This is a genomic window from Streptomyces shenzhenensis, from assembly GCF_003688995.1.
Lineage (GTDB): Bacteria > Actinomycetota > Actinomycetes > Streptomycetales > Streptomycetaceae > Streptomyces > Streptomyces shenzhenensis_A.
The window spans coordinates 57,024-111,034 of record NZ_PENI01000013.1 but is presented as its reverse complement, the minus strand read 5'-3'; the positions used below and the strand labels follow the sequence as shown (position 1 = coordinate 111,034).

Here is a 54,011-nt window from a genome sequence, read left to right as displayed (position 1 = left end):
CAGGCCGGCCAGGGTCTCGTACGGCCCCTCGGGCGCCCGCAGGCCCACGCGGGCGAGCTGGTCGGTGCGGGCGGAACCGTCGGCCGAGTAGACGGCCCGGCCCTCCTCGTCGGCCCCGGCGGGGGCGAGATCGGGTGTCTCGTGCGGGTCGTGCTCGTCCCGTACCTCGCCGACGACCTCCTCGACGATGTCCTCCAGGGTCGCCACGCCCGCCGTACCGCCGTACTCGTCGATGACGACCGCCATCGTGCGCTTGCCGGAGAGCCGGTCGAGGAGCCGGTCGACGGTCAGCGACTCGGGGACCAGCAGTGGCTCGCGCATCACCTGCGCGACACCGCGGCGGGCCCGCTCCTCGCCGGGCACCGCCAGCACGTCCTTGATGTGCGCGACCCCGACCACCGTGTCCAGGTTGCCGCGGTAGACGGGGAACCGGGACAGCCCGGTCGCCCGGGTCGCGTTGGCCACGTCCTCGCAGGTCGCCTGGGTGTCGAGGGCGACGACCTGGACCCGCGGGGTCATCACGTTCTCCGCGGTGAGGTCGGCGAGGTTCAGGGTCCGTACGAACAGTTCGGCGGTGTCCGCCTCCAGGGCGCCCTCCTTGGCGGAGTGCCGGGCCAGCGCCGCCAGCTCCTGCGGGCCGCGCGCGGAGGCCAGCTCCTCGGCCGGCTCCACGCCGAAGCGGCGCACGACGTGGTTGGCGGTGTTGTTGAGGTGCCTGATGAAGGGGCGGAAGGCGGCGCTGAACCAGCGCTGCGGGCTGCCCACGCGCTTGGCCACGGCGAGCGGCGAGGAGATCGCCCAGTTCTTGGGCACCAGTTCGCCGACGACCATCAGGAACACGGTGGACAGCGCGGTGCCGATGACCAGCGCGATCGAGCCGGACGCGGAGGAGGGGACGCCGAGCGACCTGAGCGGGCCCGCGATCAGCCGGGCGATGGACGGCTCGGAGAGCATGCCGACCACCAGATTGGTGACCGTGATGCCGAGCTGCGCGCCGGAGAGCTGGAACGTCAGGTTCCGTACGGCCTTGAGGGCGCCCGCCGCGCCGCGCTCGCCGCGCGCGGCGGCGCGTTCCAGTTCGCCGCGCTCGACCGTGGTCAGCGAGAACTCGGCGGCGACGAAGGCACCGCAGGCGAGCGAGAGCAGGATCGCCACCAGCAGGAGGAGCACTTCGGTCATCGGGTCACCTCCGTCCCATGATCGGCCAGGGCAGGGAGGATCGCGCGATGTCGCCAACTGGGAGGCTCGTCCATGGGCGGACGTTCACACCTTTCGTCACCGGAGCACGGGGAGGGGGACCGGACGGCCCCCACGATCCTCCAATGGTAAAGGACGAGCAAAAGCGGGGTGCGGGTGGAGGGGAAGGGTGCCCATCGCGCGGACAAGGCGCCCATCGCACGCAGAAGGCGCCCAGCGCGCGGAGAACGGGCGGCCGTGGCGGCGCGCCCCGTGCCTACAGCGGCTTGACCCAGCGCCGCCAGTGGTCCTCGCGGTGGTAGCCGGCCGCGGCCCAGGTGTGGTGGGCCCGCTCGTTGGCCTCCAGGACCATGGCGTCCACGCGTCGCCCGCCGAGGGCGGCGAAGCGCTGTTCGGCCGCTTCGAGCAGGGCGGTGGCGATGCCCTGCCGGCGGTGCTCCGGGTGCACGGCCAGCCGGTAGGCGGAGCACCGCCATCCGTCGAAGCCGGCTATCACCGTCCCGACGAGGAGTCCGTCGCGCTCCGCGAGGAGCAGGGCCTCGGGATCCCGTGCGACGAGGCGCGCGACTCCGTCGTGGTCGTCGCTGATGCTGGTGCCTTCCGCGGCCTCCCGCCAGAACCGCAGCACGGTGTCGATGTCGGTGTGGACGGCACAGCGGATGTGGAGATCGCTCATGCGGCGAGCCAAGCAGAACGCCCGTCCGCCTGGCGAGTGCTTTCCGTGGGCGCGCTGCCTGCGCAGTGAGATGAAATGACGCGCCGGAGAACGGTGCGTGTCCGACCGGCGAGCGATGTGGTAACTCTCTGTCATGGTGTGCGCGATTTGTTCTCCCCTGCCCCCTATGGCGCGGAAGGCGTGGACGTAGCGTGAGCCGTCCGTGGGCCACAAGGCCCGGCGTTGTCTCATGAGGGATGGCTCAGCCTGATGCACGATGTGCACGGCAGCTCGTCGACATCCACCGGTGGCGTCGCACTCGCCGAGCGTCCGCCCCGACCGGCCCCGGCCGCGAAGCGCGGGGCCGCCGGGCGGGGCGGCTCCCGGCTGTACGTCGTCGACGGTATCCGCCTGGTCGCCGCCCTGATGGTGGTGCTGCACCACTACGCCGGCACCAAGCGGGTGGACCAGCCGGGCAACGCGATCTGGGACCGGCCGGTGTCCGACCTCATGCCCACGGTGTTCCGGGTCGCCTCCTTCGGCTGGATCGGCGTCGAGATCTTCTTCGTGATCAGCGGCTTCGTCATCTGTATGTCGTGCTGGGGCCGCACCCCGCGGCAGTTCTTCGTCTCCCGGGTGATCCGTCTCTACCCGGCGTACTGGTTCGCCGTCGTCTTCACCACGGGCGTGCTGGTGGTGCTGCCCGGCGTGTGGGACCGGCTGGCGCTGCGCGACGTCCTGGTCAACCTCACGATGCTGCAGGCCGGTTCGAACGTGCCGAACGTCGACCCCGTCTACTGGACCCTCTGGTCGGAACTGCGCTTCTACCTGCTCTTCCTGGTCGTCGTCGCCATGGGCCTCACTTACCGCAGGGTCGTGGTGTTCTGCTGCGTGTGGGGCGCGGCGGCGATGCTCGCGCCGGTCGCCGAGCTGCCGCTGCTGGACCTGGTGGCCGACCCGACCGGCGCCTGGTACTTCATCGCCGGCCTCGCCCTCTACCTCATGCACCGTTTCGGCCAGGACCTGATGCTGTGGGGCATCCTGGCCATGGCGTGGCTGATGGGCCAGCGGGAGCTGGGAATGCGGGTGGCGTACGAGGGTGTCTCCAGCTGGCGCGGGGCCGTGCTGATCTTCACCGTGTTCATGCTGGTCATGGTGGCCGTCGCGCTCGGTCTGACCGACCGCGTCCGCTGGAGGTGGCTGGTCACCGCCGGCTGTCTGACCTACCCGCTCTATCTGATGCACTACGTGGCCGGTACGACGCTGATCCACCGCCTGCGCGACGCGATGGACGCCCGGCTGGTGGTCGCCACCGTGATCGCGGCCTTCCTGGCGCTGAGCTGGCTGGTGCACCGATGGGTGGAGCGACCGGTGGCACGGGCACTGAAGACAGGCCTGGACACGTCATTCACACGGGCGGCCCGCTAGCGGGCGACACCGCCGAGGACGGCTTTGCGGACTCAGTTGGTGGGCGGGCGGAACTCGGGCTGGTCGATGACGCGTAGCCAGCTGTTGTCGGCCTGGCGTCTGACCACCTGCGCACGGGCGCCCGTGCCGTCCTTGGGCGGCGTGGAGGTCAGCGCGATGTCACCGCGGACCAGCGTCGGGAGCGGCTGCTCCGGTTCGAAGTGCGGCGCGTCGGCCAGCACCTTCTCCCACAGTGCGCGGATGGCCCCCCGGCCCACCGTGACGCTGCCCGGCGGGTAGGCCAGCACCGCCTCCTCCTCGTACAGCGCGGCGACGCCCGCCGCGTCGCCCGCGTTGGCGCGCTCCACGAAGAGGCGGGTGAGGTCCTCCGGCTTCATGGCCTTCTCGTTCTCGGACACGATCATCCTTCCTGCCGTCCCGGTACCGACCTGGGAATTCTCCGCCGCCGGCCGAGCAGAAGTCCAATTAATGATCAGGATCGGCGTGATAATTTTCAGTTATGGAGATCAGGCAGCTCAGGTATTTCGTCGCCGTGGCGGAGGAAGCGCATTTCACCCGGGCCGCGGAGCGGATGCACATCAGCCAGCCCGGCATCAGCGCGCAGATCCGCCAGCTCGAGAACGACCTCGGGGCCACGCTGATCGACCGCTCCGGCCGCGGCGTCGCGCTGACCGCGGTCGGCGAGGTGGTGCTGGCACACGCGAGGTCCGTGCTGGCCTCGACGGAGTCGCTGCGGCACGCCGTGGACGAGATGAACGGGCTCGTGCGGGGCAGGCTCGTCGTCGGCATGGTCACCGCCTGCACCGTCCAGCCCCTGTTCGACGCCTTGTCGAGCTTCCACCGCGCGCACCCCGGCGTCGAGATCAGCCTGGTCGAGGAGGACTCCGGCAAGCTGGTCGAGCGCGTCCGCGAGGGCGGCGTCGACCTGGCCCTGATCGGCGCGGCCCATCGGGCGCCGGCGGACCTGGACGGCTGGCAGGTGATCAGCGAGCCGCTCGTCGCCGCGGTGCCGGTCGGTCATCCGCTGGCCGCGAAGGACGGGGTCACCCTCGCCGAACTCCTCACCTGCCCGATCATCTGCCTGCCCGAGGGGACCGGTATCCGGGCGGCGCTCGACCAGGCTGCCGCGGCCCTCGGCCTGACACCGACCGTCGCCCTCGAGGCGAGCGCCCCGGCAGCGGTGATGAATCTCGCCGAGCGCGGCCTCGGCGTGGCGGTGCTCTCCGCGTCCATGACCGCCCGGCAGGAGGGGCTGCGGAGCGTGCCCCTCACCGATGCCGACGTGCCAGCGGTGCTCGCCCTGGTCGCAGCGCCGACCAAGAGCCCGGCGCTGCGCGAACTGCTGCTGCGCTGCCGGCGGTCCTTCGCCGACGCCACGCCGGCCCGGACGGCGCACTGACCAAGGCGTACGGCACGGGCGAGACCGCGGTGCTCGCCCCGGACCTCGGCGGACGTGGAGACAGCGCACGGCCCCTTCACCGCGGTCATGCGCCGGGGCGACCTTGCCGCCGCTAGCGTTCCGGCGCTAGCTTCGGGGCATGGCCAAGACCCAGCTGAATGTGCGGGTGGACGAGGACACCGCCCGAGCCGCCCGCGAGCGCGCCCAGGCCCGCGGCATGAGCGTCAACCGCTATATCGAAGAGCTGGTCCGAAAGGACACCGGGGAGGCCGGCCGCACCTTCGTGGAGGCCGCCGCCGACTTCATGAAGCAGTACGAGGGCGTGTTCGCGGAGGAGTTCGGCGAGGGCCGCGGCACCGGCCGGAGCGAAGGCCGGCGCTGATCCGTTGAACGACCTGAGCATCGATCTCGCCTGGCTCCTCATGCTCGCCGAACAGAAGACACCGGGGGACCCGCAGGTCACCGACTGGGGCGCGCTGGTCGCCGCGGTCGCCCGGCACCGGGCCGAGATATTCGACATCCCCGTCTACGAGGGCCCGCACGCCCGTGCCGCCGCCCTGCTCCAACTGCTGATCCACGTCCCCGCGCTGGAGCGCTCCAACGCCCTGTTCGCCTCCGCCGTCGCCTACGCCTATCTCGTCGCCAGCGGCCTCAAGGTCGCCACCTCGCCGGAACGGGTGCGCGATCTGGCCCGGCTGGTCAAGGACGGGGAGGTGTCGGTGTCCGACATCGCGCGGGAGCTGCGGCAGTGGACCCTGTGATCAGCCCGCGGGCCCCGGCCGCCAGGCGGTGCCCAGCACGCAGTACGAACTGGGCAGCCGCGGCCCCGTCTCCGGCATCAGCGTCCGCTGGTACGGGCCGAGCGCGTACCCCGCGTCCCTGAGCGCGGTCACCGGCTCGCGGGACAGATGGCAGCCGCCGCTCATCCGGGGCCACAGCGTCCGGTCAAGGACGCGCTGGGTGAGGACCATGGCCCGGCCACCGCCCCGGCCGTGCTCGAAGAACCGCAGCTCGCCGCCGGGGCGCAGCACGCGGCGCACCTCCCCGAGGGCGCGCGCCACATCACGGACACTGCACAGCACCAGACACAGCACGGCCGCGTCGAACGCCTCGCTCTTCACCGGCAGTGCCTCCGCCACACCCGGCACCACATCGACCGGCACCTCGCTGCGATGCGCCGCGTCCATGGCCAACTGCCGCAGCAGGCGCTCCGGTTCGATCGCGACGACCTCCGAGACGGTGCTCGGGTAGTGGGGGAAGTTCAGCCCGTTGCCCGCGCCGATCTCGATGACCCGGCCGGACACCCCCGCGAGCATCCGGGCACGGATCCCGGCCATGCCGAACCGGGTCTCCGCGTGCACGCTCGTACGGGCGTAGCAGCGGGCGAACACCGGGTGGTGGACGGCGTCCCGCGCCACCTTGCCCGAACCACCGGACCGGTGTGACATGACGGCCTCCCCGACAGGACGGCTTCGGGCTTCCGGACGGACGACTCCAGAGAGATTGTCCCCCCACGTTCCCCATCGCACTCCCCGTGCGGGTGGTGCTCGGACGGGGAGTGCGGTGCCGCCGGGCCCGGTTGGGCATGCTGCCCGCTGATCACCGCGGGCACGGGCGGGAGACCGGGGCCGGCCGGTCCAGGTGTCCTCAGGCGTGGCCCGCCGGTGGAGCCTCGTGGGTGTGGAAGGAGGCCGCGTCCCAGCTGCCCGCGAGGCGGGGGGACAGCCAAGTCGGGGCCGCCCTGCGGAAGTCGGGCGGTGGCAGGGCCCCGGCCCCGGCCGGCAGGGCGCCGAGCAGCGGGGCGCCGGCCACCTCCGGCAGGTCCGCGAGATTGCACCGCGCGGCGAGATCGGCGGACCCGGGCCAGCTGCCGATCACCACCCCGAGCAACTCGATGGCGCGGAAACGCAGTTCGCGCGCCGTCAGCTCGGTCGTGTTCAGCGTGCCCAGACCGGCCGAGGCGACCACCAGGACCGGCGCCTCCAGCAGCCGGGCCGCGTCCGCCAGGGTGCCGCCCGCCGCGTCGAACCGTACGAGCAGCCCGCCCGCCCCCTCGACCAGCACCAGATCGTGCTCGGCGGCCAGCTTGGCGGCGGCCTCGGCCACCTCGTACGGATGGACGGGGGCGAGGCCCGCCCGCCGGGCCGCCGTCCACGGCGCCAACGGCTCCGGATAGCGGGCCAGTTCGGTCGCCGTCACCGCGCCCGCGAGCCGCGCCACCTCCTCCGCGTCCCCGCGCTCGCCCGGTCCCACCCCGGTCTGCGCGGCCTTCAGCACGGCCACCGACCGGCCGGCGGCGAGCGCGGCGGCGGCCACCGCCGCGGTCGTGACCGTCTTGCCGACCTCCGTGCCCGTGCCCGTGATCACCAGTACCGGCATCTCATCCCTCCCGCGCCGCGGCGCACACGGCGCGGGCGATCCGTGCCACGTCCTCGTCCCCGGTGACGTACGGCGGCATCGTGTACACCAGGTCGCGGAACGGCCGCAGCCACACGCCCGCCCGCACGGCCGCCGCCGTGGCCGCCGCCATGTCCACCTCGTGGTCGAGCTGGACCACGCCGATGGCGCCCAGGACCCGCACGTCACGCACCCCGGGCAGGTCCGCGGCCGGGGCGAGGCCGGCCCGCAGGCCCGTCTCGATCCGCTCGACCTCGGCCCGCCAGTCCTGCCCCAGCAGCAGCTCGATCGACGCGCAGGCCACGGCCGCGGCCAGCGGGTTGCCCATGAACGTCGGCCCGTGCGCGAGGACCGGGACCTCGCCCCGGGAGATCCCGTCCGCCACCCGGGACGTGCACAGCGTCGCCGCCATCGTCAGATACCCGCCGGTCAGCGCCTTGCCCACGCACATCACGTCCGGCGTCACCGCCGCGTGCTCCGCGGCGAACAGCGCGCCCGTCCGGCCGAATCCGGTCGCGATCTCGTCGAACACCAGCAGCACGTCGTGCGCGTCGCACGCCTCGCGCAGCACCCGCAGATACCCGGGGGAGTGGAACCGCATCCCGCCCGCGCCCTGCACCACCGGCTCCACGATCACGGCGGCCAGTTCGTCCGCGTGCCGCCCGATCAGCTCGCGCAGCCGCTCGGCGTACACCTCCTCGTACCCGGTCGGCGGCGGGTCAGCGAAGACCTGGCGCGGCAGCACCCCGGCCCACAGCTCGTGCATCCCGCCCTCGGGGTCGCACACGGACATCGGGTGCCAGGTGTCACCGTGGTAGCCGCCCCGCCAGGTCAGCAGCCGGCGCTTGAGCGGGCGGCCGAGGGAGCGCCAGTACTGCAGGCACATCTTGACCGCGACCTCGACCGAGACCGAGCCGGAGTCGGCGAGGAAGACATGCTCCAGTCCGTCCGGCGACATGTCGACGAGGAGCTTCGCGAGCCGGACGGCGGGCTCGTGCGTGAGCCCGCCGAACATCACATGGCTCATCCGCTCCAGCTGGCCCCGTGCGGCCTCGTTGAGCACCGGGTGGTTGTAGCCGTGGATCGCCGACCACCAGGACGCCATCCCGTCGACCAACTCGCCCGAGCCGTCGGCCAGTCGCAGCCGTACCCCGCTCGCCGACGCCACGACGAGCGGTTCGGCGCGCCCGGGCATCGGGCCGTACGGATGCCACACATGCCGCCGGTCCAGCTCCAGCAGCGCGGGGACGCCGAGGTCAGGCATTGGGCGCGAGGTCCGTTCCGGGACCCCGGCGGCGGACGGCGACCAGGTCGGTGCGGGCCTCGTTCACCTGCGGCGCGGCGGCGGAACCGCACCCGCCCGCGTCCTCGTGCCCGCCGCAGCCCGCCTCCGCGTGCGCACCGCAGCCCGCCTCCGCGTGCGCACCGCAGCCCGGCTCCTCGTGCGCCCCGCACCCGGCCGCGCCCGCCGCCCGGTGCTCCGGCAGCGTCACCTCGTCCGCGCCCTCCACCACGAACCCGGCGTCCGCGATCATCTCCAGGTCCGCCTTGCCCGCCTGGCCCTCACTGGTGAGGTAGTCGCCCAGGAAGAGGGAGTTGGCCAGGTGCAGTGCCAGCGGCTGGAGGCTGCGCAGGTGCACCTCGCGCCCGCCGGAGACCCGGACCTCGACGTCGGGGCACACGAACCGGACCATCGCGAGGATGCGCAGGCAGTGCTGCGGCGTGAGGTTCCACTCCTTGGCGAGCGGGGTGCCCTCGAACGGGATCAGGAAGTTCACCGGCACCGAGTCCGGGTCCAGCTCGCGCAGCGCGAGGACCACGTCGACCAGGTCCGCGTCGCTCTCGCCCATGCCCGCGATCAGCCCGGAGCACGGGGACAGCCCCGCCGCGTGCGCCTTCCGCACCGTGTCCACCCGATCGGCGTACGTGTGCGTCGTCGTGATGTCCCCGTACGTGCTCTCGGAGGTGTTGAGGTTGTGGTTGTAGGCGTCGGCGCCGGCCGCCCGCAGCCGCTCGGCCTGGCCGTCGGAGAGCAGGCCGAGGCACGCGCAGACCTCGACGCCCTCGTTCCGCTCCTTGATCGTCCTGATCGTCTCGGAGACCCGGTCCACGTCCCGGTCCGTCGGGCCCCGGCCGCTGGCCACCAGACACACCCGCTTGGCACCCCCGGCCAGACCCGCGGCGGCGGCCTCGGAGGCCTCGCCGGGCTTGAGCCAGGTGTACTTCAGGATGCCGGCCGTCGAGCCCAGCCGCTGCGAGCAGTAGGAGCAGTCCTCGGGACACAGGCCGGACTTGAGATTGACGAGGTAGTTGAGTTTCACGCGTCGGCCGAACCAGTGCCGGCGCACCCGGCCGGCCGCGGCCACCACGTCGAGCAGGTCGTCGTCGGAGGTGGCGAGCACGGCGAGTGCCTCGTCGCGGGTCGGCGGCTCGCGGCGCAGGCCCTTGTCCACCAGCGTGTTCAGGAGGTCCATGAGGTCCGATCCTGCCCTGCGGGAGCGGTCCGGGCCAAGGAGGGTCCGTACAACGGAGACGGTTCGTTGTGTGGGTATGGCCACACAATGGACGGCCGGCCCGCGGGCTAGGGTCTGTTCACTGCCTACAAAAACCCCGGAGGAGCCATGGCGTTCGGCTGGATCGACGAGCAGGCGGAGCTGCGCCGCCGGGCCGGACTCGTGCGCACGCTGCGGCCCCGCCCCGCCGACTCGCCGCTCCTCGACCTCGCGAGCAACGACTACCTGGGCCTGGCCCGGCATCCGGAGGTAACTGCCGGTGCCGCCGAGGCCGCGCGCTCCTGGGGCGGCGGCGCGACCGGTTCCCGGCTGGTCACCGGGACCACGGAGCTGCACGGCGAACTGGAGCGCGAGCTGGCCGCCTTCTGCGGCTTCGAGGCGGCCCTGGTCTTCTCGTCCGGGTACGCCGCCAACCTCGCCGCGGTCACCACGCTGGGACCGCACGGCTCCCTGATCGTCTCCGACGCGGGCAATCACGCGTCCCTCATCGACGGCTGCCGGCTGGCACGCGGCGTCACCCAGGTGGTCGGGCACGCCCACCCGGACGGGGTGCGCAAGGCACTCGGCCCGCACGAGGGGCCCGCGGTCGTCGTCTCCGACACGGTGTTCTCCGTCGACGGGGACGCCGCGCCGCTCACGGCCCTCGCCGAGGCGTGCCGGGAGCACGGCGCGGGGCTGCTGGTGGACGACGCCCATGGGCTGGGCGTGCTCGGGGACGGCGGCCGGGGAGCCCCGTACGGGGCCGGTCTCGCGGGCGCCGACGACGTCGTCGTCACGGTCACGCTGTCCAAGTCGCTGGGCAGCCAGGGCGGCGCCGTGCTCGGCCCCCGGCGGGTGATCGATCACCTGGTGAACGCGGCCCGCACGTTCATCTTCGACACGGGCCTCGCGCCCGCGGCGGCCGGCGCGGCGCTCGCCGCCCTGCGCCTGCTGCGCCGCGAACCCGGGCGGGCGGCACGCGCGCGTGCCGTCGCCGCCGAGCTGCACGCGCGGCTGACCGCGGCGGGTCTTGAAGCGGTGCGCCCGGACGCCGCGGTCGTCTCCGTGCGTGCGCCGTCCCCGGAGGAGGCAGTCCGCTGGGCGGCGGACTGCCGTACGGCCGGCCTGGCCGTGGGCTGTTTCCGTCCTCCTTCCGTGCCGGACGGTGTCTCACGGCTCAGGCTCACCGCGCGTGCGGACCTCTCCGGGGCGGAGATCGAACGCGCTGTACAGGTGATCGGCGCGGCGCGACCATGAGTCGGCGTGACACGGCCGCGCGCCGCCGGAGCGGAAACGGTCAGTAGGGTCGGTCGGACGGGGCGGTACGGGGTCAACGCAGCGCGGCGAGGAAACCCGCCCAGCTCTCGGGGGAGAAGAGCAGCGCGGGTCCGGCCGGGTCCTTGGAGTCGCGCACGGCGAGCAGCCCGGTCCGCGGACCGGAGCGCGGCCGTGCCGTCTCCACGCAGTTGTTGGCCCCCGTGCTGTAGCTGCTGCGCAGCCAGCGCACTTCGGGCAGTTCGGCAGTGGAAGGTACGTTCCGAGGCAGTGCGGTCATGGTGCCTCCTTACGCGCCGTGACCTATCCCGGCGATGTAATCCAACGAGTCCTCGGGTGAAAGGGCGTGGACCTGAAGGGTGGTGAAGGCCTCGGTGTAGGCCTGGAGGTCTTCTTTCCGCTCGAGGTAGACGCTACTCGTCAAGTGGTCGAGAACCACAACATCCAGATCAGATGTGCTCGGAAAAGAGAAGATAACGAAAGGTCCGGTGATGCCGATGTGCGCTCCGGCGGCAAAGGGCAGCACCTGGAGCCTCACCTGCGGCAGCCGCGCCGCCTCCGCCAGCCGCTCCAACTGCCGTGCCATGACGTCCGGTCCGCCGACCTCGCGGCGCAGCACCGCCTCGTCCAGCACGGCGCTCAGCTCCAGCGGCGGCTGCGAGCGCAGCACGTCCTGCCGGGCGAGCCGCACCTCCACCAGCGTGTCGAGCCGGTCCTCGGCGAGGCCGTCCACCGCCGCCCGGGTCACCGCGCGGGCGTACTCGGGCGTCTGCAGCAGCCCCGGGACGACCGACGTCTCCAGCGTGCGCATCCCGCAGGCCTGCGACTCCAGGCTGATGAAGTCCCGGTAGGTGGGCGGCAGTACCCCGCGGTAGGCATGCCACCAGTGGTGCCGCCCGCCGACGTCCTCCGATCCCGCCAACATCAGGAGCAGCTCCCGCAGTTGGGCGTCCCGCACGTCGTACGCGTCGAGGAGCAACCGCACATCGGTCGGTTTCACGCCACTCGCGCCGGTCTCGACGCGGCTCACTTTCGACTGGTGCCAGCCCACCAACCGGGCCGCCTCACCGCTCGTGAGACCCGCGCCGGTGCGCAGGGCACGCAGTTCGGCGCCCAGTTTCCGGCGGCGCACCGCGGGACCGTGCTGCATGGGCTACTCCTTACTCCTTCCGTGCCGCCCAAATACGGTCTGCCGTCGCAGAGTTCACCGCTTCGAGCGACAGATATATGCATATCTTGGTGGATCGCCCGTCGTGCCCGGCGCGGCAATGGCAGTCTGGCGATGAAGCACCAGTCCGGGACCGTACTCGAACCATCCGCTCCGTGTCGGACCGCGGTCCCGTGGGAAAGGGACGGCATCGCCATGGCAGACCATCTGGAAGCATCCGTCACTTTGCCGAGCGATCCCGCCTCGGTCTCCGCGGCCCGTTCGCATGTGCTGAGCACGCTCGTGGAGTGGGGCCTGCCGGCGGACACGGACGCCGCCGAGACGATCCGCCTCATCGTCTCCGAACTGGCCACCAACGCCGTGCAGCACACCTTCGGCCAGTCGCCCACCTTCACCGTGGACCTCGTGCTCGACCGCGACACACACCTGCGCATCGGTGTCACCGACAGCCATCCGCGCTTCCCGAAGAGACTTCCCGCGGCCGTCCAGCAGGACAACGGCCGCGGCATGGTGATCATCCGCTGGCTCACCGCCGAACGCGGCGGCAGGCTGCGCGTCAGGCCCACCCGCGAGGGCGGCAAGACCATCACCGTGGAACTGCCCTGGACCGTACCGGCCCACCCGGTCACCGCGGTGGGCCAGCCGGAGGCGTAGCTCCTCGGTCCTGGAGCGGCCGGACCCGCGGGGCGCGGCCCGCCCCGTCCGGGTGCGGCTCCCCGACCGGTGCGATCGCCGCGACTTCCGGTGCGCCGCCCGTCCCGAGCCCGGACGGCGCCGGGACGCCGCCGGACAGCGGCAGCCGACGCGCCGCCGCGCAGGGCGCCCGGCGCGGGGCCCGTCCGGCTCCGGCCGTCTTCGGCACGGGGCCGCTCCGCGGGCCTGAGCGCGTCTGACGCCCTGTCACATCCGGCCCGGGGTCCAGGTCCTGCCGGCAGACTCCCGTCGTCCCCCGCCCGCAGGGCTGGGGGTGCCTCCCGGCCGGAAGTCGGGGGAGGGAGTTCGACGACAAGGCCCAGGAGGCGGCGGCGCGGCAGGGGCCGGTACCCCCTCGGGGGCTCACCTGACCCGGCCGTACCAGACGCTCCTCGTCCAGATCTTCTGCAGCCGCACCACGTCCCCGGTCTTCGGGGCGTGCCAGATCTTCCCGTGGCCCGCGTAGATGCCGACGTGGTAGACGCTGGAGCCCGAGTGGAAGAACACCAGGTCTCCGGCCCTGCGGCTCTTGGCCGAGATATGGCGCGTCTTGTTGTACTGCTGGGCGGCCGTGCGCGGCAGGGCCTTGCCCGCCTTCTTGAACGAGTACAGCGTCAGTCCGGAGCAGTCGAACCTGCGCGGCCCGGTGGCCCCCCATCGGTACGGGGACCCCTTCTTCGAGGCCGCGATCTGCAGCGCCTTCGACGCCGGGGTGGCGGCCTCCGCTTCAGCCGCGAGGCCGGGGGCCACGATCGAGCCGCCCATGGCGGCGATGGTCAGAGCCGAGGCCGTGCCGGCCCGGGCCATGAGCGACGGGACACGATTGAGCGCAGTCATGCGCAACCCTTCGTCAGCCGCCTGTGAAGGATGACCTGTCGGATTCGGGCTGGCGAAGTCGCCCGGCCGCGTTGCCGCGGCTTCACCCCAAGGGCTGCTCGGAACGGACCCACGTCCGCTCCGGCGACCCGTCGTGCTTGGGTCCTCCACTCCTGCCGATCCACTTCTGTCGACCGGTCATCCGGGCGGCGGCAGGACTCGGCGTCTGCCCGGATCGCCCCGCCGCCGTGGCGGGGGCTTGTCGTCAGTCACGGATCTTCACTCACAACTGTCCGAAAATCCCAATGGAACCGGGGATTTGTGGCGTTGCTCACCCGCCACCCGTTCGGGCGGACTGTGCTCTGTTCGACGCCTGGCCGAGGGGTCGCCGTACCCTCGGACCAGCGCGGGAGCCCCTCGACGGGCCCCTGGCCCGGGGGTTGTCGGGCACCATCGAGGTCCCGAAAAAGGACACCTGGCTACGCCGAACAGGGGTAAGCCGTTTGGTCCGTTTCATCCGGGTATCTGACGCATCGTCGGTATAGCGGTGCGCAGGGGCCGGGTGTGCCCGCGTGTCAGCCCGCGTCGTCGGGCGGCACGGCGACCCGGGCGGTACGCCGCTCGCCGTCCAGCACCCGCAGTGCCCGCGCCAGGGTGGCGGCGTGCAGCTCGCTCTCGCCTCTCCGGTGCATCAGGGCCAGCGCGTCCCGCAACTCCGCCGCGGTGCGCACCAGCGCCTGGGCGGCCCGCAGCGCGTGGTAGGTGTGCCTGGTGCGGGCAGGATTGATCCGGCCCAGCAGGTCGACCGCTTCGAGGTAATGGTCGATCAGCTCGCTCTCGGCCCGGGTCAGGGCGGGCAGCGGTGGCAGTTCCGGCGGCAGCATCCGCGGCTCACCCCGCGTCCGGTGTGCGCGCGGCCCTGCGGCTCGGGATGACCTGGTCCACCAGCCCGTACTCCAGCGCGCCCCGGGCGTCCAGGATCAGGTCCCGCTCCAGGTCGTCGTGGACCTGCTCCGGGGTGCGTCCGGTGTGGCGCACCAGCATCTCCTCCTGGAGCGCGCGCACGCGCGCCAGCTCCTCGGCCTCGATGACGAGATCGCTCGGCTGGCCCTGTACCGGCCTCGGCAGCGACGGCTGCCGGAGCAGCAGCCGCGCGCCCGGCAGTGTGAACCGCTTGCCCGGGGTGCCGGCCGCGAGCAGCACCGCCGCCGAGGAGCCGGCCTGCCCCAGGCAGATCGTCTCCACGTCGCAGGTGATGTACCGCATCGTGTCGTAGATCGCCGTCATCGCGCTGAACGAGCCGCCGGGGGAGTTGACGTACAGCGAGATGTCCTGGTCGGGGGCGCGGTGTTCCAGGTGCATGAACTGCGCCGTCACGTCGTTCGCCGCGGTGTCGTCGAGGGGCGTGCCGAGGAAGACGATCCGCTCCTCCAGCAGCTTCGCGTACGGATCGAGGGTGCGCAGGCCCGCGCTCGTGCGTTCGGTGAACTCGGGCAGGACGTATCGGGCGGACGGTCCGGTCATGGGACATACCCCTCTCGCGGCGAAGCCGCATCCGGCGAAGCTGTCTGTAGAAAATGTACAGGACGTACAGAGCGTGGGGGGTCCGGGGGAGCCCCGTAAGCTGGGGTCATGGCCTACGAGATTCCGGTGACCCAAGCCAGGGCTGAACTCGCCGACCTGATCAACCGGGTGGTGTACGGCGGCGAACGCGTCGTCGTGACCCGCCACGGCAAGCCTCTCGTCGCCCTCGTCTCCGCCGCCGACCTGGAGCGGCTCGAAGAACTCACGGAGCCCGCGGACGACCAGGTCGTCAGCTCGGTCTCCAGCGTCCGCGAGGCCGCGGGCACGCCCCACGGGCAGCGCCGCTTCGGCATCGCAGCCGAACACCGCGGGGCCTCCGGCGGCTCGTAGCGGCACAACCGGCGGGCACGAGTCCGGGTTGCTCCGCGCGCTGCCTGCCAGGTCAAGGCGCGGGTGGGACCGGCGGGCCGGGATCCGCGCGACGGCAGGGTCGTGCACGGTTGTCCGGGTCTGCTGCTGGGGCCGGGCGGCGGGTGCGAGTCCGGTTTGCGGCGTGGACCGGCCGCTTCGCGCGCGAGCGCTGCCCGCCGGGGCGGGGTGTGGGTGGGACCGGCGGGCCGGGATCCGCGCGACGGCAGGGTCGTGCACTCCCATCCGCAGCGGGGATAGGTCTGGGAGCGCCGTTCAGGTCGGCTGACGGGGCGCGAGTCCGGGTTGCGGTGCGGACCGGCCGCTTCGCGCGCGCGAGTGCAACGCGTCGGCGCCCGGACTGAGCGTTGCCCGCCGGGTCGGGGTGTGGGTGGGATCGGCGGGCCGGATCCGCACGACGGCAGGGTCGTGCACTCCCGTCCGCAGCGGGGATGCGCGGCCGTCTGGGAGCGCCGTTCAGGTCAGCTGGCAGGGCGCGAGTCCGGGTTGCGGTGCGGACCGGCCGCTTCGCGCGCGCGTGCGCAGTGCGTCGGCGCCCGGATCGAGGATCGCCTGCCAGGTCGGGGTGCGGGCGGGACCGGTTGCTGCCGTGTCGTCTCCCCTGACCGGGCGTGCCGACCAGTTTCGACAGCGGCTGCCCGCTCCGACCCCGATGCCCGTGGGCCCGGGCAGCGCCGCAAGTCCGGCCACGGCGGCGTTCACGGCCAGTGTCGCCGCACCGCGCGGGTCCCTGACCGGCCGCCGCCTGCTGGAGCAACTGGGTGACGACCGGACTCGCCGTATACGGTCCGTGCCTCGCCGGCGTGCCGATGGACCTCGAACGCGCCCTCGCGTCACGTCAGTTGACGCTCGCCCTCGGCCGGGCCGGCCAGGCGGAGGCCCACAGGGCCAGGGGGACGAGCGCGACGGCCGCGAGCGGAGGGCGGGTGCGCTTCACGGCAGACGGGTGAGTTCGGCGGAGCCACCGGTACGGTCAGGAAGCGGCCAAGGTTCGGTTAACGTCGCCGAAACTCCGGCGAACTAGCCTGCCGATCCACGCCACCAGGGGTTTCGTATCCCGATGGAGAGTGGCTGCGGCAACCGGACCCCGCACGGTCCGGAGCGAGGACTGTGAGGTGGGACGTGCAACTGACCCCGCATGAGCAAGAGAGGCTGCTGATCCACGTGGCGGCCGACGTGGCCGAGAGGCGCCGGGCCCGAGGGCTGAAGCTCAACCACCCCGAGGCGGTCGCGCTCATCACGTCGCACATCCTCGAAGGCGCGCGCGACGGGCGTACCGTCGCCGAACTGATGGCCTCCGGCCGTAAGTTGCTCACCAGGGACGACGTCATGGAGGGCGTCCCCGAGATGATCCACGACGTCCAGGCGGAGGCCACCTTCCCGGACGGCACCAAGCTGGTCACCGTCCACGAGCCGATCGTCTGAGCGGGGGACGGCCATGATTCCCGGAGAGATCCTGTTCGCCGCGGACCCCGTCGTCTGCAACGAGGGCCGCGAGGTCACCCGGCTCACCGTGCTCAACGCCGCCGACCGGCCCGTCCAGGTCGGCTCCCACTACCACTTCGCCGAGGCCAACCCCGGCCTGGAGTTCGACCGCGCCGCCGCGCGCGGAAAGCGGCTGAACGTCGCCGCCGGCACCGCCATGCGCTTCGAGCCCGGAATCCCCGTCGACGTCGAACTCGTCCCGCTGGCCGGCGCCCGCGTCGTACCGGGCCTGCGCGGGGAGACCGGAGGTGCCCTCGATGCCTGAGATCTCACGTGCCGCGTACGCGGACCTGTTCGGCCCGACCACCGGCGACCGGATCCGGCTGGCCGACACCGACCTGCTGATCGAGATCGAGGAGGACCGTTCGGGCGGGCCGGGACGCGCCGGTGACGAGGCGGTCTTCGGCGGCGGCAAGGTCATCCGCGAATCGATGGGCCAGTCGCGGGCCACGCGCGCGGACGGCACCCCCGACACCGTGATCACCGGTGCCGTCGTCGTCGACCACTGGGGGATCGTCAAGGCCGACATCGGCATCCGCGACGGCCGGATCACCGGGATCGGCAAGGCGGGCAACCCGGACACGATGGACGGCGTGCACCCCGAGCTGGTCATCGGCCCGGAGACCGAGGTGATCGCGGGCAACGGGCGGATCCTCACCGCCGGCGCGATCGACGCGCACGTCCACTTCATCTGCCCGCAGATCGCCGACGAGGCGCTGGCCGCCGGCATCACCACCCTGGTCGGCGGCGGCACCGGACCGGCCGAGGGCTCCAAGGCGACCACCGTGACGCCCGGCCCCTGGCATCTCGCCCGGATGTTCCAGGCGATGGAGCACTACCCGGTCAACGTCGGCTTCCTCGGCAAGGGCAACACCGTCTCGCACGAGGCGATGCTGTCGCAGATCCGCGGCGGCGCGCTGGGCCTCAAGCTGCACGAGGACTGGGGCTCCACCCCGGCCGTCATCGACGCCTCGCTCACCGTCGCGGACCGCACCGGGATCCAGGTCGCCATCCACACGGACACCCTCAACGAGGCCGGTTTCGTCGGCGACACGCTCGCCGCGATCGCCGGGCGCGGCATCCACGCCTACCACACCGAGGGGGCCGGCGGCGGGCACGCGCCGGACATCATGACCGTGGTCTCCGAGCCGCACGTGCTGCCCAGTTCGACCAATCCGACCCGGCCGTTCACCGTCAACACCGCCGAGGAACACCTCGACATGCTGATGGTGTGCCACCACCTCAACCCCGCGGTCCCGGAGGACCTGGCGTTCGCCGAGTCCCGGATCAGGCCGTCGACGATCGGCGCCGAGGACATCCTGCACGACCTGGGCGCGATCTCGATCATCTCCTCCGACTCCCAGGCGATGGGCCGCGTCGGCGAGGTCGTGCTGCGGACCTGGCAGACGGCACATGTGATGAAGCGCCGCCGGGGCGCGCTGCCCGGCGACGGCCGCGCGGACAACCGGCGGGTACGGCGCTATGTCGCCAAGTACACGATCAACCCGGCGCTCGCCCAGGGCCTCGCCCGGGACATCGGGTCCGTGGAGACCGGAAAACTCGCCGACCTGGTGCTCTGGGAGCCCGCGTTCTTCGGCGTGAAACCGCAGCTGGTCATCAAGGGCGGGCAGATCGCGTACGCGCAGATGGGCGACGCCAACGCCTCCATCCCCACCCCGCAGCCGATCCTCCCGCGCCCGATGTACGGAGCGATCGGACGGGCGCCCGCCGCCAACTCGGTCAACTTCGTCGCCCCGGCGGCCGTCGAGGACGGACTGCCGGAGCGGCTGGAGCTGGGCAAGCGCTTCGTCGCCATCGAGTCGACGCGCGACGTCACGAAGGCGGACATGAGGGAGAACGACGCACGGCCCCTGGTCCGGGTCGACCCCGACAGCTTCGCCGTGCACATCGACGGCGAACTGGTCGAGGCCGCCCCGGCCGCCGAACTCCCCATGGCCCAGCGCTACTTCCTGTTCTGATGTCCAGGGCAGCGCTTCTCGTCCTGGCCGACGGCCGCTTTCCCGCCGGGGGGCATGCGCACTCCGGCGGGGCGGAGGCCGCCGTCACGGCCGGACGCATCACCGATGCCGCGGGTTTGGCGGACTTCTGCCGGGGCCGGCTGCACACGGCGGGTCTCGTGGCCGCCTCGCTCGCCGCGGCGGCGGTGCTCGGCGCGGACCCCGCCGCCCTGGACGCGGCGGCGGACGCGCGCACGCCGTCGCCCGCCCTGCGCGGCGCCGCCCGCAGGCTCGGCCGGCAGCTGCTGCGGGCGGCGCGGGCGACCTGGCCGTCCGCCGAACTCGACGCCCTGGCCCGGCGGTTCCCCAAGGGCGCACACCAGCCGGTGGTGCTCGGCCTCACGGCACGGGCGGCCGGTCTGGCGGCGGCGGACGCGGCGTACTGCGCGGCGTACGAGAGCGTGAGTGGGCCGGCGTCGGCCACCGTGCGGCTGCTGAGCCTGGATCCGTTCGACGCGACCAGGGTGCTGGCCCGGCTGGCGCCCGAGCTGGACCAGGTCGTCGGGCGTGCGGTGGAGGCGGCCCGGCACGCTCTCGACGACGGCGTCGACGCCCTGCCGGCGGCGTCCGCGCCGCTGCTGGAGATCGGCGCGGAGGCACATGCCGCCCGGGCCGTACGGCTGTTCGCATCCTGAGCCCGCGCCCCGCACTCGCACCCTGCCCCTGCACCCCCGTCGTAACCGGTGTCGCGAAGACAGCCCCGAAGGAGAGCCGCCCATGCATCTCGACCACATCCACCTCGGCCCCGCCGCCGTCAGCGCCGACGCCCGGCGGCCGGACGGATCGCGGCGTGCGCTGCGGATCGGCCTCGGCGGGCCCGTCGGTTCGGGGAAGACCGCCACCGTCGCCGCCCTGTGCCGGGCCCTGCGGGACGAGCTGTCGCTCGCCGTCGTCACGAACGACATCTACACCCGGGAGGACGCCGAGTTCCTGCTGCGCGAGGCCGTGCTGCCGCCCGAGCGGATCACCGCCGTGGAGACGGGAGCCTGCCCGCACACGGCGATCAGGGACGACATCTCCGCCAACCTCGAAGCGGTCGAGGAACTGGAGGACGAGGTGGGGCCGCTGGACCTCGTCCTCGTCGAGTCGGGCGGGGACAACCTCACCGCGACCTTCTCCAAGGGGCTCGTCGACGCGCAGGTCTTCGTCATCGACGTGGCCGGCGGGGACGACATCCCGCGCAAGGGCGGCCCCGGCGTCACCACCGCCGATCTGCTCGTGGTCAACAAGACCGACCTCGCGCCGTACGTCGGCTCCGACCTCGTGCGGATGGCCGCCGACGCGCAGGCGCAACGGGCCGGACTGCCCGTCGTCTTCCAGTCGTTGCGTGCCGAGGAGGGCGTCGCCGAGGTCGCCGTCTGGGTGCGTGAACGGCTCGCCGTGTGGACGGCGTGACGGTGCGGGGGGTGCGGGCCGCCGCGCGGATCGTCGCCCGGCCGGACGGCCGGGGCGGCACGGCGCTGCCCGTGCTGGAGGGCGAGGGCCCGCTGGCGCCGCGGCGCACCCGGGGGAGCGGCGCGGAGGCACGGGTCATGCTCGTCGGGGCGATGAGCGGGCCGCTCGGCGGCGACCGGTTCGCCGTCGAGGCACGGGTGGCGCAGGGCGCCCGGCTGCACGTCGGGTCGGCCGCCGCGACCATCGCGCTGCCGGGCCAGACGAAGGGCGAGGCACACTACGAGGTGCGGATCACCGTCGCCGCCGGAGGCGAACTGCGCTGGCTGCCCGAGCCGTTGATCTCCGCGGCCGGCAGTGAGCTGTATGTCACCAGCCGGGTCGACCTCGCCGCCGGCGCCCGTCTCGTGCTGCGCGAGGAGCAGGTGCTCGGCCGGGTGGGCGAGGAACCGGGGCGGCTCGGCAGCCGTCTGACGGTGCGGGTCGCCGGGCACTGCGTGCTCGACCAGGAGCTGGCCTGCGGCCCCGGTGCGCCGGGTGGCTGGGACGGCCCCGCCGTCCTGGCGGGACACCGCGCCGTCGGGCAACTCGTCGTCGTACGGCCCGAGTTCACCGATCGCAGGCCGGCGGCCCGGATGCTGGGGGAGGGGGCGGCGATCACTCCGCTCGCCGGGCCCGCCGTGCTGGTGAGTGCCGTGGCCGCGGACGGGCTGCGGCTGCGGCGGGTGCTGGACGAGGCGTTGGCGCTGCTCGACCAGGACGCTCCGCTCAGCGGGACGTGATCATCCGGTTATCGGATTGGCAAAGAAGGTCAACGACCCCTGTTCTCAGGCTCCTCACAAGGACGAGGATCCCCCTGACATTCGCAGCGATGCAGGGGGAGGGCCCACTTGAGGGAGAACAGACCGAAGAACCGCGTGCTCGCGCTCGGTTCGGCCGGAGCGCTCGTCACCGCGACCCTGATAGCCGGCGCCGTCTCGGCGCCCACGGCCGCCGCCACCTCGGGCCGCGGCCAGGACCGCGAGGCCCGGGGCGCCGCGATCGCCGCCGAGCGGGCCGCGACGGCGGGCGTCGACTGGCAGGACTGCCCCGCCGACTGGGGGCTTGCCAAGCCCATCCAGTGCGGCTGGGTCACCGTGCCGCTCGACTACGCCAAGCCGCACGGCAAGCAGATCAAGCTCGCCGTCGACCGCATCGGCAACACGGGCACCAAGCAGGAGCGCCAGGGCGCGCTCGTCTACAACCCCGGCGGTCCGGGCGGCTCCGGGCTGCGCTTCCCGACCCGGGTCACCAACAACAACGCGGTGTGGGCGAAGACGGCCAAGGCGTACGACTTCGTGGGCTTCGACCCGCGCGGCGTCGGCCACTCCGCGCCCATCTCCTGCATCGACCCGCAGGAGTTCGTCAAGGCGCCCAAGGCCGACCCGGTGCCCGACTCCGAGGCCGACAAGCTCGCCCAGCGCAAGCTGGCCCGCGAGTACGCGGACGGCTGCTACGAACGCAGCGGCACCATGCTGCCGCACATGACCACCCCGAACACCGCGCGCGACCTGGACGTCATCCGTGCCGCGCTCGGCGAGCGGAAGATCAACTACCTCGGTGTCTCCTACGGCACCTACCTGGGCGCCGTCTACGGCACGCTGTTCCCCGGGCACATCCGCCGCATGGTCGTCGACAGCGTGGTCGACCCGGCCCGGGACAACATCTGGTATCAGGCCAACCTCAACCAGGACATCGCCTTCGAGGGCCGCTGGAAGGACTGGCAGGACTGGGTCGCCGCCAACGACGCCGACTTCCACCTCGGTACCACCCGCGCCGCCGTCCAGGCCAAGTGGCTCCAGCTGCGCGCCACCGCCAAGCAGAACCCCGTCGGCGGGGTCGTCGGCCCGGCCGAGCTGCTCTCCTTCTTCCAGAGCGCTCCGTACTACGACTCCGCGTGGGTGCCGGTCGCCACGGTGTTCAGCAAGTACGTCGCCGGAGACACCCAGGCGCTGGTGGACGCCGCCGCCCCGGATCTGTCCGACACCGCGGGGAACATCTCCTCGGAGAACGGCAACGCGGTCTACACGGCCGTCGAGTGCACCGACGCCAAATGGCCCACCAGCTGGCGGCAGTGGGACCGGGACAACACCCGGCTGCACCGGGACTACCCGTTCCTGACCTGGGCCAACGCCTGGATGAACCTGCCCTGCGCCACCTGGCCGGTCAAGCAGCAGACGCCCGTCGACGTGAAGAGCGGCAAGGGGCTGCCCCCGGTGCTCATCGTGCAGTCCACGCGGGACGCCGCCACCCCGTACGCGGGCGCCGTCGAACTGCACAAGCGCTTCAAGGGCTCCCGCCTCATCACCGAGCGGGACGCCGGTTCGCACGGTGTGACCGGGCTGGTCAACCCGTGCATCAACGACCGGGTGGACACCTATCTGCTCACCGGTGAGGTCGACGCCGCCGACGTGACCTGCGCACCGCACGCCACGCCCAGGCCGTGACCGGCTGAGGGGCGGCCGGGACGTCCTCCCGGCCGCCCCCGGTCACCGTGCCCGCAGCCAGGCGTCCTCGGCCGGGTAGTCGAACAGGTCGGGATACGTGCTCGCCAGCCTCGGAAAGGCCTCGGTCCAGTCCCGGTGGGCCAGTTCGGCGCGCAGCCGGTCGACCGTCCCGGGCAGGCTCTCGGCGTACGAGACGACCGGACGGTAGTCCAGCTCCCGGGCCGCGGCGGTCATGTCGCAGACCACCGGCCGCGGCACCGACCAGGGCGAGCTGCCCACGGAGTCCGCGGGCGGCGCACCGTCCAGCAGGACCGTCCGCGGCTCGACGCCCATCACCTCGTCGACCGCCGCGCCGATCTCCGCCACCGTCGGGGCCTGCGGATCGCAGGCGTTGAGCACGCGCGAGCCCGGTCGCGCCGCCGCCAGCCGGACCAGTTCGGCGATGTTGCGGACGCTCGCCGGGTGGAATCGGCTCCGGCCGCCGTGGGCGAGCACCCGGGTGCCGCGTCCGTCGAGGTTGCGTTTCACGAAGTACAGCTCGCGGGGCAGCGCGCTGTGCGGGCCGTGGACCGCCCCCGCTCGCAGCAGCGTCGTCGGCAACGCGTCCCCGGCGGCGAGGAGTTCACGCTCCAGCGCCGCCTTGCGGGTGCTGTACGAGGACTCGCCGGGGGCCACCGTGCGCTGGGTCTCCGGGATGGGCACCGGGTACTCGGGGAAGCCGTCCGGCTCGCCCTGGGTGTCAAAGCCACGGCCCTCGGCGTCCTCGTACACCGACACCGTGGAGATCACCACCGCGGAACCGACGCGGCCGGCCAGCGCGGTCAGCTGCCTGGCGTGCTCGGGCCCGTGCGCGACCATGTCGACCACGAGGTCGCAGTCCTCGCCCACGACCGCGGCCAGCGCCGCGTCGTCGGCGCGGTCCAGCCGCACCGCCCGCACCCCCTGCGGCCACTGTTCGTCCCGGCCGCCGCCCCGGGAGGCGGCGGTCACCTCCCAGCCGTCCCGTACCAGCGCGTCGACCGTGGGGCGGCCGATCTGTCCCGTCGCCCCGATCACCACAGCACGTCTCATGGGCCGACCGTACGGGCCCGGACCCCGCCGGGCCGTTCCGTTCTGCCGATGGCAGAGGCCGGGTCGGCTCAGCTCAGCGGCGCTCGCGGGAACCGCCGCTCCCGCGCGCCCTCCGGCGTGGCCTGTTCCGCCTTGACGTCGGCCGCGTATCGGTCGACGTACTCCTGGCCGGACAGGGTCAGGACGGCGTACATGATCTCGTCGGTGATCGCGCGCAGGACGGCTTTCTCGTTCTCCATGCCGGCGTAGCGGGAGAAGTCGAGGGGGGTGCCGAAGCGGATGACGACGGGGTGCAGATGCGGAATGACCTTGCCCGGCGGCTGCGCCTCGAACGTGCCGATCATCGCGCACGGGACGACCGGGACGCCGGCCCTCAGCGCCATCACGGCGACGCCGACCTTGCCCTTGTACAGACGGCCGTCGTGCGAGCGGGTGCCCTCCGGGTAGATGCCGAGCAGCTCGCCCCTGCGCAGTACGCCGAGGCCCTCGCGGATCGCGGCCTGACCGGCGTCCTTGCCGGAGCGGTCCACCGGGATCTGGCCCGCGCTGCGGAAGAAGAACGCGGTCAGCCGGCCCTTGACGCCAGGACCGGTGAAGTACTCGGCCTTGGCGAGGAACGTGATGCGCCGTCTGAGTATCGCGGGCATCAGGAAGTGGTCGGAGAACGAGAGATGGTTGCCGGCGACGATGGCAGGACCGGACGCGGGCACGTGGTCCAGCCCCTCCGTGCGGGGCCGGAAGACCAGCCTGAGCAGCGGCCCCAGCAGCACATACTTGAGCAGGTAGTAGAACAAGGGGCGCTCCTGACTCGGGCGGATCGCTCGACCACCACGCTCCGTGGATCAACCGGCGTGCCGTGGGTGTCAGTCTAGGTGCACCCGGTCCGGCCGGACCCGGTGCGACGCCGCACCCTGCCGGTGGGAACCGGCTGCCTCCGGGGGACGAGACACGGCATCGAAGGGGCCGGAAGATTGCCGGGGCCGGGCAATGACCGGACCGGTGAAGCCATGTGAACATGCGTTCACCGGCACGGTGGCCGCGCGGAAAGGGGGGCGGAAGCGGATGGCCTGGTTTCTCGGACTCGGCATCGCGGGAGTCGTACTCCTCGCGCTCTCCCTCCTCTTCGACGGCTTCCTCGAAGGACTCTTCGGCGGCGCCGACGCGGTCGACGGCCTCTTCGACGGCTGGCTGTCGCTCCCGGTCATCGCCGGCTTCGTGTCGATGTTCGGCTTCTCGGGGGCGATCGTCATGGGCGCCACCGGGCTGGGCGCGGTCGTCGCCACCGCCGTCGGCGTGCCCGCCGGAGCCGGCACGGGCTGGCTCGCCTACCGCCTCAGCCGCGTCCTGCTCGACGACCGGTCCGGCGCCGCGCCGCGCGACGACGACCTGATCGGCGCCGCCGGCTCCGTGGTGACGGCCATCCCGGCGGACGGCTACGGCGAAGTGCTGATCCACCGGGCCGGGCAGCCGGTGAAGCTCGCGGCGAAGAGTCCGGCGCCGGTGCCGCGGGGCACCGAGGTCTGGGTCGCGGAGGCGCTGTCGCAGACGGCGGTGTCCGTGCTCCCGGTGGAACGCTGACCGCTCCCACCGCAGTCCGCACCCGGCGCCCACCCGCTCGACCGAACCACCCGCAACGATCTGCCGTCCCCTGGGAGGGCTGAGGGGAATCCATCATGAGTCCAGTCGTCATCGCCGTCGTCGGAGTCGTCGTACTCCTCGTCCTGCTCGGCCTGGTGGTCGTCACCCGCTACAAGGTGGCCGGCCCGAGCGAGGCGTTCATCGTCACCGGACGGCGCGGCAAGAAGGCCACCGACCCGGAGACCGGCCGGGTCTTCACCGACAACAGCGGCCAGAAGGTCGTGGTCGGCGGCGGTGTGTTCGTCGTGCCGTTCGTGCAGCAGAAGTTCACCCTCGACCTGTCCTCGCGGCACATCCCGGTCGCGGTGCGCGGCGCGGTCACGCTGCGCGGCGTGAAGGCCAACCTGGACGGTGTCGCCATCGTGAAGGTGGGCGGCACCGAGGACTCGATCCGCGCCGCCGCCCAGCGCTTCCTCATGCAGCAGGACGGCATCGTCGGCTTCACCCAGGAGGTGCTCTCCGGCGCGCTGCGCGCCATCGTCGGCCGGATGTCCGTCGAGGACGTCATCCGGGACCGGGCCGCCTTCGCCGGGCAGGTCGCCGAGGAGGCGGAGGCCAGCCTGTCCGGCCAGGGACTGGTGCTGGACGCCTTCCAGATCCAGGACATCACCACCGAGGGCTCCTACCTGGAGGACCTCGGCCGGCCCGAGGCCGCCCGCGCCAGGCAGGAGGCCGACATCGCCGAGGCGGAGGCCCGGCGGGCCGCCGAGCAGGCCCGGCTGAAGGCGGAGGAGGAGATCGCCGTCGCCCAGCGGACGTTCGCGCTGCGGCAGGCGGAGATCAAGGCCGAGACGGACGAGGCCGGCGCCCGTGCGGCCGCCGCGGGACCGCTCGCCGAGGCCGCACGCCAGCAGGAGATCCTCGCCCAGCAGGAGAAGGTCGCCGAGCGGCAGGCCGCGCTCACCGACCGCCAGCTCGACACCCAGGTCCGCAAGCCGGCCGACGCCCAGCGGTACGCCGCCGAGCAGGAGGCCGAGGCCAAGCGCGTGGCCCGGGTCAAGCAGGCCGAGGCGGAGCGGCTGGCCGGGATCGCCGCCGCCCAGGCGGAGGCCGAGCGGGCCCGGCTGACCGGTGAGGGCGAGAAGCAGCGCCGCAGCGCGCTGGCCGAGGCCGTCCGGCTGGAGGGCGAGGCGCAGGCGGCGGCCATCGGCGCGACCGGTGAGGCCGAGGCCGAGGCGATGCGGAAGAAGGCCGACGCGTTCGCCCAGTACGGCGACGCGGCCGTGCTGCAGATGCTCGTCGAGGTGCTCCCGCACGTCGTCGCCAAGGCCGCCGAGCCGCTCAGCGCGGTCGACAAGATGACGGTCATCTCCACCGACGGGGCGAGCCAGTTGACCCGGACCGTCGCCGACAACGTGGCCCAGGGCGTCGAACTGCTCGGCTCCACCACGGGTGTGGACCTCGCCGAACTGCTGAAGGGGCTCACCGGACGGGTCGCGGGTCAGGCCCCCGCCACGGCCGCCGCCCCCGCCGAGGCCAACGGCAGGATCGAGATCGCCGACTGACCCGGCTCCACCGAGCCGAGCGCGCAGCCCGGACGGCCCGCCCGCCGGGGCTGCGCGGCGACAGGAGCGCTCGGGACCGCCCTGGCCGTCGCCGTCACGGCACGCGGCACAGGAGATCAGGGACGTCCGCAGGAGCCGAGACGAGAACCAGCCGACCCGCCCGACCGACGACCGACCGGCGGCCGGTGGCCGTCCCGGCGGGAGGCGTCCCGCCGGGAGGCGCGTCGTCCGTGGGGCGGCTGTTCGGCGCCCCTAGGATGGGCGCGATGACCGGAACCGAGCGGCACCCGTCCCCGCCCCCGCGGCGGTGGCGGGTACTGCTCGTGCTCGGGCTGCTGGCCGGGCTGCTCGGCATGCACGCGCTGGCCCCGGGCGGCGCCGTCGCCCACCAGGGCCACGGTCCCGGCCCGCGCGGGACGGCCGTGGTCGCCGCCGAACCGGACTGCCCGGACGACGGGAACTGCGGCGGACACCACGCGCGCCACGCCGACCCGACCTGCGCGTCGGGCGCCGTCAGCTGGGGGCCGGGCCTGCCCGCGCTCGTCCCACACCCGGTGACCGCCGTCGTGCGCGCCGACCGGGTCGGCGCGCGCCCGGCCGCGGCGCCCGAGGGCGCCCGCGCCCCACCGTCCCTGGCGGAACTCCAGCTCCTGCGGATCTAGAAGCCACGACCACCGCTCCCGGACCTACCGGTCGAGCGGTGCTCAGCGTTCCCACGATCGTTTCGCACAGCAGGAGTTCACGCATGACCACCCGAAGCACCACCACCCCTGTCCCGGCACGCCGCATGGCCCTCGGCCTCGCCGCGGCGGGCGCCGCGCTCGTCCTCGCCGCCTGCGGCAGCGACGGCGGCAGCGGCAACACGGGCCACGGCGCCGCGCCGTTCGCGAGCGCGGACGCCGCCACCGCAGCGCACAACGCCCAGGACGTCGCCTTCGCGCAGGGCATGATCCCGCACCACCGGCAGGCCCTCGACATGGCCCGGCTCGCCGCTGATCACGCCTCCTCCGCCCAGGTCAAGGACCTCGCCACCCGCATCGAGAAGGCGCAGGACCCGGAGATCACCACGATGACCGGCTGGCTCACGGCGTGGGACGAGAAGGTGCCCACGGCGGGCATGGCCCACACCGGCCACTCCGGCATGGCCGGAATGATGGACGACAAGGACATGACCGCACTGGAGAAGGCCACAGGGAAGGACTTCGACACGATGTTCCTGACCATGATGGTCGAACACCACAAGGGCGCCGTCGAGATGGCCGCGACGGAGAAGTCCGAGGGCGCCTACGGTCCGGCCAAGAGCCTGGCCGACGCCGTCGTGACCGCGCAGCGCGCCGAGATCGAGGAGATGCGGCAGCTGCTCGGCCGGGGCTGACCGCGGGCCGTCCCCTCCCGGTACGGCAGGGAGGGGACGGGCACGCCTCAGACCAGCACCTTCTCCAGCGCCCCGAGCGCGGACCGCAGCTCGTCGGCGGTGATCGTCAGCGGCGGCGCCAGCCGGATCGTGGATCCGTGGGTGTCCTTGACCAGGACCCCCTCCCGCAGCAGCCGCTCACCGACCTCGCGGCCGGTGCCGATCGCCGGGTCGATGTCCACCCCCGCCCACAGCCCGCGCGAGCGGAAGCCGACCACACCCCGGCCCACCAGCGCCGTCAGCCCGTCCCGCAGGACCACGCCCAGGTCGGCCGCCCGGCGCTGGAACTCGCCGGTCTCCAGGAGCTCCACCACCGCCGTGCCGACCGCCGCCGCCAGCGGGTTGCCACCGAACGTCGAACCGTGCTCGCCCGGCCGCAGCACACCCAGCACGTCGCGGCGCGCCAGTACCGCGGAGACCGGCACGATGCCGCCGCCGAGCGCCTTGCCGAGCAGCACCACATCGGGCACGACGGACTCGTGCTCCACGGCGAGGGTGCGGCCGGTGCGGCCCAGGCCCGACTGGATCTCGTCCGCGACGAACAGACAGCCCGCGCTCCGGGTCAGCTCGCGCACCCCGGTGAGATAGCCGTCGTCCGGGATCACGACCCCGGCCTCGCCCTGGATCGGCTCGATCAGCACCGCCGCCGTCGTCTCGTCGACCGCCGCCTCCAGCGCGGCCAGGTCGTTGTACGGGACGATCCGGAAGCCCGGGGTGAACGGGCCGAAGCCGGCCCGCGCCGACTCGTCCGTCGAGAAGCCGACGATCGTCGTCGTACGGCCGTGGAAGTTCTCCGCCGCGACCACGATCGTGGCCCGGTCGGCGGGGACGCCCTTGACCTCGTACGCCCACTTCCGGGCGACCTTGATGCCGCTCTCCACCGCCTCGGCGCCGGTGTTCATCGGCAGCACCATGTCGTGCCCGGTCAAGCGGGCCAGGCGCGCGGCGAACCCGGCGAGCCGGTCGTGGTGGAAGGCGCGCGAGGTGAGGGTCAGCCGGTCGAGCTGGCGGTGGGCGGCCTCGATCAGCGCCGGATGGCGGTGGCCGAAGTTGAGGGCCGAGTAGCCGGCCAGCATGTCCAGGTAGCGGCGGCCCTCGACGTCCTCCACCCAGACGCCCTCGGCACGCGCGACGACCACGGGCAGCGGGTGGTAGTTGTGCGCGAGGACCGGCTCCTCCGCGCGGATGAGGTCGGCGGACGTACGCGTGCGTGCGGGTGCTGTCATGAACGGATCTCCTGGGTGCAGCACTTGATGCCACCGCCGGCCTTGTGGAACTCCGACAGGTCGACGGGGACGGGGACAAAGCCGTGGTCGGCGAGGCGCGCGGCGAGGGCCTCGGCCCGCGGCGCGATGAAGACGTGGCGCCCGTCGGAGACGGAGTTCAGACCGAACGCCATCGCGTCGTCGCGGGTGGCGAGCACCGCGTCGGGGTACAGCCGCGCGAGCACCTCGCGGCTGCCGGGGGAGAAGGCCTCGGGGTAGTAGGCGATGGTGTGCTCGTCGAGGACGAACAGCGCCGTGTCCAGGTGGTAGAAGTACGGGTCCACCAGGGTCAGGCTGATCACCGGCAGGCCGAAGAACTCCTGCGCCTCGCGGTGGGCGTCGCGGGTCGTGCGGAAACCGGTGCCGGCGAGCACGTACCGGCTCGTCGGCACCAGGTCGCCCTCGCCCTCGCACACCGACTCGGGGCGGTACACCTCGTAGCCCGCCGTCTTGAACCACAGGTCGTAGTGGAGCGACTCGGGCCGGCGCTGGGGCGCGTGGAAGAGGGAGCCGAAGACACGGCCGCCGACGACGACCGCCGAGTTCGCGGCGAAGACCATGTCCGGCAGGCCGGGGACGGGGGGCACGGTGTCGACCGTGTGCCCGTGGGCGAGGTAGGCGCGGATCAGCGCCTGCCACTGCTCCTGGGCCAGGTCGACGTCGACCCTGGTGTCGGGATGCATCCAGGGATTGATCGCGTACTGGACGGCGAAGTGTCTGGGTTCGCAGACGAGGAAGCGCCGGAGGCGCGGCACACGGCTGTCGGGCACAGAGGTGATCCTCCGCTTTCCTGCGGTGTCGACTGAGGGTGGCACCAAGGTAGGAAGTAACGGAGATGGCGGACAAGAAAGGAGAGCTGCGCGTGAGCGCAGGAATGCTGCGTTGTGAGCGGCGAAGACGCAGTATCGCTGCGCGCGCCGGGGTTTACTCGGGCGCGGCGTGGGTCGCGGCGGCCTCCGGGCTCTCCGGCAGCAGATGGGACAGCACCATCACGCTGATCGTCTTCCGGATGAACGGCTCCACCCGGATCCGCTCCAGCACCTCCTCGAAGTGCCCGACGTCCCGCGCCCGCACATGCAGCAGCGCGTCCGCGCCGCCCGTCACCGTCATCGCGGCCGTGATCTCCGGATGGTTGCGCACCACCTCGGCCAGCCGCCGCGGCGGTGCCGCACCCTCGCAGTACACCTCGACATACGCCTCGGTGCGCCAGCCGAGCGCCGCCGGCTTCACCGTGGCCGTGAAGCCGGTGATCACACCCGTCTCGCGCAGCCGGTCCACGCGCCGCTTGACCGCGGTGGCCGACAGCCCGATCGCGGAGCCGATCTCGGCGAAGCTGCTCCTGGCGTTCGCCATGAGCGCGGTGACGATCTTCCGGTCGAGTTCGTCGAACGGGGCGGTCCTGCTGTTCATGCGGGCACTGTATCCAGCGGGAACGTCCACGCCCGGCACATGTCCACCCGTACGGATTCCACCTACACTCCACCTTCATGCTGCGCGCCCTCGCCGTCGACGACGAACGCCCCTCGCTGGAGGAACTCCTCTACCTCCTGCACGCCGATCCACGCATCGGCAGCGTCGAGGGGGCCGGCGACGCCACCGAGGCGCTGCGCCGGATCACCCGCGCGCTGGAGTCCGGACCCGACGGGCCCGACGCCATCGACGTCGTCTTCCTCGACGTGCAGATGCCCGGCCTAGACGGTCTGGAGATGGCCCGGCTGCTGACCGGCTTCGCGGATCCGCCGCTGGTCGTGTTCGTCACCGCGCACGAGGACTTCGCGGTGCGCGCCTTCGACCTCAAGGCCGTCGACTACGTCCTCAAACCGGTCCGCAAGGAGCGGCTCGGCGAGGCCGTGCGCCGGGTCGCCGAGGTGCGCGGCGCCCCCCGCATACCCGTGCACGAACCCGACCCGGACCAGCTGCCCGTCGAACTCGGCGGCGTGACCCGCTTCGTCGCCGTCGACGACATCACCCATGTCGAGGCCCAGGGGGACTACGCCCGGCTGCACACCGACCGCGGCAGCCACCTCGTCCGCATCCCGCTGTCCACCCTGGAGGACCGCTGGCGCTCCCGGGGCTTCGTCCGCATCCACCGCCGCCACCTCGTCGCGCTCCGCCACGTCGGCGAACTCCGGCTGGACGCGGGCACCGTGAGCGTCCTGGTCGGCGGCGAGGAACTCCAGGTCAGCCGGCGCCACGCCCGTGAGCTGCGGGACCTGCTGATGCGCCGCACCACCGGATAGAGGAGGCCGCGATGGAGCCCACCGAACGCCGGGTCGTCGTCACCGGACCGCCCCGCCGCACCCGCCGCACCCCCGGCCACCTCAGGCCGCGCACCGAGATCGACGAGCAGACCACCCTCGGCCACACCTATGTGCGCTCCCTGATGCGCACCCAACTGCGCGCCTCCCTGACCGTGTTCGCGGTCCTGGTGCTGCTGGTCGGTCCGCTGCCGCTGGTGTTCGCGGCGGCCCCGGAAGCCCGCCGCCTCGAATGGCTGGTGCTCGGCTTCGGCCTGTACGCGCCGCTCGTCCTGCTCGCCCGCTGGTACGTGCGCCGCGCCGAGCGCAACGAGCGCGACCTGGTGCGCCTCGTCGAGGACCGCTGAGACGAGGATCGCAGGCCACCGTGAACTTCAGCTACGCCGTCACCGCCGTCGCCCTCGTCGTCGTGGCCACCGTCCTCGTCGGCGCCTTCGGCCTGCGGATCTCGCGCACCACCTCCGACTTCTACGTCGCCTCGCGCACCGTCGGCCCCCGCCTCAACGCCGCCGCCATCAGCGGCGAATACCTGTCCGCCGCCTCCTTCCTCGGCATCGCCGGCCTGGTCCTCGTGCAGGGCCCGGACATGCTCTGGTACCCGGTGGGCTACACGGCGGGCTATCTGGTGCTGCTCCTGTTCGTCGCCGCCCCGCTGCGCCGCTCCGGCGCCTACACGCTGCCCGACTTCGCCGAGGCCCGGCTCGCCTCGCAGGGTGTGCGACGGCTCGCCGGTGCCTTCGTCGTCGGCGTCGGCTGGCTGTATCTGCTGCCCCAGCTGCAGGGCGCCGGGCTCACCCTGGCGGTGCTCACCGACGCGCCCGACGCGCTGGGCGGGATCATCGTGGCCGTGGTCGTGGTGGCGACGGTCGCGGCCGGCGGCATGCGCAGCATCACCTTCGTACAGGCCTTCCAGTACTGGCTCAAGCTCACCGCCCTGCTCGTCCCCGCCCTGTTCCTGATCCTCGCCTGGCAGGGCGACGGCGCACCCCGGCAGGCCTTCGACGAGCCGGCCACCTTCCGGGAACAGCGTTCCGTGCGCGTCAAGGACACCCTCGACCTGCGGCTCGAACGGCCGCTGACGGTCACCGTGAGCGGCACGGTCGACGGCCGCCGGCACGACACCGAGCGGGTCGCCCTGTCCGCAGGCACCCACCGCTTCGAGCGCGGCACCCGGCTGGCCTTCGCCCCCGGCGACCCGGTGCCGGCCGCCGCCCGGGGCGCGGGCGGCGGCATGTCCACCTCGCTCGCCACGGGACGCGAGGAACGCCCGCTGTACGCCACGTACGGGCTCATCCTCGCCACCTTCCTCGGCACCATGGGCCTGCCGCACGTCGTCGTCCGCTTCTACACCAGCCCGCACGGCGTCGCCGCCCGCCGCACCACCGTCGCCGTCCTCGCCCTGATCGGCGGCTTCTACCTGCTGCCGCCCGTGTACGGCGCGCTGGGCCGGCTCTACGCCCCCGAACTCGCCCTCACCGGCGACGCGGACGCCGCCGTCCTGCTGCTGCCCGGCCGGATGATCGGCGGGCTGGGCGGCGACCTGCTGGGCTCGCTGGTGGCGGGCGGCGCCTTCGCCGCGTTCCTGTCCACCGCGTCGGGGCTGACCATGGCCGTGGCGGGCGTGCTCACCCAGGACGTGCTGCCGTCCCGCGGAGTGCGGCACTTCAGGCTCGGCACGGTGCTCGCCATGGCGGTGCCGCTGGCGGCGAGCGTGCTGGTCGGCGGCCTGCCGGTGGCCGACGCGGTGGGACTCGCCTTCGCCGTCTCGGCCTCGTCCTTCTGCCCGCTGCTCGTCCTCGGCATCTGGTGGCGGCGGCTGACCCCGCCGGGGGCCGCCGCGGGCATGCTGGTGGGCGGCGGCTCCGCGTTCCTCGCGGTGGCCGCGACCATGGCCGGCCTGCCCGGCACCGGTTCGCTGCACGCCCTGCTCGCCTGGCCCGCGCTGTGGTCGGTGCCGCTCGGCTTCCTCACCATGATGCTGGTGTCGCTGGCCACCGCCGCCCGGGTGCCGCCCGGTACGGCGGCCATCCTGGCGCGGTTCCATCTGCCGGAGGAACTGCACGCGGAGGCCAAGGCGTGAACCGGCACCCCACCCACGTCCCCGCCCCGCCTTCGGAGGTGCGGCCATGACCGGTTTCCTCGCGGGCCTGTGCGTCGCCGTCCTCCCGCTGCTCGCCGCCGGCTTCTGGCTCGGCCGGCGCACCGCACGCCCGGAGAGCCTCGGCGACCTCGGCACCCCCGTCGAGCACGCCACCTTCCAGACCCTGCACACCGCCTCGCTCGCCGCGCCCTCGCTGCGCGCGGGCCTCACCGAGGAGACCGCCCGCAAGTCGGCCCGCAGGCTGCGCACCCTGCTCGGCACCGACGCCCTGTGCCTGACCGACCAGAAGCAGGTCCTGGTCTGGGACGGGGTGGGCGGCCACCATCGCGGGGAGATCATGGAGCGGCTTGCCGGGCCACTGGAGACCGGCCGCGGCGAGGCGTTCCCGCTGTCCTGCGCGACCCCCGACTGCCCGGTCCGCTGGGCCGTGGTGGCACCGCTCACCGTCGACGACCGGGTGCACGGCGCGCTGGTCGCCTGCGCGCCGCGGGAGTCGGCCGTGCTGGTCCGGGCGGCGGGCGAGGTGGCCCGCTGGGTCAGCGTGCAGCTGGAACTGGCCGATCTCGACCGGTCCCGCACCCGGCTCATCGAGGCCGAGATCAAGGCGCTGCGCGCCCAGATATCCCCGCACTTCATCTTCAACTCGCTGGCGGTGATCGCCTCGTTCGTCCGCACCGATCCCGAGCGGGCCCGCGAACTGCTGCTGGAGTTCGCCGACTTCACCCGCTACTCGTTCCGCAGGCACGGCGACTTCACCACCCTCGCCGACGAACTGCACGCCATCGACCAGTATCTGGCGCTCGTCCGGGCCCGGTTCGGCGACCGGCTCTCCGTCACCCTGCAGATCGCCCCCGAGGTGCTGCCGGTCGCGCTGCCGTTCCTGTGCCTGCAACCCCTCGTCGAGAACGCCGTGAAGCACGGCCTGGAGGGCAAGGCCGACGCCTGCCACATCCAGATCACCGCCCAGGACGCGGGCGCCGAGGCGCTGGTCGTCATCGAGGACGACGGCGTGGGCATGGACCCCGAGGAGCTGCGCCTGATCCTCGCCGGCGAGATCGGTCCCTCCGGCGGCATCGGCCTGTCCAACGTCGACGACCGGCTCCGCCAGGTCTACGGCGACGACCACGGCCTCGTCATCGAGACCGCGGTGGGAGCGGGCATGAAGATCACGGCGAGGGTGCCGAAGTACCGGCCGGGAGTGCACTCGGCGGCCCGGCTCACGAGCGAGTGACCCCGGCCCGGCCCCGGAACCGGAGGCTCGGGTGACGAGGCGTGGCTCAGTCGCTCTGGGTGACGATCATGGCCAGGGTGAGCAGCCCCAGCACGACCCAGCCGAACCACAGCCAGCCGTTGCTGCCGAGCGCCACCGAGTAGGCCGTCACCACGACGAGTCCGCCGACGGTGAGCACCCCCATCGCCTTCGTGGAACCGTGCGTAGAACCGGGCATCGCGACACCCTCCTCGTGGTCCGTTCCCTCCATGGTGCCCCGTATCCCGTGGGAACGAATCCGCCCGGTGCGGCCCGGCCGGAACGGGGCCTCGGCGGACGGCCCGGTGCGGTGTCAGCCCTGGCGGGCGTTGAGCGAGGCCAGATAGGCGTTGTAGGCCTCCAGCTCCTTGTCGCCGTCCCGGTCGGCGGCCCGGTCCTTGCGCTTCGCCTGCCGCTGCTCGGAGCCGTACCACTGGAACAGCAGGGCGATCAGTACCAGCACCGAGGGGATCTCGCTGAACGCCCAGGCGATGCCGCCCGCGGCGCTCTGGTCGGCGAGCGCGTCGATACCGAGCGAGGCCGGAGGGTTGCGGAACGTGTCGACCATCGGCGTGGATCCCATCATCAGCGCGATGCCGAAGAACGCGTGGAACGGCATGCCCGCGAACAGCTCCAGCATCCGCATCAGGTGGCCGGGCCGGTGCGGGCCGGGGTCGATGCCGATGATGGGCCAGAAGAACACCACGCCCACGGCGAGGAAGTGCACCATCATCGCGATGTGCCCGGCCTTCGACCCCATCAGGAAGTCGAACAGCGGGGTGAAGTACAGCGCGTACAGGCTCGCGACGAACATCGGGATCGTGAACACGGGGTGCGTGATGACCCGCATGTAGCGGCTGTGCAGCAGCGCCAGCAGCAGCTCACGCGGGCCCTTGTGGCCCCGGGCCGCGACCGGCAGGGCGCGCAGCGCCAGGGTGACCGGGGCGCCGAGCAGGATGAGGATCGGCGACAGCATGCTGATCACCATGTGCTGCACCATGTGCACGCTGAACATGACCATCCCGTAGTCGTTCAGCTTGGTGCACATCACCAGCATGATGGTCAGCACACCGAGGACGAACGACACGGTCCGCGCGACGGGCCACACGTCACCGCGCCGCCGCAGCCGTACGACACCCCACGCGTAGAGCCCGAGCCCCAGCAGACAGGCGACGAGAAAGAACGGATCCGCCGACCATCCGAGCCCTCGTCCGAGGGTGAACGGCGGCAGATCCATGGTCATGCCATGCCCGCTGTGATCCATTCCGCAGGCTCCTGTTTCATGGGGGGTTCTACGCTGATCTGTCCCCAGACACCCTAGAACCGCCCCACCCACGTCCCACGCCCGGGGTCACCACGGCGAACGACGCGCCCTCCAGGGACGCGGGGAACGGCGCGATCGACCACACTCCACCCGCACCGGCCAATGAATCGGCACCCCATCGGCGCTCCCGCCAGGGGCGCGGGGAACGGCGCGAGCAACCACATCCCACCCGCACGGGCCAACGAATCCGTACCCCGATCGGCGCTCCCGCCAGGGGCGCGGGGAACGGCGCGAGCAACCACATCCCACCCGCACTGGCCAACGAATCCGTACCCCGATCGGCGCTCCCGCCAGGGGCGCGGGGAACGGCGCGAGCAACCACATCCCACCCGCACTGGCCAACGAATCCGTACCCCGAACGGCGCTCCCGCCAGGGGCGCGGGGAACGGCGCGATCAACCACACTCCACCCGCACCGGCCAACGATTGAGCCCCCCGAACGGCGCTCCCGCCGGGGGCGCGGGGAACTGCGCGATCAGCCATATCCCACCCGCACCCGACAACAAAACAGCCCCCCAACGGCGCCCCCCGCTAAAGAACACACTCCGCTTCGGCGTACCGCTCCACAGGCACCGTCTTCAACGTCTCCACAGCCTCAGCCAACGGCACGGTCACGATGTCGGTGCCGCGCAGCGCCGTCATCCTCCCGAACTCCCCACGGTGCACAGCCTCCACCGCATGCCACCCGAACCGCGTCGCCAGCACCCGGTCGTACGCCGTCGGCGTCCCACCGCGCTGCACATGCCCGAGAATGACCGGCCGGGCCTCCTTGCCCAGCCGCTCCTCCAGTTCGAGGGAGAGCTGCCGCGCGATCCCGGCGAACCGCTCATGGCCGTACACGTCCCGGCCCCCCTCGTCGAAGTCCATGGTGCCGGCCCTCGGCTTGGCACCCTCCGCGGCGACCACGATCGCGAACCGCTTGCCCGCCTCGAAGCGCTCACCGACCCGCCGCGCCAACTCCTCGATGTCGAAGGGGCGTTCCGGTACGACGATGGCGTGCGCGCCCGCCGCCATGCCGGAGTGCAGCGCGATCCAGCCGGTGTGCCGGCCCATGACCTCCACGACGAGCACGCGCTGATGGGACTCGGCGGTGGTCTTGAGCCGGTCGAGTGCCTCGGTCGCGACACCCACGGCCGTGTCGAAGCCGAAGGTGACGTCCGTGACAGCGATGTCGTTGTCGATCGTCTTCGGCACGCCCACGATGGGCAGGCCGCTGTCCGAGAGCAGCCGGGCCGCCTTCAGCGTGCCCTCGCCGCCGATCGGGATGATCGCGTCCAGGCCGAGCTCCGCGACATGGCCGCGGGCCCGCTCGACCCCGTCCCGCAGATGGGACGGCTGGACCCGGGAGGATCCGAGGATGGTGCCGCCGCGGGCGAGGATGCCGCCCACGGCGTCGAGGTCGAGCTTGAGGTAGTCGCACTCCAGCAGGCCCTTCCAGCCGTCCCGGAAACCGATGACCTCGTCGCCGTGGTCGGCGACGGCACGGTGCACGACGGACCGGATGACGGCGTTCAGGCCGGGGCAGTCGCCACCGGACGTGAGGACACCAATGCGCATAGCCCGAAATACCTTCTCGACGTGGGCCGGGGGCCGGACCGCACTGTCCGGCTCGATCCCGGCCACCCTACCGGCGCGAGGGGGTGGCCCCGCAGCACGCGTCCGCCTGCTGGACGTGCCCGCACATGTGAGCGGACAGGCCGTCAACAGCGCCCCGAGGGGGCGCGGGCAACGGCGCGACCAGCCACGACGCCGCCGCGGACGACCGACGCGCGCACGGCCCCCGGCGGAGCGCGTACGGCACCGGCGGAGCCCGCACGCCCCCGGCGGGGCGCTTACGCCGGCTGCTGCTGCGCGGAGCTGATCCGCTCGGTGCGCAGCGCCTCGTACCAGCGGTCGTCGACCGGCGGCAGCGCGTTCACGTCGAGCGCCAGCTTCAGCAGCAGATCCGCGATCAGCGGGTTACGGGCGAGGACGGGCCCGTGCATGTACGTGCCGAACACGGTGTCGTTGTACGCGCCCTCCGTGCCGTCCCCGGTGCCGTTGCCGCGGCCCAGCCGGACCTGGGCGAGCGGCCGGGCCGTGGGGCCCAGGTGGGTGACGCCCTGGTGGTTCTCGAAGCCGGTCAGCTGGGGCAGGCCGAGGCGCGCGTCGATGTCCCCGAGGACGTCGCCGACGCACCGCTCGCCCTCGCCGCGCACCGAGACCACGTCGAGCAGGCCGAGCCCGGGCTCGCGCTGGCCGAGGTCGTTGATGAACTCGTGGCCGAGGATCTGGTAGCCCGCGCACACCGAGAAGACGATCGCGCCGTTCTCCACCGCCTTGTGCAGGCCCCCGTCACGGCGCAGCCGCTCCGCCGCGAGCCGCTGCGGCCGGTCCTCGCCGCCGCCGATCAGATAGATGTCGCCGGAGGTCGGGATCGGCTGGTCGCTGCGCACGTCCAGCCGGGCCACGTCGAGGCCGCGCTGCCGGGCCCTGCGCTCCACGACGAGCGCGTTGCCCTGGTCGCCGTAGGTGCTCAGCAGGTCCGGGTAGATCCACACCAGACGCAGGCTGTTGTCGCTCATGAGGTGATCGTCCTTTGTGTCAGGTGTGCCGTCAGTTTCCGACGCGGCGGCGCAGGTCCTGGAACGCGGTGTAGTTCGCGATGACCTCGATCCGGCCCGGCGGGGACTGCTGCACGGCCTGGTCGAGGTTCTCGCAGACCTGGAAGTGCTGGTTCGCCACTTCCAGACGCACCGCGAGGTCCAGCTTCCGGTCGCCGATGACGGTGATCGGGTGGCCGGTCAGCCGGGTGTAGTCGACATCCCACAGCCAGGACGTGTCGGTGCCGTCGGCACCGCGCGCGTTCACGGAGAGGATCACCGGGGTGGGCGGCGGGTCGATCAGGGAGAAGGTCTCCAGCCAGCCCGCCGGGTTCTTCGCCAGCAGCAGCCGCAGATCCCGGCCCAGGAACTGGACGACGTCATAGCGCCCGGCGACGGCCTGCACCTGGTACATGCGTTCCAGGGCTACCTGCGGCGGCACGCCGAAGACGGCGGCGACGGCCGCGGAGCTGGCGGCGTTGGCCTTGTTGGCGCGGCCCGGCAGCTGGAGGTGGATCGGCCAGGCGGAACCGTGCGGGTCGAGGACGTGGTCGCCGGACAGCGCCCAGCTCGGCGTCGGGCGGCGGAAACCGCACTCGCCGCAGTACCAGTCGTCGCCGGGGCGCTGCATCACACCGCCGCAGGACGGGCAGGACCAGGCGTCGTCCTTCCACATCTGGCCGGCCGCGACCCAGATCACATTGGGGGAGGACGAGGCGGCCCAGACCACCAGCGGGTCGTCGCAGTTGGCGACGACGACGGCCTTGGAACCGGAGAGGCCCTCGCGCCAGTTCTCGGCGAGCATCCGGGTCTCGGCGGCCCGGTCGAGCTGGTCGCGGGAGAGGTTCAGCAGCGCGATGCACTTCGGGTCGGTGTCCCGGGCCACGCCCGCCAGATACTTCTCGTCGACCTCGATCACGCCGTAGCGCGCCTCCGAACCGCCTGCCAGGGCCGAGGTGATGCCGGCCGGCATGTTGGCGCCGAGCGCGTTGGAGACGACCGGACCCGCGGCGCGCAGCGCCTCGGCGATGAGCCGGGTCGTGGTGGTCTTGCCGTTCGTCGCCGACACCAGGATGACGTCCAGGTTCTGGGCCAGCCGGGCGAGGAGGTCGGGGTCGAGTTTCAGTGCGACCCGGCCACCGATCACGGATCCGCTGCCGCGCCCGGCGGCGCGCGACGCCGCCGCGACCGCCTTGCCCGCGGTCACGGCCAGCTTGGCCCGCGGCGTGAGCGGGTCCGAGTTGCCTGCCATCAGTTCTCGATCCTCCTTGCGTACGCGCCGCGCCTGAGCCATCCGGCAACGTGGTGTGGACGTCAGCCTATCGAGATCCGTTCGCACACCCGAATCCCGGCCCACGCCTGCGCGGCGGGGTGTGGGCCGAGGGAACCGTACCCTTGCGGCCATGCGTAACGGTTCGATTCGGGGCGCCCGCGGACGGGTCCGGCCTCTTATCCTGCACGGTGACCCGGCGTTGCACACCCGCTGCGCGGAGGTGACCGACTTCGGCGCGGAGCTCGCGGAGTTGGTGGAGGACCTGTTCGCGACGATGTACGCGGCCCGCGGGGTGGGGCTCGCCGCCAATCAGGTCGGCGTGCCGTTGCGGGTGTTCGTGTACGACTGCCCGGACGACGAGGACGTGCGGCACCTGGGGCATATCGTCAACCCGCGGCTGGTTGACGCCGACGGGGTGGTGGTGCGCGGCCCGGAGGGCTGTCTGTCGCTGCCGGGTCTGGAGGCGGCTACGGAGCGGTACGACCATGCGGTCGTCGAGGGATTCTCGGTCACCGGCGAGCCGGTCACCGTGCACGGCACGGGGTTCTTCGCCCGGTGTCTGCAGCACGAGTGGGACCACCTGGAGGGCGGGGTGTACGCGGACCGGGTGAAGGGCTGGCGCCATGCGCGTCTGATGCGGCAGGTGAGCCGTGCCCCGTGGCGCCGGTGAACCGCGTGACCGTTCCGCACCGGGCAGTGTGCGGTCTGTCGCGGGTGGACGGTGTCGTTGCGGCCTGGTGCGGGCGGTGGTTGCCGCTGCGGGTGGTGTACGCGGATGGGGTCAGGGGCCGGCGCCGTACGCGTCTGACGCGGCAGGTGTGCCGCGTGACCGCCCCGCACCCGGTGGCGTGCGGGACGGCGGCGTGCGGGCATCCCGGGCCGCCGCACGGCCCGGTACGGACGGACGACGCCGCCGCGTGCCGCGGGCCCGGTGCGGGTGGTGATCGCCGCCGTGGACGCGGTGACCGGGGGCGACGGCGTGCCGCCCGCGGTCCGGCGCGCCGTTCCCCGTGCTCCGGGCCGGTTCTCAGAACCCCGGGCTGCCCACCCTGTCGCCCGCGGCGGCCAGCCGGCCCCACAGCAGATCGGCCAGACTCTTCACCAACTCCGCACGCGAGCAGGGGCGTTCGCCCAGCCACCAGTCGCCGGCCGCGTGCATCATGCCGACGATCCCGTGTCCCCACACCCGGGCCAGCTGCTGGCTGCCCGGCCCCAGGTCCAGCCGCTCCTCGATGACCTGGGCCAGCTCCTCGCCCATCCGCCGCAGCAGCGGGGCGCTGTGCTTGCCGACGTCGAAACCCTGATCGCTCTGCGAGCCCTCCGCCGGATGCATGAGGAAGCGATACACCTGCGGCCGGGCCTCGATCGCGGCGAGATAGGTGTCCAGGGTGGCCTCGACCCGCTCCCGCCGCTCCGCCGGGGCGTCCAGCGCCGCCCGCAGCGAATTGAGGAGGGCGTCCGTGTGCCGCTTGGCCAAGGCCGCGTAAAGGCCGCCCTTGTCGCCGAAGTGGCGGTACAGGATCGGCTTGGTGATGCCGGCCTCCGCGGCGATGGCGTTCATCGAGGCATGCGGGCCGTCACGCAGCACCACTCGGTCCGCGGCCTCCAGCAGCTCGCGTCGTCGGCGCTCGGCGGACCGCTGTTGATCGGTCCGCTGCGTGGTGTCCATGTGATCTCCCCACCCGTGCTGATTCGGTGACGCCTGCGCAAACTAACACTGTCCGTGCCCCTGACATCGAACGGGAGGCCGATGGGCCGGCGGGAGTTGACTTTTCCTACCAGCGGGTAACAGACTCGTGTTACCGCAAGTAACATGCACGTGCCGCCGCTGGAGGGGACATGGCCGAGTTCACCATGGAGCTCAACGACGAACAGAAGGAGGTCAAGGAGTGGCTGCACGGCTTCGCCGCCGACGTCATCCGCCCCGCGGCCGCCGAATGGGACGAGCGTGAGGAGACTCCCTGGCCGGTCATCCAGGAGGCCGCCAAGGTCGGCATATACTCCCTCGACTTCTACGCCCAGCAGTACTTCGACCCCACCGGGCTCGGCATCCCGATGGCCATGGAGGAGCTGTTCTGGGGCGACGCGGGTATCGCCCTGTCCATCGTCGGCACCGGCCTCGCCGCGGTGGGCGTCCTCGCCAACGGCACCGAGGAGCAGATCGGCACCTGGATCCCGCAGATGTACGGCGACGCGACCGACGTCAAGGTCGCGGCCTTCTGCTCCTCCGAGCCCGACGCCGGCTCCGACGTGTCCGCGCTGCGCACGCGTGCCGTGTACGACGAGGCCAAGGACGAGTGGGTGATCAACGGCACGAAGACCTGGGCGACGAACGGCGGTATCGCGAACGTCCATGTCGTCGTGGCCCAGGTCGACCCGGAGCTGGGCTCCAAGGGGCACGCCTCGTTCATCGTCCCGCCCGGCACGCGGGGGCTCGCCCAGGGGCAGAAGTTCAAGAAGCACGGCATCCGGGCCTCGCACACCGCCGAGGTCGTCCTGGAGGACGTCCGGGTGCCCGGCTCGTGCCTGCTCGGCGGCAAGGAGAAGCTGGACCAGCGGCTGGCCCGGGCCCGGGAGCGGGAGCGGGCGGGCGGCGAGCGGGTGAAGAACGCGGCGATGGCCACGTTCGAGGCGTCCCGCCCGGCGGTGGGCGCGATGGCCGTGGGCACGGCCCGGGCCGCGTACGAGGTGGCCCTCGACTACGCCAGGACGCGGGAGCAGTTCGGCCGGCCGATCATCGACAACCAGGGGGTCGCCTTCCAGCTCGCGGACATGCGTACGCAGATCGACGCGGCGCGGCTGCTGGTGTGGCGGGCGTCCTGGATGGCCATCAACGGCAAGCCGTTCACCGCGGCCGAGGGCTCGATGTCCAAGCTGTTCGCCAGCGAGACCGCGAAGAAGGTCACCGCCCAGGCGATCCAGATCCTGGGCGGCAACGGGTACACCCGTGAGTATCCGGTGGAGCGGATGCACCGGGACGCCGCCATCTACACGATCTTCGAGGGCACCAGCGAGATCCAGCGCCTCGTGATAGCCCGCACCCTGTCAGGCATCCCGATCCGCTGACGTCCCCTGCCGGGGGCTTTCGCAGGCGGCTCGGGAAACACGGGTCGCCGACCGGCGCAGGCACCGGGGAGCGGGGGCCCGTCGGCGCGGCGCATCCGGGCCTTTCGGAGGCATGGGGCCCAGGGCGGCCGGGGCCTCGCGTTCCCCTGCCGGGTGGAGCGGGAGACGGTCTGGAGAGCGCGCGCCCGCAGGCACGGCGCCTCCGGTGTCCCCGGCTGGGCGGAGCCAGAGGCAGCCTGCGGAGCGGCCGACCGTGGGCCGTGGGTTGTCCTGGTGCCGCGCGCATGCGGGTCCTTTGGCAGGTTCGGGCGTGAGCGGCGGTTGCCTGTACGGGGCGGCGGGGTTTCCCTGCGTCCCCGGCGGGGTGGAGCCAGAGGCAGCCGCGGAGGGGCCGACCGTGGGCCGGTGGGCTGTGCTGCGTTCCGCGTGTACGCGGGCGATCTCGCAGGTACGGCTCCCGCGCGTGCTCCGCTGTCCCGGCGCTCCGGGACCCTCGGCGGCGCGTGGCCGGGTGGAGTGGGACCTGTGGCTGTGGGCTGTCTCCGTAGCGCGCCCGCGGGCGATCCCGCAGGTGCCCCGCTGCCCGGCGCCCCGGGGGGACCTTCGGTGGTGGCCGGGGGTCGTGGTTCCCGGCCGCCACCGGCGAAGCCGCCCGTAGGGCGGTCAGTCGTGTCGTAGTGGGGTCAGTTGTTCGATGTCGTAGCGTCTGCGCAGCGCCTCGATCGCGGCGTGGTCCGGCGGACCCCCGTCGCCCAGGATCTCCAGCAACTCCTCGAAGTACCGCTCGTGATCGGGCGGCGGAGACGCCTGGAAGAACATCTTGGCGGGGGAGTCCGTCGGATTGGCGAAGGCGTGCGGGCAGCCGGGCGGCACCACGATGACGGTGCCGGGCGTGGCCCGCACCACCTTGGTGCCGGAAGGCGACTGCCACGTACGCCAGTTGTCGGGCGTGCGGACACGCGGCTCAAAGGCCAGCACGTCCAGCTCGCCCTCCAGCACGTAGAACAGCTCCTCGCTGCGCGCGTGCACATGGGCGCCGACGTCGAACCCGGGCGGCACCTCCACCTCGAAGGTGGAGGACGTCCGTGAGTGCGTGCCGGTCACCTTGAACGTCACACGCTGGGCCGGAGCCTGCACGATGCGCCCGTGCCCCGGTGGCACGAGCAGCCCCTCCGTCGCGGTCATCGTCACCTCACCACGTCACGGGCAGAGTCTCGGGGCCGCGGATCGACGCGCCCCTCCGGAAGGGAACCTCGTCCGGCGCCACCGCGAGCCGCATCCCCGGCACCCGGTCCAGCAGGACGTCCGCCAGGAGCTCCGGCTCCGGGTCGCGGTTGGCGGCCGGGTACGACACATGGACCGGGTCGCCCGCCCGGATCCGCACGCCGCCGAGCTGCAGGAGGACGGCAAGCCCGACCGCCTCTTCCAGCGTCACCTCGCCGCGGCCAATGTCCTGCCGGTCCGCGATCGGAACGCCCATCAGTTCGCAGATCACCGTGCTGGGGAACGGGCTGAGGACCGCCGCGGTCAGCTCGGCCGGCGGGACCTCCCGCATCAGCTCGCTGCGCACCGGGTCGACGTCGAGCCCGGTCAGCCCGGGCGCGGGCCCGGCGAGTGTCTCTTCCGTCATGGCGTCGCTCAGTCCCTCCGCACCCAGCTGCCCACGGTCATCTCGGCGGTGATGCCGGGCCCGAAACCGGCGAGCAGTCCGCGCGCCCCGTTCTCGGCACCGCCCTCGTCGAAGAGCCGGCGCAGCGCGTCCAGTACCACGGCGCTGGCGATGTTGCCGTACTCGGTCAGCGTGGACCGGCTGAACCGGAACGCGCGCGGCTCGACCTTCAGGAACTTGCTGAGGTCGTCGAGTATTCGGGGCCCGCCGGCGTGGATGACGTAGAAGTCCAGTGCGGACGCGTCCCAGCCGTGGGTGCCCGCGAGGTCCTGGAGCGCCGGGGCGAGCGGCTCCATCGTGGTGGGCACCCGCTTGTCCAGCAGAAAGTGGAAGCCCGTGGCGCGGACGTCGTAGGCGATCCAGTCCTCGGTCTTCGGGATCAGATAGGACCCGTTGCGCTGGAGCCGCACGCCGGTGCCGCCCTGACCGCGCACCACGGCCGCGGCGATGCCGTCGCCGAACAGGCCGTTGGAGAGCAGCGAGCCGACGCCCAGGTCGGTGGGCTGGTAGCACAGCGAGCAGAACTCGCAGGCCACGATGAGGGCGTTGGCCTCGGGGTAGGCCGTGCAGAAGTCGTGCGCCCGGTTGATGGCCGCACCGCCGGCCGCGCAGCCCAGCTGGGCGATCGGCAGCTGCCGGGTGGTGCTCGCGAAGTCCATCTCGTTGATCAGCCACGCGGTCAGCGACGGCATCATGAAGCCGGTGCACGACACGTAGACGATGACATCGATGTCAGAGGTCAGGAGCTCGGCGTCGTCCAGCGCCCGCTGGATCACCGCGGGCACCCGGGCCTTCGCCTCGGCCTCGTAGAGCTTGTTGCGTTCCTCGAAACCCGGGTGCTTCAGGGTCTCCTCGATGGGCTGCACGATGTGCCGGGTGCGTACGCCCGTGTTCTCGATCAGTCGGAGAGCCAGCGGCAGCTGCGGGTGGTCCGCATGACGCGTACGTGCCAGCTCCAGCGTTTCCTCCATCGTGATCACGTTCTCTGGTACGGACACCGAGGGTCTGCACAACGTCGCCATGAGCCGTCCCTGCTTTCGCCGTCCGGGGGGTCTTCGCCCACCGGTGAGAAGGTGGTGAACTCAGGTTCACTCGACGGGGCGACGATCTCGCGCGGGGTTACTCCGAATCGGGGACGAAGGGTGCGGAACGGACGCCGACTTGCGGCGCTCCGGCGGAGGACGCGATGCCGCCGCCGGCCAAGGGGCGGCTGGCCTCCACGGCCCCCCGGCCGGTCACGGACCGCGGACGAATCCGCCCGTCCCGGTGATCACTGAGGACCGGGTGGGCCGGGGACAGCGGTGGGTGATCGCCGGGGCGAGGAGGCGGCGGCACCCGGCTGTCCGCGTTCGCCGCGGATGAGGGCCGGGCCCACCGGCACCGGCCGCCGCCCGCGCTGACCGTCAACTTTGCCGCCTGGGGCGGATCTTGCGTCCGTACCGCGAGCCGCGGAGGCGTCGGCGCACCGACCCGCCCCTGCGCCCCCGGAACCGGACGGGCGGCCGTGGGTGTGGGTCCACTGCGCGGAGCGGTTCCGTCGGCGCACCGGCCTGCGCCTGCCGTGCCCGCGACCGGACGCGCGGGCGGCCTGGGCGCGAGACGCCTCCGTGAGGGCGTGCTGCTCCGGGTGACGTGGTCGGCGTCGATGTGGTCGGGCAGGTGGGGGAGTTCGACGAGCCGCAGTCGCCGGCTGCCCGCCGTGCGGAGCGGTTCTGCCGGCGCCCGGGCCGCGCCTGCCGCTCCGGAACCGGACGTGCGGGACGTGCCGGCGAGGGGTGCGTGCCGGTTCGCTTCCGTTATGGTGCTCCGCTGCTGTGGGCGATGCACGCGACGTCGATGCGGTCGGCCAGTTTCGCGAGTTCGATCGTCAGCGCGGCCACCGTGTCCTCGTCGAGTCCGTCCTGCCCGGCCTCGACGAGCCGCACCCACCGGCCGCCCACCGTGCGGAGCAGCTTGCTCACGTCGGCCGCGGCCACCCGCAGGGCACCGCGGTCGTCGACGATCAGAGGCAGTGTCACTTCGCGGTTCACAGATCGGATCGTAGCCCCGGAAGCGTCACGCGCCCTGCCACACCGTGGTGATGTTGCAGAACTCGCGGATCCCGTGCCCGGACAGCTCACGCCCGTAGCCGGACCGCTTGACCCCGCCGAAGGGGAACGCCGGATGGGACGCGGTCATCCCGTTCACGTACACGCTGCCCGCCTCCAGGTCCCGCACGAACCGGTCGGTCTCGGTCTCGTCCCGCGTCCACACGTTCGAACTGAGCCCGAACGGCGTGTCGTTGGCGATCAGCACCGCCTCGTCGAGGTCATCGGCCCGGTAGAGCGTGGCGACCGGCCCGAACGCCTCCTCGCGGTGGATGCGCATCTCGCGGGTGACCCCGGCGAGCACGGTCGGCAGGTAGTACCAGCCGGGCCCCTCCGGGCGGTGACCGCCGCACAGCACCTGCGCCCCGGCGCGCCGTGCGTCGTCGACCAGCTCCTCCAGGTCGGCCCGCCCCCGCTCGGTGGAGAGCGGGCCGACGTCCGTGTCCGTCGCCATCGGGTCGCCGACCGTCAGCGCCCGCATCCCGGCGACGAACCGTTCGGCGAAGGCGTCGTAGACGTCCGTGTGCACGATGAACCGCTTGGCGGCGATGCACGACTGCCCGTTGTTCTGCACCCGCGCGGTCACCGCGACCCGCGCGGCCCGGTCCAGGTCGGCGGACGGCATGACCACGTACGGATCGCTGCCGCCGAGCTCCAGCACCGTCTTCTTCACCATGGCCCCGGCGACGGAGGCGACGGCCCGGCCCGCCGGTTCGCTGCCGGTCAGCGTGGCGGCCTTGACCCGCTCGTCGCGCAGCACGTCCGCGACCGCACCGGAGCCGATGAGCAGGGTCTGGAAGCAGCCCTCGGTGAAGCCCGCCCGGTGGAAGAGATCCTCCAGGTAGAGGGCGGTCTGCGGCACATTGGACGCGTGCTTGAGCAGGCCGACGTTGCCCGCCATCAGGGCCGGGGCGGCGAACCGGATCACCTGCCACAGCGGGAAGTTCCACGGCATCACGGCGAGCACCGGCCCGAGCGGCCGGTAGCGCACCCGCACGCGTGACGCGCCGGAGTCCCGCACGTCGGAGTCGGCGGGGACCTCGTCGGCCAGGAGTTCCTCGGCGTGCCCGGCGTACCAGCGCATCGCCCTTGCGCACTTCGCGGCCTCCGCGCGGGCCTGTTCGACCGGCTTGCCCATCTCGGTGGTCATGGTCCGCGCGATGTTCTCCCGGTCCTCGTCCAAGAGGTGCGCGGCCTGGAGCAGCAGCCGCCCGCGGTCCGTGAGGGCGCTCGACCGGTAGGTGCGGAACGTGGCTTCGGCGAGCTGAAGCCGGCGTTCGATCTCCTCCTCGCCCATGGCCTCGTACGTCTTGAGCGTCTCGCCGTTCGCCGGGTTCACCGTCGCGATGGGCATGGCCGACCTCCCTCGGAGCGGGCTGTGCTTCGACCTTCCCGCGCGCCGCAGGGCTCCGCAACGCGTGCGGGCGGCGACCGGACCGGCACCCCGCGGGGCGGCGCTCCGGCCGCCGCTCACCGGCCGGCCGCGTGCTCCGTCAGCCGGTCGAGGAACGCGGCCTGCGCCGTCACGATCAGCCGCCCGGCCCGGTCGAGCCCGAACCACTCCACCCGGTCAAGCTCCGGGAACTCCCGAAGCTGTCCCGAACGGGGCGGCCACTCCATCCGGAAGGTGCCGGGCACGACAACCGCCGGGTCCAGGTCCGCCTCCACCGCCCACACCGTGACGACCTTGCCGCCCGTCTGCCGGACCTCGCCCAGCGGTACGGCCGCACCGTCCGGCGGCGGCACGCCCAGCTCCTCCCGGAACTCGCGCCGGGCCGCCTCCCAGGCACTCTCGTCGGACCCGTACTCGCCCTTCGGCACGGTCCACGCACCGGTGTCCCGCCGGGCGAAGAAGGGGCCGCCCATGTGGCCGAGCAGCACCTGGAGACCGTCCTCGGCGCGCCGGAACAGCAGCAGGCCCGCGCTCCGCCGGCCCGTCACGGCCGGACCTCGGGGTGCGCGGCCAGCAGCGACTCGACGGTGTCGGCCTGCTCCGGCCGCTTGTCCTCGCGGTAGCGGACCACACGGGCGAAGCGCAGGGTGACGCCGGCCGGATAGCGGGAGGACCGCTGCAGGCCGTCGTAGGCGATCTCGACGACGAGTTCGGGGCGTACGGTGACCACCCAGCCGTCGTCCGCGACGGCCAGCTCCCGCAGCCGCTCGGTCTGCCAGGTGAGCATCGCGTCGGTCAGGCCCTTGAACGTCTTGCCGAGCATGACGAAGCCGCCGTCCCGGCCGCGCGCGCCCAGATGGAGGTTGGAGAGCCAGCCGGTGCGGCGGCCGTGTCCCCATTCGGCGGCCAGGACCACCAGGTCCAGGGTGTGCACGGGCTTGACCTTCAGCCAGGACGCCCCGCGGCGGCCCGCGCTGTAGGGCGCGTCCAGGGCCTTCACCACGACGCCCTCGTGGCCGCGCTCCAGGGTCTCGGCGAGGAACCGCTCCGCCTCCCGGACGTCCTCGGGACCGGACACCAGGGTCCGGCGCACCCGCATCGGCTCGGGCACCAGCCGCGCCAGCTCCGCGTGCCGCTCGGCGAACGACAGGTCCAACAGGTCACGGTCGGCGACCGCGAGGGCGTCGAAGAACACCGGCGAGACGGGCACCTCCCGGGCGGCCCGGGCCACGTCCACCCGGGAGCCGACCCGCCCGGCCGTCTCCTGGAACGACCGGGGCCGGCCCGCCGGGTCGAAGGAGATCACCTCGCCGTCCAGGACGAACCGTTCGCCCGTCAGCTCCAGCGCGGCGGCCGTCACCTCGGGCAGCCGGTCGGTGATGTCGTCGAGCGTACGGGTGTGGATGCGCACCGAGCCGCCGTCCCGGTGCAGCTGGACGCGGATGCCGTCGAGCTTCTCCTCGACCGCGCAGGCGCCCAGCTTCCCGACGGCCTCCGTGACCGAGGCGGCGGTACGCGCCAGCATCGGCTGCACCGGGCGGCCGACGACGAGCCGGAACCGGTCCAGCGTCCCGGGTCCGTCCGCCAGCAGCGCCGCGGCGACCGGCTGGAGCGACCCGGCGAGCATCACCGCCCGCCGGACCTCCGCCGGGTCCGCCCCGGTCGCCTGCGCCAGGCCCGCCACGGCGACGGCGTCCAGAGCGCCCTGCCGCACCTCGCCGGTGAGCAGTCCGAGAAGGAAGCGCTGCTCGTCCCCGGTGGCCGCGCCGAGCAGCGCACCGACAAGCCGGGACCGCTCCGCCTGCGAGCCGGGTCCGGAGAGCTTGCCCAGCTCGGTGAGGCGGGCGTCCACCTCGCGCACGGTGAGGGACGGCTCCGCGGCCGGGGGCACGCGCCGGCCGAGCACCTTCCAGCCGACGCCGAGCCGGCCCTGCGGCAGCCGGCCCGCCAGATAGGGGATGACGATCGGCACGTCGTCCGGCTCCGCGTCCCGGAACAACGCGGCGAGCAGGGCGGTCTTCCGGGTCCGTGCCGCGGTGGCGGCGACCTCCCGGGACACTTGGGCGAGCCGGGCCAGCAGCATGCAGCCATGGTGCAACGGGGGCGCCGGTACTACACCCCGACGGCCGCGTCGAGATCGGCGAAGAGCAGCTCCCCGTTGATCGCCGCGCCCGCCCGGTAGCCGCGGCTCGCCGCGTTCACCACCTGCTCGGCGAAGCCGCTCGCGTTGCCCGCCGCCCACAGGCCCGGCACGCTCGTCAGGCCCCGCTCGTCGACCGCGGGGAAGGTGCCGAAGGGGGTCTCGCGCATCTCGGCGCCCAGCCGCACCAGCAGATCGGTCTGCGGCACCGCCCGCGGCGCCACGAACAGCACCTCGCGCTCGTGGACCGTCCGGTCCGCGAGCCGCACCCCGGTCAGCCGGTCCTGCGCGACCGCCAGCCCCGTGACCTCGCCCGGCACCACCCGCACCCGGGCCGCCGCCAGCCTGCGCAGCTCGTCGTCGGACAGCTCGTCCTCGGCGACCTGGTGCAGGAAGAGGGCCACGTCCGCGGACCACTGGGTCACCATGAGCGCCTGGTGGACGCTCATCGGGGACGTGGCGAGCACACCGAACGCCCGGTCCCGCACCTCCCAGCCGTGGCAGTACGGGCAGTGCAGCACGTCCCGGCCGAAGCGCTCGGCGAGCCCGTCCACCGGCGGCAGCTCGTCCCGCAGGCCGGTCGCCACCACCAGGTGCCGGGCGCGCACCGTCCGCCCGCCGGCCAGTGTCACGCCGAAGTCCGCGTCGCGCGTCACGTCCACCGCGCGGTCCCTGACCAGCTCCACGCCGTAGCGCGCGATCTCCGCGCGGCCCGTGGCGAGGAACTCGGCGGGCGGCATGCCGTCGCGGCTCAGATAGCCCTGCATGTGCGCGGCGGGCGCGTTGCGCGGCTCGCCCGCGTCGACGACCAGCGTGCGGCGCCTGGCGCGCCCCAGAACCAGCGCGGCGGACAGCCCGGCCGCCCCGCCGCCGACGACGATCGCTTCGTATGACTCGGTGTGCTCGGTGTTCTCGGTCTGCCCGGTCTGTTCGGTCATGGTGACCACCTCCACGGAGACAGTCGCCCGCGTGCTGCCGTGTTGACAAACGCGTTTGCCGAAACTGCAATGAGTGCATGGGTGACACGAACGACCGTGCGGAGGACCGCGCGGGCGACGACACGGACGAGGTGCTCGCCGAGGTCGGCCCGCGCCTGCGGCGGATCCGCAAGGAGCGGGGCGCCACGCTCGCCGGGCTCTCGGCGGCGACCGGCATCTCGGTGAGCACGCTCTCGCGGCTGGAGGCGGGCCTGCGCAGGCCATCGCTGGAGCTGCTGCTGCCGATCGCGCGGGCGCACCAGGTGCCACTGGACGAGCTGGTGGGCGCCCCGCCCGTCGGTGACCCGCGGGTGGGGGCGACCAAGCCGATCGTGCGGTACGGGCGCACGCACTGGCCGCTGACCCGCCAGCCGGGCGGGCTGCAGGCCTTCAAGGTGCTCGAACCGCAGCGCAGCCTGGAGCCCGACCCGCGCACGCACGAGGGCTACGAGTGGCTCTATGTGCTGTCCGGGCGGCTGCGGCTGGTGCTCGGCGAGCACGACGTGGTGCTCGGGGCGGGGGAGGCGGCGGAGTTCGACACCCGGGTCCCGCACTGGTTCGGGTCGACGGGGGAGGGGCCGGTGGAGTTCCTCAGCCTCTTCGGGCCGCAGGGCGAGCGGATGCATGTGCGGGCGCGGCCGGCCCGGCGCGCCGAGGACGACTGACGGCGGCTGCTCCCTGACCGCTGACGGCGGCTGTTTCCGGACGGCCGACGGCGACTGTTCCCGGACGGACTGACGGCGGCTTCCCAGGGGTGCAAGCGACCGCTTAGTATGCGGTCGAGCACGGTCGGACGACGCAGTCCCGTGGAGGCCCCGCATGCAGGCATGGCAGGTGCACGAGAGCGGCGAACCGAGCGAGGTGATGCGGCTCACGGAGACGGCGCCCCCCACGCCCGGCGAGGGACAGGTCCTGCTGCGGGTGCGCGCCGCGGGCGTCAACTTCCCGGACGCGCTGCTGTGCCGCGGCCAGTACCAGGTCCGCCCGCCGCTGCCGTTCACCCCGGGAGTGGAGATCTGCGGCGAGACCGCGGACGGCCGCCGGGTGATCGCCAACCCGGCGCTGCCGCACGGCGGCTTCGCCGAGTACGCCGTCGCCGACGCCGCCGCCCTGCTGCCCGCGCCCGACGCGCTGGACGACGCCGAGGCCGCCGCGCTGCACATCGGCTACCAGACCGGCTGGTTCGGCCTGCACCGCCGGGCCCGCCTCCGGGCCGGCGAGACACTGCTCGTGCACGCCGCCGCCGGCGGGGTCGGCAGCGCTGCCGTTCAGCTCGGCAAGGCGGCCGGGGCCACGGTCATCGGCGTCGTGGGCGGCGCAGGCAAGGCCGCCGTCGCCCGCGAACTGGGCTGCGACACGGTCGTCGACCGGTACGCCGAGGACGTCGTCGCCGCGGTCAGGCAGGCCACCGGCGGCCGGGGCGCCGACGTGGTCTACGACCCGGTCGGCGGTGACGCGTACACCCAGTCCGCGAAGACCGTCGCCTTCGAGGGCCGCATCGTCGTCGTCGGCTTCGCGAGCGGCACCGTCCCGAGCCCCGCGCTCCACCACGCCCTGGTGAAGAACTACTCGATCCTCGGCCTGCACTGGGGCCTGTATCCCGCCAAGCAGCCCGAGCTGGTCCAGCACTGCCACGCACAGCTCACCGAACTGGCCGCGCGGGGTGCGATCCGGCCGCTGGTCAGTGCGCGGGTGCCGTTGGCCGAGGCCGCGGCGGCCGTGCAGCGTGTCGCCGACGGTGTGACCACCGGCCGGGCCGTCGTCGTACCGGCACCGGAGAACGGAGCCGTCGCATGACCGACGCCGCCGAACTGCGCCGCCGTACCCGCGCGTTGCTGGCAGGGCAGCCGCCCGCGAGCACCGACCGCCTGGACTTCCTGAAGGCACGCTTCGACGCGGGACTGGCCTGGGTGCACTACCCGGAGGGGCTCGGCGGCCTCGGCGCCCCACGCGCGCTCCAGGCCGTCGTGGACGCCGAACTGGCGGCCGCCGGCGCCCCCGACAACGACCCACGGCGGATCGGCATCGGCCTCGGCATGGCGGCGCCCACCGTCCTGCGCCACGGCACCGAGGAGCAGCAGCGGCGCTTTCTGCGCCCCCTGTGGACGGGCGAGGAGGTCTGGTGCCAGCTGTTCAGCGAGCCGGG

Annotated in this window: 57 protein-coding genes and 1 pseudogene (2 of these 58 cut by a window edge); 27 read left to right on the top strand and 31 right to left on the bottom strand. The window is 72.9% G+C overall.

The annotated features are described in order from the left end of the window. Nucleotides 1-1,179, bottom strand: the 5' portion of a protein-coding gene (locus CTZ28_RS21145; RefSeq protein ID WP_121891219.1) for a hemolysin family protein. It extends 162 nt beyond the left edge of the window; 1,179 of the gene's 1,341 nt are visible here — the first part of the coding sequence; it begins with the start codon at nucleotides 1,177-1,179; its stop codon lies beyond the left edge, outside the window. A 274-nt stretch (nucleotides 1,180-1,453) separates the two neighbouring features. After that, nucleotides 1,454-1,873, bottom strand: coding sequence for a GNAT family N-acetyltransferase (locus CTZ28_RS21140; protein ID WP_121891218.1), 420 nt, complete (start codon nucleotides 1,871-1,873; stop codon nucleotides 1,454-1,456). A 249-nt stretch (nucleotides 1,874-2,122) separates the two neighbouring features. Between CTZ28_RS21140 and CTZ28_RS21135 the strand changes: the two genes are divergently transcribed. Continuing rightward, a complete protein-coding gene (locus CTZ28_RS21135; protein WP_121891217.1) occupies nucleotides 2,123-3,280 on the top strand; it encodes an acyltransferase family protein in 1,158 nt (385 codons plus the stop codon). A gap of 32 nt (nucleotides 3,281-3,312) precedes the next feature. Here CTZ28_RS21135 and CTZ28_RS21130 read toward each other — a convergent pair whose 3' ends face one another. Further along, on the bottom strand, nucleotides 3,313-3,678 hold the full coding sequence (locus CTZ28_RS21130) for a YybH family protein (protein WP_121891328.1): 366 nt from the start codon (nucleotides 3,676-3,678) through the stop codon (nucleotides 3,313-3,315). Between the two features lie 101 nt (nucleotides 3,679-3,779). Here CTZ28_RS21130 and CTZ28_RS21125 point away from each other — a divergent pair, with 101 nt between their 5' ends. The 3 genes from CTZ28_RS21125 to CTZ28_RS21115 all read left to right on the top strand — a co-directional run bounded on the left by CTZ28_RS21125 (nucleotide 3,780) and on the right by CTZ28_RS21115 (nucleotide 5,440). Beyond that, nucleotides 3,780-4,679, top strand: coding sequence for a LysR family transcriptional regulator (locus CTZ28_RS21125; RefSeq protein ID WP_121891216.1), 900 nt, complete (start codon nucleotides 3,780-3,782; stop codon nucleotides 4,677-4,679). A 139-nt stretch (nucleotides 4,680-4,818) separates the two neighbouring features. Further along, nucleotides 4,819-5,061 (top strand): toxin-antitoxin system HicB family antitoxin, encoded by a 243-nt coding sequence (locus tag CTZ28_RS21120; RefSeq protein ID WP_121891215.1) that lies wholly within the window; start codon nucleotides 4,819-4,821, stop codon nucleotides 5,059-5,061. Between the two features lie 4 nt (nucleotides 5,062-5,065). Continuing rightward, nucleotides 5,066-5,440, top strand: a complete 375-nt coding sequence (locus CTZ28_RS21115; RefSeq protein WP_121891214.1) for a fic family toxin-antitoxin system, toxin component — start codon at nucleotides 5,066-5,068, stop codon at nucleotides 5,438-5,440. On the opposite strand, the gene CTZ28_RS21110 is transcribed toward CTZ28_RS21115, so the two are convergent. The 4 genes from CTZ28_RS21110 to bioB form a co-directional block, all read right to left on the bottom strand. Beyond that, a complete protein-coding gene (locus CTZ28_RS21110; protein WP_121891213.1) occupies nucleotides 5,441-6,127 on the bottom strand; it encodes a class I SAM-dependent methyltransferase in 687 nt (228 codons plus the stop codon). It abuts the gene before it with no gap. Between the two features lie 199 nt (nucleotides 6,128-6,326). Beyond that, nucleotides 6,327-7,058, bottom strand: a complete 732-nt coding sequence (gene bioD, locus CTZ28_RS21105) for a dethiobiotin synthase (protein ID WP_121891212.1) — start codon at nucleotides 7,056-7,058, stop codon at nucleotides 6,327-6,329. Between the two features lies 1 nt (nucleotide 7,059). Beyond that, nucleotides 7,060-8,340 carry an adenosylmethionine--8-amino-7-oxononanoate transaminase gene (locus CTZ28_RS21100; RefSeq protein ID WP_121891211.1) on the bottom strand — a complete coding sequence of 427 codons (1,281 nt, stop codon included), beginning with the start codon at nucleotides 8,338-8,340 and terminating at the stop codon, nucleotides 7,060-7,062. After that, entirely contained in the window at nucleotides 8,333-9,550 is a 1,218-nt protein-coding gene (bioB, locus tag CTZ28_RS21095) for a biotin synthase BioB (protein WP_121891210.1), read from the bottom strand. Before bioB ends, CTZ28_RS21100 begins: the two co-directional genes overlap by 8 nt. A gap of 147 nt (nucleotides 9,551-9,697) precedes the next feature. Here bioB and CTZ28_RS21090 point away from each other — a divergent pair, with 147 nt between their 5' ends. Then, entirely contained in the window at nucleotides 9,698-10,825 is a 1,128-nt protein-coding gene (locus tag CTZ28_RS21090) for an 8-amino-7-oxononanoate synthase (RefSeq protein WP_121891209.1), read from the top strand. 73 nt (nucleotides 10,826-10,898) lie between these two features. Here the strand turns inward: CTZ28_RS21090 and CTZ28_RS21085 are convergent, their stop codons facing one another. Together CTZ28_RS21085 and CTZ28_RS21080 are read right to left on the bottom strand one after the other, a co-directional pair. Next, on the bottom strand, nucleotides 10,899-11,123 hold the full coding sequence (locus CTZ28_RS21085; protein ID WP_121891208.1) for a DUF397 domain-containing protein: 225 nt from the start codon (nucleotides 11,121-11,123) through the stop codon (nucleotides 10,899-10,901). Between the two features lie 9 nt (nucleotides 11,124-11,132). Continuing rightward, nucleotides 11,133-11,993 (bottom strand): helix-turn-helix domain-containing protein, encoded by an 861-nt coding sequence (locus CTZ28_RS21080; RefSeq protein ID WP_121891207.1) that lies wholly within the window; start codon nucleotides 11,991-11,993, stop codon nucleotides 11,133-11,135. A gap of 213 nt (nucleotides 11,994-12,206) precedes the next feature. Between CTZ28_RS21080 and CTZ28_RS21075 the strand changes: the two genes are divergently transcribed. Further along, on the top strand, nucleotides 12,207-12,665 hold the full coding sequence (locus CTZ28_RS21075; RefSeq protein WP_121891206.1) for an ATP-binding protein: 459 nt from the start codon (nucleotides 12,207-12,209) through the stop codon (nucleotides 12,663-12,665). A gap of 402 nt (nucleotides 12,666-13,067) precedes the next feature. Here CTZ28_RS21075 and CTZ28_RS21070 read toward each other — a convergent pair whose 3' ends face one another. The 3 genes from CTZ28_RS21070 to CTZ28_RS21060 form a co-directional block, all read right to left on the bottom strand. Further along, nucleotides 13,068-13,541: a C40 family peptidase gene (locus CTZ28_RS21070; protein ID WP_121891205.1), complete on the bottom strand. Its 474-nt coding sequence runs from the start codon at nucleotides 13,539-13,541 to the stop codon at nucleotides 13,068-13,070. Nucleotides 13,542-14,095: 554 nt separating this feature from the next. Then, a complete protein-coding gene (locus CTZ28_RS21065) occupies nucleotides 14,096-14,404 on the bottom strand; it encodes a hypothetical protein (protein WP_121891204.1) in 309 nt (102 codons plus the stop codon). 7 nt (nucleotides 14,405-14,411) lie between these two features. Next, on the bottom strand, nucleotides 14,412-15,044 hold the full coding sequence (locus CTZ28_RS21060) for an ATP-dependent Clp protease proteolytic subunit (RefSeq protein WP_121891203.1): 633 nt from the start codon (nucleotides 15,042-15,044) through the stop codon (nucleotides 14,412-14,414). 108 nt (nucleotides 15,045-15,152) lie between these two features. Here CTZ28_RS21060 and CTZ28_RS21055 point away from each other — a divergent pair, with 108 nt between their 5' ends. From CTZ28_RS21055 to CTZ28_RS21015, 8 genes are all read left to right on the top strand, one after another. Continuing rightward, nucleotides 15,153-15,434, top strand: a complete 282-nt coding sequence (locus CTZ28_RS21055) for a type II toxin-antitoxin system Phd/YefM family antitoxin (RefSeq protein WP_121891202.1) — start codon at nucleotides 15,153-15,155, stop codon at nucleotides 15,432-15,434. A 1,161-nt stretch (nucleotides 15,435-16,595) separates the two neighbouring features. Then, nucleotides 16,596-16,898, top strand: a complete 303-nt coding sequence (locus CTZ28_RS21045) for an urease subunit gamma (protein ID WP_121891327.1) — start codon at nucleotides 16,596-16,598, stop codon at nucleotides 16,896-16,898. A gap of 13 nt (nucleotides 16,899-16,911) precedes the next feature. Further along, nucleotides 16,912-17,223 (top strand): urease subunit beta, encoded by a 312-nt coding sequence (locus tag CTZ28_RS21040; RefSeq protein ID WP_121891200.1) that lies wholly within the window; start codon nucleotides 16,912-16,914, stop codon nucleotides 17,221-17,223. Beyond that, a complete protein-coding gene (locus CTZ28_RS21035; protein ID WP_121891199.1) occupies nucleotides 17,216-18,937 on the top strand; it encodes an urease subunit alpha in 1,722 nt (573 codons plus the stop codon). Before CTZ28_RS21040 ends, CTZ28_RS21035 begins: the two co-directional genes overlap by 8 nt. After that, nucleotides 18,937-19,611: an urease accessory protein UreF gene (locus tag CTZ28_RS21030; protein WP_121891198.1), complete on the top strand. Its 675-nt coding sequence runs from the start codon at nucleotides 18,937-18,939 to the stop codon at nucleotides 19,609-19,611. The genes CTZ28_RS21035 and CTZ28_RS21030 overlap by 1 nt, the downstream gene beginning before the upstream one ends. Before the next feature lie 82 nt (nucleotides 19,612-19,693). After that, a complete protein-coding gene (gene ureG / locus CTZ28_RS21025) occupies nucleotides 19,694-20,371 on the top strand; it encodes an urease accessory protein UreG (RefSeq protein WP_121891197.1) in 678 nt (225 codons plus the stop codon). Beyond that, a complete protein-coding gene (locus tag CTZ28_RS21020) occupies nucleotides 20,359-21,150 on the top strand; it encodes an urease accessory protein UreD (RefSeq protein ID WP_183154497.1) in 792 nt (263 codons plus the stop codon). The genes ureG and CTZ28_RS21020 overlap by 13 nt, the downstream gene beginning before the upstream one ends. A gap of 108 nt (nucleotides 21,151-21,258) precedes the next feature. Further along, a complete protein-coding gene (locus CTZ28_RS21015; protein WP_121891196.1) occupies nucleotides 21,259-22,854 on the top strand; it encodes an alpha/beta hydrolase in 1,596 nt (531 codons plus the stop codon). Between the two features lie 42 nt (nucleotides 22,855-22,896). On the opposite strand, the gene CTZ28_RS21010 is transcribed toward CTZ28_RS21015, so the two are convergent. Further along, the gene (locus CTZ28_RS21010; RefSeq protein ID WP_259471717.1) at nucleotides 22,897-23,925 is read right to left on the bottom strand and encodes an NAD-dependent epimerase/dehydratase family protein; all 1,029 of its coding nucleotides are present in this window, start codon (nucleotides 23,923-23,925) and stop codon (nucleotides 22,897-22,899) included. Between the two features lie 68 nt (nucleotides 23,926-23,993). Further along, complete coding sequence (locus CTZ28_RS21005; protein WP_121891194.1) at nucleotides 23,994-24,719, bottom strand: lysophospholipid acyltransferase family protein; 726 nt, start codon at nucleotides 24,717-24,719, stop codon at nucleotides 23,994-23,996. Nucleotides 24,720-24,987: 268 nt separating this feature from the next. On the opposite strand from CTZ28_RS21005, the gene CTZ28_RS21000 reads away from it, so the two are divergent. The 4 genes from CTZ28_RS21000 (at nucleotide 24,988) to CTZ28_RS20985 (ending at nucleotide 28,443) form a co-directional block, all read left to right on the top strand. Further along, nucleotides 24,988-25,503 (top strand): hypothetical protein, encoded by a 516-nt coding sequence (locus CTZ28_RS21000; RefSeq protein WP_121891193.1) that lies wholly within the window; start codon nucleotides 24,988-24,990, stop codon nucleotides 25,501-25,503. Between the two features lie 95 nt (nucleotides 25,504-25,598). Then, nucleotides 25,599-27,068, top strand: coding sequence for a flotillin family protein (locus CTZ28_RS20995; RefSeq protein WP_121891192.1), 1,470 nt, complete (start codon nucleotides 25,599-25,601; stop codon nucleotides 27,066-27,068). Nucleotides 27,069-27,334: 266 nt separating this feature from the next. After that, complete coding sequence (locus tag CTZ28_RS20990; RefSeq protein WP_183154496.1) at nucleotides 27,335-27,730, top strand: DUF6153 family protein; 396 nt, start codon at nucleotides 27,335-27,337, stop codon at nucleotides 27,728-27,730. An 83-nt stretch (nucleotides 27,731-27,813) separates the two neighbouring features. After that, the gene (locus CTZ28_RS20985; RefSeq protein WP_121891191.1) at nucleotides 27,814-28,443 is read left to right on the top strand and encodes a DUF305 domain-containing protein; all 630 of its coding nucleotides are present in this window, start codon (nucleotides 27,814-27,816) and stop codon (nucleotides 28,441-28,443) included. 47 nt (nucleotides 28,444-28,490) lie between these two features. Here CTZ28_RS20985 and rocD read toward each other — a convergent pair whose 3' ends face one another. The 3 genes from rocD to CTZ28_RS20970 form a co-directional block, all read right to left on the bottom strand. Next, a complete protein-coding gene (rocD, locus tag CTZ28_RS20980) occupies nucleotides 28,491-29,708 on the bottom strand; it encodes an ornithine--oxo-acid transaminase (RefSeq protein ID WP_121891190.1) in 1,218 nt (405 codons plus the stop codon). Beyond that, nucleotides 29,705-30,517 carry a dimethylargininase gene (gene ddaH, locus CTZ28_RS20975; protein ID WP_121891189.1) on the bottom strand — a complete coding sequence of 271 codons (813 nt, stop codon included), beginning with the start codon at nucleotides 30,515-30,517 and terminating at the stop codon, nucleotides 29,705-29,707. The genes rocD and ddaH overlap by 4 nt, the downstream gene beginning before the upstream one ends. A 154-nt stretch (nucleotides 30,518-30,671) precedes the next feature. Further along, a complete protein-coding gene (locus CTZ28_RS20970) occupies nucleotides 30,672-31,157 on the bottom strand; it encodes an Lrp/AsnC family transcriptional regulator (protein ID WP_121891188.1) in 486 nt (161 codons plus the stop codon). Nucleotides 31,158-31,234: 77 nt separating this feature from the next. Here CTZ28_RS20970 and CTZ28_RS20965 point away from each other — a divergent pair, with 77 nt between their 5' ends. The 4 genes from CTZ28_RS20965 to CTZ28_RS20950 are packed head-to-tail and all read left to right on the top strand — an operon-like array spanning nucleotide 31,235 to nucleotide 35,337. Further along, nucleotides 31,235-31,987, top strand: a complete 753-nt coding sequence (locus tag CTZ28_RS20965; RefSeq protein ID WP_121891187.1) for a LytR/AlgR family response regulator transcription factor — start codon at nucleotides 31,235-31,237, stop codon at nucleotides 31,985-31,987. 11 nt (nucleotides 31,988-31,998) lie between these two features. Then, nucleotides 31,999-32,352 carry a hypothetical protein gene (locus tag CTZ28_RS20960; protein ID WP_121891186.1) on the top strand — a complete coding sequence of 118 codons (354 nt, stop codon included), beginning with the start codon at nucleotides 31,999-32,001 and terminating at the stop codon, nucleotides 32,350-32,352. A gap of 20 nt (nucleotides 32,353-32,372) precedes the next feature. After that, a complete protein-coding gene (locus tag CTZ28_RS20955) occupies nucleotides 32,373-34,085 on the top strand; it encodes a sodium/solute symporter (protein ID WP_121891185.1) in 1,713 nt (570 codons plus the stop codon). Nucleotides 34,086-34,131: 46 nt separating this feature from the next. Beyond that, nucleotides 34,132-35,337 (top strand): sensor histidine kinase, encoded by a 1,206-nt coding sequence (locus tag CTZ28_RS20950; protein ID WP_121891184.1) that lies wholly within the window; start codon nucleotides 34,132-34,134, stop codon nucleotides 35,335-35,337. A 46-nt stretch (nucleotides 35,338-35,383) separates the two neighbouring features. Here CTZ28_RS20950 and CTZ28_RS20945 read toward each other — a convergent pair whose 3' ends face one another. From CTZ28_RS20945 to CTZ28_RS20925, 5 genes are all read right to left on the bottom strand, one after another. Further along, entirely contained in the window at nucleotides 35,384-35,587 is a 204-nt protein-coding gene (locus CTZ28_RS20945; RefSeq protein ID WP_121891183.1) for a hypothetical protein, read from the bottom strand. 81 nt (nucleotides 35,588-35,668) lie between these two features. After that, nucleotides 35,669-36,619: a cytochrome c oxidase assembly protein gene (locus CTZ28_RS20940; protein WP_121891182.1), complete on the bottom strand. Its 951-nt coding sequence runs from the start codon at nucleotides 36,617-36,619 to the stop codon at nucleotides 35,669-35,671. Nucleotides 36,620-37,209: 590 nt separating this feature from the next. Next, nucleotides 37,210-38,235, bottom strand: a complete 1,026-nt coding sequence (locus CTZ28_RS20935) for a 6-phosphofructokinase (protein WP_121891181.1) — start codon at nucleotides 38,233-38,235, stop codon at nucleotides 37,210-37,212. A 275-nt stretch (nucleotides 38,236-38,510) separates the two neighbouring features. Continuing rightward, on the bottom strand, nucleotides 38,511-39,242 hold the full coding sequence (locus tag CTZ28_RS20930; RefSeq protein ID WP_121891180.1) for a type 1 glutamine amidotransferase: 732 nt from the start codon (nucleotides 39,240-39,242) through the stop codon (nucleotides 38,511-38,513). Nucleotides 39,243-39,273: 31 nt separating this feature from the next. Beyond that, nucleotides 39,274-40,512 (bottom strand): MurT ligase domain-containing protein, encoded by a 1,239-nt coding sequence (locus CTZ28_RS20925; protein ID WP_121891179.1) that lies wholly within the window; start codon nucleotides 40,510-40,512, stop codon nucleotides 39,274-39,276. A 151-nt stretch (nucleotides 40,513-40,663) separates the two neighbouring features. Here CTZ28_RS20925 and def point away from each other — a divergent pair, with 151 nt between their 5' ends. Then, entirely contained in the window at nucleotides 40,664-41,203 is a 540-nt protein-coding gene (gene def / locus CTZ28_RS20920; protein ID WP_183154495.1) for a peptide deformylase, read from the top strand. A gap of 357 nt (nucleotides 41,204-41,560) precedes the next feature. Here def and CTZ28_RS20915 read toward each other — a convergent pair whose 3' ends face one another. After that, nucleotides 41,561-42,202, bottom strand: coding sequence for a TetR/AcrR family transcriptional regulator (locus CTZ28_RS20915; RefSeq protein WP_121891177.1), 642 nt, complete (start codon nucleotides 42,200-42,202; stop codon nucleotides 41,561-41,563). A gap of 170 nt (nucleotides 42,203-42,372) precedes the next feature. Between CTZ28_RS20915 and CTZ28_RS20910 the strand changes: the two genes are divergently transcribed. Further along, on the top strand, nucleotides 42,373-43,599 hold the full coding sequence (locus CTZ28_RS20910; protein WP_121891176.1) for an acyl-CoA dehydrogenase family protein: 1,227 nt from the start codon (nucleotides 42,373-42,375) through the stop codon (nucleotides 43,597-43,599). 663 nt (nucleotides 43,600-44,262) lie between these two features. On the opposite strand, the gene CTZ28_RS20905 is transcribed toward CTZ28_RS20910, so the two are convergent. The 8 genes and pseudogenes from CTZ28_RS20905 to CTZ28_RS20870 form a co-directional block, all read right to left on the bottom strand. Beyond that, the gene (locus tag CTZ28_RS20905; protein ID WP_121891324.1) at nucleotides 44,263-44,784 is read right to left on the bottom strand and encodes a cupin domain-containing protein; all 522 of its coding nucleotides are present in this window, start codon (nucleotides 44,782-44,784) and stop codon (nucleotides 44,263-44,265) included. Nucleotides 44,785-44,791: 7 nt separating this feature from the next. Then, nucleotides 44,792-45,148, bottom strand: a pseudogene (locus tag CTZ28_RS20900) (hypothetical protein); the annotation flags it as partial. An 89-nt stretch (nucleotides 45,149-45,237) separates the two neighbouring features. Then, entirely contained in the window at nucleotides 45,238-46,290 is a 1,053-nt protein-coding gene (locus tag CTZ28_RS20895; RefSeq protein ID WP_121891175.1) for a type III polyketide synthase, read from the bottom strand. 774 nt (nucleotides 46,291-47,064) lie between these two features. Beyond that, nucleotides 47,065-47,298 (bottom strand): DUF6213 family protein, encoded by a 234-nt coding sequence (locus tag CTZ28_RS20890; RefSeq protein WP_121891174.1) that lies wholly within the window; start codon nucleotides 47,296-47,298, stop codon nucleotides 47,065-47,067. A gap of 25 nt (nucleotides 47,299-47,323) precedes the next feature. Then, nucleotides 47,324-48,709 (bottom strand): NADP-dependent succinic semialdehyde dehydrogenase, encoded by a 1,386-nt coding sequence (locus CTZ28_RS20885; RefSeq protein WP_121891173.1) that lies wholly within the window; start codon nucleotides 48,707-48,709, stop codon nucleotides 47,324-47,326. 116 nt (nucleotides 48,710-48,825) lie between these two features. After that, nucleotides 48,826-49,296: an NUDIX hydrolase gene (locus tag CTZ28_RS20880; RefSeq protein WP_121891172.1), complete on the bottom strand. Its 471-nt coding sequence runs from the start codon at nucleotides 49,294-49,296 to the stop codon at nucleotides 48,826-48,828. Next, the gene (locus CTZ28_RS20875) at nucleotides 49,293-50,831 is read right to left on the bottom strand and encodes an ATP-dependent DNA ligase (protein ID WP_121891171.1); all 1,539 of its coding nucleotides are present in this window, start codon (nucleotides 50,829-50,831) and stop codon (nucleotides 49,293-49,295) included. Before CTZ28_RS20875 ends, CTZ28_RS20880 begins: the two co-directional genes overlap by 4 nt. Nucleotides 50,832-50,860: 29 nt before the next feature. Further along, nucleotides 50,861-51,826 (bottom strand): NAD(P)/FAD-dependent oxidoreductase, encoded by a 966-nt coding sequence (locus tag CTZ28_RS20870; RefSeq protein ID WP_121891323.1) that lies wholly within the window; start codon nucleotides 51,824-51,826, stop codon nucleotides 50,861-50,863. A 77-nt stretch (nucleotides 51,827-51,903) separates the two neighbouring features. Here CTZ28_RS20870 and CTZ28_RS20865 point away from each other — a divergent pair, with 77 nt between their 5' ends. From CTZ28_RS20865 to CTZ28_RS20855, 3 genes are all read left to right on the top strand, one after another. Further along, the gene (locus CTZ28_RS20865) at nucleotides 51,904-52,530 is read left to right on the top strand and encodes a helix-turn-helix domain-containing protein (protein ID WP_121891170.1); all 627 of its coding nucleotides are present in this window, start codon (nucleotides 51,904-51,906) and stop codon (nucleotides 52,528-52,530) included. A 154-nt stretch (nucleotides 52,531-52,684) separates the two neighbouring features. Further along, nucleotides 52,685-53,662: an NADPH:quinone oxidoreductase family protein gene (locus CTZ28_RS20860; protein WP_121891169.1), complete on the top strand. Its 978-nt coding sequence runs from the start codon at nucleotides 52,685-52,687 to the stop codon at nucleotides 53,660-53,662. After that, on the top strand, nucleotides 53,659-54,011 hold the start of the coding sequence (locus tag CTZ28_RS20855) for an acyl-CoA dehydrogenase family protein (RefSeq protein ID WP_121891168.1). Its footprint extends 829 nt past the window's final position; 353 of the gene's 1,182 nt are visible here — the first part of the coding sequence; its start codon is at nucleotides 53,659-53,661; the stop codon falls past the right edge of the window. The genes CTZ28_RS20860 and CTZ28_RS20855 overlap by 4 nt, the downstream gene beginning before the upstream one ends.

Coding starts and splice junctions, on each gene's coding strand:
- CTZ28_RS21140 (WP_121891218.1), bottom strand. CDS start 1,873: ATGAGCGATCTCCACATCCGCTGTGCCGTCCACACCGACATCGACACC.
- CTZ28_RS21135 (WP_121891217.1), top strand. CDS start 2,123: ATGCACGATGTGCACGGCAGCTCGTCGACATCCACCGGTGGCGTCGCA.
- CTZ28_RS21125 (WP_121891216.1), top strand. CDS start 3,780: ATGGAGATCAGGCAGCTCAGGTATTTCGTCGCCGTGGCGGAGGAAGCG.
- CTZ28_RS21120 (WP_121891215.1), top strand. CDS start 4,819: ATGGCCAAGACCCAGCTGAATGTGCGGGTGGACGAGGACACCGCCCGA.
- CTZ28_RS21110 (WP_121891213.1), bottom strand. CDS start 6,127: ATGTCACACCGGTCCGGTGGTTCGGGCAAGGTGGCGCGGGACGCCGTC.
- bioD (WP_121891212.1), bottom strand. CDS start 7,058: ATGCCGGTACTGGTGATCACGGGCACGGGCACGGAGGTCGGCAAGACG.
- CTZ28_RS21100 (WP_121891211.1), bottom strand. CDS start 8,340: ATGCCTGACCTCGGCGTCCCCGCGCTGCTGGAGCTGGACCGGCGGCAT.
- bioB (WP_121891210.1), bottom strand. CDS start 9,550: ATGGACCTCCTGAACACGCTGGTGGACAAGGGCCTGCGCCGCGAGCCG.
- CTZ28_RS21090 (WP_121891209.1), top strand. CDS start 9,698: ATGGCGTTCGGCTGGATCGACGAGCAGGCGGAGCTGCGCCGCCGGGCC.
- CTZ28_RS21085 (WP_121891208.1), bottom strand. CDS start 11,123: ATGACCGCACTGCCTCGGAACGTACCTTCCACTGCCGAACTGCCCGAA.
- CTZ28_RS21080 (WP_121891207.1), bottom strand. CDS start 11,993: ATGCAGCACGGTCCCGCGGTGCGCCGCCGGAAACTGGGCGCCGAACTG.
- CTZ28_RS21075 (WP_121891206.1), top strand. CDS start 12,207: ATGGCAGACCATCTGGAAGCATCCGTCACTTTGCCGAGCGATCCCGCC.
- CTZ28_RS21070 (WP_121891205.1), bottom strand. CDS start 13,541: ATGACTGCGCTCAATCGTGTCCCGTCGCTCATGGCCCGGGCCGGCACG.
- CTZ28_RS21065 (WP_121891204.1), bottom strand. CDS start 14,404: ATGCTGCCGCCGGAACTGCCACCGCTGCCCGCCCTGACCCGGGCCGAG.
- CTZ28_RS21060 (WP_121891203.1), bottom strand. CDS start 15,044: ATGACCGGACCGTCCGCCCGATACGTCCTGCCCGAGTTCACCGAACGC.
- CTZ28_RS21055 (WP_121891202.1), top strand. CDS start 15,153: ATGGCCTACGAGATTCCGGTGACCCAAGCCAGGGCTGAACTCGCCGAC.
- CTZ28_RS21040 (WP_121891200.1), top strand. CDS start 16,912: ATGATTCCCGGAGAGATCCTGTTCGCCGCGGACCCCGTCGTCTGCAAC.
- CTZ28_RS21035 (WP_121891199.1), top strand. CDS start 17,216: ATGCCTGAGATCTCACGTGCCGCGTACGCGGACCTGTTCGGCCCGACC.
- CTZ28_RS21030 (WP_121891198.1), top strand. CDS start 18,937: ATGTCCAGGGCAGCGCTTCTCGTCCTGGCCGACGGCCGCTTTCCCGCC.
- ureG (WP_121891197.1), top strand. CDS start 19,694: ATGCATCTCGACCACATCCACCTCGGCCCCGCCGCCGTCAGCGCCGAC.
- CTZ28_RS21010 (WP_259471717.1), bottom strand. CDS start 23,925: ATGAGACGTGCTGTGGTGATCGGGGCGACGGGACAGATCGGCCGCCCC.
- CTZ28_RS21000 (WP_121891193.1), top strand. CDS start 24,988: ATGGCCTGGTTTCTCGGACTCGGCATCGCGGGAGTCGTACTCCTCGCG.
- CTZ28_RS20995 (WP_121891192.1), top strand. CDS start 25,599: ATGAGTCCAGTCGTCATCGCCGTCGTCGGAGTCGTCGTACTCCTCGTC.
- CTZ28_RS20990 (WP_183154496.1), top strand. CDS start 27,335: ATGACCGGAACCGAGCGGCACCCGTCCCCGCCCCCGCGGCGGTGGCGG.
- CTZ28_RS20985 (WP_121891191.1), top strand. CDS start 27,814: ATGACCACCCGAAGCACCACCACCCCTGTCCCGGCACGCCGCATGGCC.
- rocD (WP_121891190.1), bottom strand. CDS start 29,708: ATGACAGCACCCGCACGCACGCGTACGTCCGCCGACCTCATCCGCGCG.
- CTZ28_RS20970 (WP_121891188.1), bottom strand. CDS start 31,157: ATGAACAGCAGGACCGCCCCGTTCGACGAACTCGACCGGAAGATCGTC.
- CTZ28_RS20965 (WP_121891187.1), top strand. CDS start 31,235: ATGCTGCGCGCCCTCGCCGTCGACGACGAACGCCCCTCGCTGGAGGAA.
- CTZ28_RS20960 (WP_121891186.1), top strand. CDS start 31,999: ATGGAGCCCACCGAACGCCGGGTCGTCGTCACCGGACCGCCCCGCCGC.
- CTZ28_RS20950 (WP_121891184.1), top strand. CDS start 34,132: ATGACCGGTTTCCTCGCGGGCCTGTGCGTCGCCGTCCTCCCGCTGCTC.
- CTZ28_RS20945 (WP_121891183.1), bottom strand. CDS start 35,587: ATGGAGGGAACGGACCACGAGGAGGGTGTCGCGATGCCCGGTTCTACG.
- CTZ28_RS20940 (WP_121891182.1), bottom strand. CDS start 36,619: ATGGATCACAGCGGGCATGGCATGACCATGGATCTGCCGCCGTTCACC.
- CTZ28_RS20935 (WP_121891181.1), bottom strand. CDS start 38,235: ATGCGCATTGGTGTCCTCACGTCCGGTGGCGACTGCCCCGGCCTGAAC.
- CTZ28_RS20930 (WP_121891180.1), bottom strand. CDS start 39,242: ATGAGCGACAACAGCCTGCGTCTGGTGTGGATCTACCCGGACCTGCTG.
- CTZ28_RS20925 (WP_121891179.1), bottom strand. CDS start 40,512: ATGGCAGGCAACTCGGACCCGCTCACGCCGCGGGCCAAGCTGGCCGTG.
- def (WP_183154495.1), top strand. CDS start 40,664: ATGCGTAACGGTTCGATTCGGGGCGCCCGCGGACGGGTCCGGCCTCTT.
- CTZ28_RS20915 (WP_121891177.1), bottom strand. CDS start 42,202: ATGGACACCACGCAGCGGACCGATCAACAGCGGTCCGCCGAGCGCCGA.
- CTZ28_RS20910 (WP_121891176.1), top strand. CDS start 42,373: ATGGCCGAGTTCACCATGGAGCTCAACGACGAACAGAAGGAGGTCAAG.
- CTZ28_RS20905 (WP_121891324.1), bottom strand. CDS start 44,784: ATGACCGCGACGGAGGGGCTGCTCGTGCCACCGGGGCACGGGCGCATC.
- CTZ28_RS20895 (WP_121891175.1), bottom strand. CDS start 46,290: ATGGCGACGTTGTGCAGACCCTCGGTGTCCGTACCAGAGAACGTGATC.
- CTZ28_RS20885 (WP_121891173.1), bottom strand. CDS start 48,709: ATGCCCATCGCGACGGTGAACCCGGCGAACGGCGAGACGCTCAAGACG.
- CTZ28_RS20875 (WP_121891171.1), bottom strand. CDS start 50,831: ATGCTGCTGGCCCGGCTCGCCCAAGTGTCCCGGGAGGTCGCCGCCACC.
- CTZ28_RS20870 (WP_121891323.1), bottom strand. CDS start 51,826: ATGACCGAACAGACCGGGCAGACCGAGAACACCGAGCACACCGAGTCA.
- CTZ28_RS20865 (WP_121891170.1), top strand. CDS start 51,904: ATGGGTGACACGAACGACCGTGCGGAGGACCGCGCGGGCGACGACACG.
- CTZ28_RS20860 (WP_121891169.1), top strand. CDS start 52,685: ATGCAGGCATGGCAGGTGCACGAGAGCGGCGAACCGAGCGAGGTGATG.